66 protein-coding genes, 1 tRNA gene and 1 other annotated feature (3 of these 68 cut by a window edge) are annotated in these 57671 nt (G+C 44.0%); of the genes, 63 read left to right on the top strand and 4 right to left on the bottom strand.

Features of this window, described 5'->3' with window-relative positions; translation table 11 throughout:
• The 6 genes from ribH to ytfJ form a co-directional block, all read left to right on the top strand.
• On the top strand, nt 1-182 hold the end of the coding sequence (gene ribH / locus QFZ81_RS21165) for a 6,7-dimethyl-8-ribityllumazine synthase (protein ID WP_029192962.1). It extends 289 nt beyond the left edge of the window; 182 of the gene's 471 nt are visible here — the last part of the coding sequence; the start codon falls outside the window, past its left edge; its stop codon occupies nt 180-182.
• Nucleotides 182-823: a site-2 protease family protein gene (locus QFZ81_RS21160; RefSeq protein ID WP_307441711.1), complete on the top strand. Its 642-nt coding sequence runs from the start codon at nt 182-184 to the stop codon at nt 821-823. Before ribH ends, QFZ81_RS21160 begins: the two co-directional genes overlap by 1 nt.
• A gap of 16 nt (nt 824-839) precedes the next feature.
• Nucleotides 840-1631: a segregation and condensation protein A gene (locus QFZ81_RS21155; protein WP_307441713.1), complete on the top strand. Its 792-nt coding sequence runs from the start codon at nt 840-842 to the stop codon at nt 1629-1631.
• Entirely contained in the window at nt 1615-2217 is a 603-nt protein-coding gene (gene scpB, locus QFZ81_RS21150; protein ID WP_307606979.1) for an SMC-Scp complex subunit ScpB, read from the top strand. Before QFZ81_RS21155 ends, scpB begins: the two co-directional genes overlap by 17 nt.
• 218 nt (nt 2218-2435) lie before the next feature.
• On the top strand, nt 2436-3146 hold the full coding sequence (locus QFZ81_RS21145) for a DUF2953 domain-containing protein (protein ID WP_307604591.1): 711 nt from the start codon (nt 2436-2438) through the stop codon (nt 3144-3146).
• A 117-nt stretch (nt 3147-3263) separates the two neighbouring features.
• Nucleotides 3264-3761, top strand: a complete 498-nt coding sequence (gene ytfJ, locus QFZ81_RS21140) for a GerW family sporulation protein (protein WP_307441717.1) — start codon at nt 3264-3266, stop codon at nt 3759-3761.
• Between the two features lie 58 nt (nt 3762-3819).
• Here ytfJ and QFZ81_RS21135 read toward each other — a convergent pair whose 3' ends face one another.
• On the bottom strand, nt 3820-5115 hold the full coding sequence (locus tag QFZ81_RS21135; protein WP_307441718.1) for an ArsB/NhaD family transporter: 1296 nt from the start codon (nt 5113-5115) through the stop codon (nt 3820-3822).
• A gap of 272 nt (nt 5116-5387) precedes the next feature.
• Here QFZ81_RS21135 and QFZ81_RS21130 point away from each other — a divergent pair, with 272 nt between their 5' ends.
• The 9 genes from QFZ81_RS21130 (at nt 5388) to QFZ81_RS21090 (ending at nt 14926) form a co-directional block, all read left to right on the top strand.
• Nucleotides 5388-6581 carry a D-alanyl-D-alanine carboxypeptidase family protein gene (locus QFZ81_RS21130; RefSeq protein ID WP_307441719.1) on the top strand — a complete coding sequence of 398 codons (1194 nt, stop codon included), beginning with the start codon at nt 5388-5390 and terminating at the stop codon, nt 6579-6581.
• A 143-nt stretch (nt 6582-6724) separates the two neighbouring features.
• On the top strand, nt 6725-7324 hold the full coding sequence (locus QFZ81_RS21125; protein ID WP_057301847.1) for a nucleoside recognition domain-containing protein: 600 nt from the start codon (nt 6725-6727) through the stop codon (nt 7322-7324).
• Nucleotides 7325-7330: 6 nt separating this feature from the next.
• Nucleotides 7331-7864 carry a spore maturation protein gene (locus tag QFZ81_RS21120; RefSeq protein ID WP_047674096.1) on the top strand — a complete coding sequence of 178 codons (534 nt, stop codon included), beginning with the start codon at nt 7331-7333 and terminating at the stop codon, nt 7862-7864.
• 107 nt (nt 7865-7971) lie between these two features.
• Nucleotides 7972-8718 (top strand): pseudouridine synthase, encoded by a 747-nt coding sequence (locus tag QFZ81_RS21115; protein WP_047674099.1) that lies wholly within the window; start codon nt 7972-7974, stop codon nt 8716-8718.
• 85 nt (nt 8719-8803) lie between these two features.
• The gene (locus QFZ81_RS21110) at nt 8804-9337 is read left to right on the top strand and encodes a redoxin domain-containing protein (protein ID WP_307604589.1); all 534 of its coding nucleotides are present in this window, start codon (nt 8804-8806) and stop codon (nt 9335-9337) included.
• 35 nt (nt 9338-9372) lie between these two features.
• Nucleotides 9373-11034 (top strand): cytochrome c biogenesis protein ResB, encoded by a 1662-nt coding sequence (gene resB, locus QFZ81_RS21105; RefSeq protein WP_307604587.1) that lies wholly within the window; start codon nt 9373-9375, stop codon nt 11032-11034.
• Nucleotides 11031-12290, top strand: coding sequence for a cytochrome c biogenesis protein CcsA (gene ccsA, locus QFZ81_RS21100; protein WP_307441724.1), 1260 nt, complete (start codon nt 11031-11033; stop codon nt 12288-12290). The genes resB and ccsA overlap by 4 nt, the downstream gene beginning before the upstream one ends.
• Before the next feature lie 37 nt (nt 12291-12327).
• The gene (locus tag QFZ81_RS21095) at nt 12328-13041 is read left to right on the top strand and encodes a response regulator transcription factor (RefSeq protein WP_307441725.1); all 714 of its coding nucleotides are present in this window, start codon (nt 12328-12330) and stop codon (nt 13039-13041) included.
• Between the two features lies 1 nt (nt 13042).
• Nucleotides 13043-14926: an ATP-binding protein gene (locus tag QFZ81_RS21090; RefSeq protein WP_307604585.1), complete on the top strand. Its 1884-nt coding sequence runs from the start codon at nt 13043-13045 to the stop codon at nt 14924-14926.
• Nucleotides 14927-15062: 136 nt separating this feature from the next.
• Here the strand turns inward: QFZ81_RS21090 and serA are convergent, their stop codons facing one another.
• A complete protein-coding gene (gene serA / locus QFZ81_RS21085; protein ID WP_307604583.1) occupies nt 15063-16643 on the bottom strand; it encodes a phosphoglycerate dehydrogenase in 1581 nt (526 codons plus the stop codon).
• 107 nt (nt 16644-16750) lie between these two features.
• Nucleotides 16751-16982: a binding site (T-box leader), on the bottom strand.
• 283 nt (nt 16983-17265) lie between these two features.
• Here serA and QFZ81_RS21080 point away from each other — a divergent pair.
• Nucleotides 17266-17547 carry a rhodanese-like domain-containing protein gene (locus QFZ81_RS21080; protein ID WP_307604582.1) on the top strand — a complete coding sequence of 94 codons (282 nt, stop codon included), beginning with the start codon at nt 17266-17268 and terminating at the stop codon, nt 17545-17547.
• Between the two features lie 37 nt (nt 17548-17584).
• Here QFZ81_RS21080 and QFZ81_RS21075 read toward each other — a convergent pair whose 3' ends face one another.
• Complete coding sequence (locus QFZ81_RS21075; protein ID WP_307604581.1) at nt 17585-18505, bottom strand: hypothetical protein; 921 nt, start codon at nt 18503-18505, stop codon at nt 17585-17587.
• A 91-nt stretch (nt 18506-18596) separates the two neighbouring features.
• Here QFZ81_RS21075 and QFZ81_RS21070 point away from each other — a divergent pair, with 91 nt between their 5' ends.
• Nucleotides 18597-19205 (top strand): CPBP family intramembrane glutamic endopeptidase, encoded by a 609-nt coding sequence (locus QFZ81_RS21070; RefSeq protein WP_307441731.1) that lies wholly within the window; start codon nt 18597-18599, stop codon nt 19203-19205.
• A 316-nt stretch (nt 19206-19521) separates the two neighbouring features.
• Nucleotides 19522-21177 carry a stalk domain-containing protein gene (locus tag QFZ81_RS21065; RefSeq protein ID WP_307604579.1) on the top strand — a complete coding sequence of 552 codons (1656 nt, stop codon included), beginning with the start codon at nt 19522-19524 and terminating at the stop codon, nt 21175-21177.
• Nucleotides 21178-21234: 57 nt separating this feature from the next.
• Here QFZ81_RS21065 and QFZ81_RS21060 read toward each other — a convergent pair whose 3' ends face one another.
• Nucleotides 21235-22092: a polysaccharide deacetylase family protein gene (locus tag QFZ81_RS21060; RefSeq protein WP_307604577.1), complete on the bottom strand. Its 858-nt coding sequence runs from the start codon at nt 22090-22092 to the stop codon at nt 21235-21237.
• A 165-nt stretch (nt 22093-22257) separates the two neighbouring features.
• Between QFZ81_RS21060 and QFZ81_RS21055 the strand changes: the two genes are divergently transcribed.
• Nucleotides 22258-22569 (top strand): hypothetical protein, encoded by a 312-nt coding sequence (locus QFZ81_RS21055; protein WP_307441734.1) that lies wholly within the window; start codon nt 22258-22260, stop codon nt 22567-22569.
• A gap of 247 nt (nt 22570-22816) precedes the next feature.
• The gene (locus QFZ81_RS21050) at nt 22817-23422 is read left to right on the top strand and encodes a genetic competence negative regulator (protein ID WP_029192986.1); all 606 of its coding nucleotides are present in this window, start codon (nt 22817-22819) and stop codon (nt 23420-23422) included.
• 132 nt (nt 23423-23554) lie between these two features.
• Nucleotides 23555-25057, top strand: coding sequence for a DnaB-like helicase C-terminal domain-containing protein (locus tag QFZ81_RS21045; protein ID WP_307604575.1), 1503 nt, complete (start codon nt 23555-23557; stop codon nt 25055-25057).
• A 99-nt stretch (nt 25058-25156) separates the two neighbouring features.
• On the top strand, nt 25157-25852 hold the full coding sequence (gene prsW, locus QFZ81_RS21040; RefSeq protein ID WP_307441737.1) for a glutamic-type intramembrane protease PrsW: 696 nt from the start codon (nt 25157-25159) through the stop codon (nt 25850-25852).
• Nucleotides 25853-25921: 69 nt separating this feature from the next.
• Nucleotides 25922-26077: a hypothetical protein gene (locus QFZ81_RS21035; RefSeq protein WP_162257309.1), complete on the top strand. Its 156-nt coding sequence runs from the start codon at nt 25922-25924 to the stop codon at nt 26075-26077.
• 109 nt (nt 26078-26186) lie between these two features.
• Nucleotides 26187-27560: a germination protein YpeB gene (ypeB, locus tag QFZ81_RS21030; RefSeq protein ID WP_307604572.1), complete on the top strand. Its 1374-nt coding sequence runs from the start codon at nt 26187-26189 to the stop codon at nt 27558-27560.
• A 103-nt stretch (nt 27561-27663) separates the two neighbouring features.
• The gene (locus QFZ81_RS21025) at nt 27664-28317 is read left to right on the top strand and encodes a flagellar brake protein (RefSeq protein WP_307441739.1); all 654 of its coding nucleotides are present in this window, start codon (nt 27664-27666) and stop codon (nt 28315-28317) included.
• A gap of 108 nt (nt 28318-28425) precedes the next feature.
• Complete coding sequence (locus QFZ81_RS21020; RefSeq protein WP_307441742.1) at nt 28426-28650, top strand: hypothetical protein; 225 nt, start codon at nt 28426-28428, stop codon at nt 28648-28650.
• A gap of 139 nt (nt 28651-28789) precedes the next feature.
• The gene (gene cmk / locus QFZ81_RS21015; protein ID WP_307441743.1) at nt 28790-29473 is read left to right on the top strand and encodes a (d)CMP kinase; all 684 of its coding nucleotides are present in this window, start codon (nt 28790-28792) and stop codon (nt 29471-29473) included.
• A 1-nt stretch (nt 29474) separates the two neighbouring features.
• Nucleotides 29475-30056 carry a lysophospholipid acyltransferase family protein gene (locus QFZ81_RS21010; protein ID WP_307441745.1) on the top strand — a complete coding sequence of 194 codons (582 nt, stop codon included), beginning with the start codon at nt 29475-29477 and terminating at the stop codon, nt 30054-30056.
• A gap of 151 nt (nt 30057-30207) precedes the next feature.
• On the top strand, nt 30208-31512 hold the full coding sequence (rpsA, locus tag QFZ81_RS21005; RefSeq protein ID WP_307441746.1) for a 30S ribosomal protein S1: 1305 nt from the start codon (nt 30208-30210) through the stop codon (nt 31510-31512).
• Nucleotides 31513-31541: 29 nt separating this feature from the next.
• The gene (gene fni / locus QFZ81_RS21000; RefSeq protein ID WP_307604570.1) at nt 31542-32600 is read left to right on the top strand and encodes a type 2 isopentenyl-diphosphate Delta-isomerase; all 1059 of its coding nucleotides are present in this window, start codon (nt 31542-31544) and stop codon (nt 32598-32600) included.
• Between the two features lie 129 nt (nt 32601-32729).
• Nucleotides 32730-33356 carry a YphA family membrane protein gene (locus tag QFZ81_RS20995; protein WP_307441749.1) on the top strand — a complete coding sequence of 209 codons (627 nt, stop codon included), beginning with the start codon at nt 32730-32732 and terminating at the stop codon, nt 33354-33356.
• Nucleotides 33356-34261, top strand: coding sequence for a YIEGIA family protein (locus QFZ81_RS20990; protein WP_307441750.1), 906 nt, complete (start codon nt 33356-33358; stop codon nt 34259-34261). The genes QFZ81_RS20995 and QFZ81_RS20990 overlap by 1 nt, the downstream gene beginning before the upstream one ends.
• 6 nt (nt 34262-34267) lie before the next feature.
• A complete protein-coding gene (locus tag QFZ81_RS20985; RefSeq protein ID WP_307441752.1) occupies nt 34268-34447 on the top strand; it encodes a capping complex subunit for YIEGIA in 180 nt (59 codons plus the stop codon).
• Between the two features lie 131 nt (nt 34448-34578).
• Nucleotides 34579-35904: a ribosome biogenesis GTPase Der gene (der, locus tag QFZ81_RS20980; RefSeq protein WP_307441753.1), complete on the top strand. Its 1326-nt coding sequence runs from the start codon at nt 34579-34581 to the stop codon at nt 35902-35904.
• A gap of 13 nt (nt 35905-35917) precedes the next feature.
• Nucleotides 35918-36520, top strand: coding sequence for a glycerol-3-phosphate 1-O-acyltransferase PlsY (gene plsY / locus QFZ81_RS20975; protein ID WP_307441755.1), 603 nt, complete (start codon nt 35918-35920; stop codon nt 36518-36520).
• A gap of 91 nt (nt 36521-36611) precedes the next feature.
• A complete protein-coding gene (locus QFZ81_RS20970; protein WP_307441757.1) occupies nt 36612-37655 on the top strand; it encodes an NAD(P)H-dependent glycerol-3-phosphate dehydrogenase in 1044 nt (347 codons plus the stop codon).
• A 76-nt stretch (nt 37656-37731) separates the two neighbouring features.
• On the top strand, nt 37732-38013 hold the full coding sequence (locus tag QFZ81_RS20965; protein ID WP_171692376.1) for a stage VI sporulation protein F: 282 nt from the start codon (nt 37732-37734) through the stop codon (nt 38011-38013).
• A 103-nt stretch (nt 38014-38116) separates the two neighbouring features.
• Entirely contained in the window at nt 38117-38296 is a 180-nt protein-coding gene (locus QFZ81_RS20960) for a DUF2768 family protein (protein WP_047674167.1), read from the top strand.
• A gap of 19 nt (nt 38297-38315) precedes the next feature.
• On the top strand, nt 38316-38609 hold the full coding sequence (locus tag QFZ81_RS20955; protein WP_307441760.1) for a 2Fe-2S iron-sulfur cluster-binding protein: 294 nt from the start codon (nt 38316-38318) through the stop codon (nt 38607-38609).
• Nucleotides 38610-38636: 27 nt separating this feature from the next.
• Nucleotides 38637-39224, top strand: coding sequence for a nucleotidyltransferase family protein (locus QFZ81_RS20950; protein ID WP_307441762.1), 588 nt, complete (start codon nt 38637-38639; stop codon nt 39222-39224).
• A 31-nt stretch (nt 39225-39255) separates the two neighbouring features.
• Nucleotides 39256-39603: a 2Fe-2S iron-sulfur cluster-binding protein gene (locus tag QFZ81_RS20945; protein WP_307441764.1), complete on the top strand. Its 348-nt coding sequence runs from the start codon at nt 39256-39258 to the stop codon at nt 39601-39603.
• A gap of 24 nt (nt 39604-39627) precedes the next feature.
• Nucleotides 39628-40377, top strand: a complete 750-nt coding sequence (locus QFZ81_RS20940) for a hypothetical protein (RefSeq protein ID WP_307441766.1) — start codon at nt 39628-39630, stop codon at nt 40375-40377.
• A 304-nt stretch (nt 40378-40681) separates the two neighbouring features.
• Nucleotides 40682-42160 (top strand): stage IV sporulation protein A, encoded by a 1479-nt coding sequence (gene spoIVA / locus QFZ81_RS20935; RefSeq protein ID WP_056614411.1) that lies wholly within the window; start codon nt 40682-40684, stop codon nt 42158-42160.
• A 246-nt stretch (nt 42161-42406) separates the two neighbouring features.
• Nucleotides 42407-42679 carry an HU family DNA-binding protein gene (locus QFZ81_RS20930; protein WP_029193008.1) on the top strand — a complete coding sequence of 91 codons (273 nt, stop codon included), beginning with the start codon at nt 42407-42409 and terminating at the stop codon, nt 42677-42679.
• 153 nt (nt 42680-42832) lie between these two features.
• A tRNA-Pro gene (locus QFZ81_RS20925) sits at nt 42833-42906 on the top strand.
• Between the two features lie 95 nt (nt 42907-43001).
• Nucleotides 43002-43928, top strand: a complete 927-nt coding sequence (locus QFZ81_RS20920; protein ID WP_307441769.1) for a phosphatase PAP2 family protein — start codon at nt 43002-43004, stop codon at nt 43926-43928.
• Nucleotides 43929-44006: 78 nt separating this feature from the next.
• Nucleotides 44007-44255, top strand: coding sequence for a trp RNA-binding attenuation protein MtrB (gene mtrB / locus QFZ81_RS20915; RefSeq protein ID WP_047674174.1), 249 nt, complete (start codon nt 44007-44009; stop codon nt 44253-44255).
• Between the two features lie 123 nt (nt 44256-44378).
• Nucleotides 44379-44912 (top strand): hypothetical protein, encoded by a 534-nt coding sequence (locus tag QFZ81_RS20910; RefSeq protein WP_307441770.1) that lies wholly within the window; start codon nt 44379-44381, stop codon nt 44910-44912.
• A gap of 96 nt (nt 44913-45008) precedes the next feature.
• A complete protein-coding gene (locus tag QFZ81_RS20905; RefSeq protein WP_307441771.1) occupies nt 45009-45875 on the top strand; it encodes a heptaprenyl diphosphate synthase component 1 in 867 nt (288 codons plus the stop codon).
• A 19-nt stretch (nt 45876-45894) separates the two neighbouring features.
• Nucleotides 45895-46644, top strand: a complete 750-nt coding sequence (locus QFZ81_RS20900; protein ID WP_307449639.1) for a demethylmenaquinone methyltransferase — start codon at nt 45895-45897, stop codon at nt 46642-46644.
• A gap of 7 nt (nt 46645-46651) precedes the next feature.
• Entirely contained in the window at nt 46652-47527 is an 876-nt protein-coding gene (locus tag QFZ81_RS20895; RefSeq protein WP_047674183.1) for a UbiA-like polyprenyltransferase, read from the top strand.
• Nucleotides 47524-48135 carry a UbiX family flavin prenyltransferase gene (locus QFZ81_RS20890; RefSeq protein ID WP_307604568.1) on the top strand — a complete coding sequence of 204 codons (612 nt, stop codon included), beginning with the start codon at nt 47524-47526 and terminating at the stop codon, nt 48133-48135. The genes QFZ81_RS20895 and QFZ81_RS20890 overlap by 4 nt, the downstream gene beginning before the upstream one ends.
• A complete protein-coding gene (locus QFZ81_RS20885) occupies nt 48116-48979 on the top strand; it encodes a menaquinone biosynthetic enzyme MqnA/MqnD family protein (RefSeq protein ID WP_307604566.1) in 864 nt (287 codons plus the stop codon). The genes QFZ81_RS20890 and QFZ81_RS20885 overlap by 20 nt, the downstream gene beginning before the upstream one ends.
• Complete coding sequence (locus tag QFZ81_RS20880) at nt 48976-49953, top strand: polyprenyl synthetase family protein (RefSeq protein WP_307441775.1); 978 nt, start codon at nt 48976-48978, stop codon at nt 49951-49953. The genes QFZ81_RS20885 and QFZ81_RS20880 overlap by 4 nt, the downstream gene beginning before the upstream one ends.
• 123 nt (nt 49954-50076) lie before the next feature.
• Nucleotides 50077-50520 (top strand): nucleoside-diphosphate kinase, encoded by a 444-nt coding sequence (gene ndk / locus QFZ81_RS20875; protein ID WP_307604564.1) that lies wholly within the window; start codon nt 50077-50079, stop codon nt 50518-50520.
• A gap of 217 nt (nt 50521-50737) precedes the next feature.
• On the top strand, nt 50738-51520 hold the full coding sequence (locus QFZ81_RS20870) for a CheR family methyltransferase (protein ID WP_307441779.1): 783 nt from the start codon (nt 50738-50740) through the stop codon (nt 51518-51520).
• Between the two features lie 131 nt (nt 51521-51651).
• The gene (locus QFZ81_RS20865; RefSeq protein ID WP_164826741.1) at nt 51652-51816 is read left to right on the top strand and encodes a hypothetical protein; all 165 of its coding nucleotides are present in this window, start codon (nt 51652-51654) and stop codon (nt 51814-51816) included.
• Nucleotides 51817-52125: 309 nt separating this feature from the next.
• Complete coding sequence (gene aroC, locus QFZ81_RS20860) at nt 52126-53289, top strand: chorismate synthase (RefSeq protein ID WP_307441780.1); 1164 nt, start codon at nt 52126-52128, stop codon at nt 53287-53289.
• A gap of 1 nt (nt 53290) precedes the next feature.
• Complete coding sequence (aroB, locus tag QFZ81_RS20855; RefSeq protein WP_307441782.1) at nt 53291-54385, top strand: 3-dehydroquinate synthase; 1095 nt, start codon at nt 53291-53293, stop codon at nt 54383-54385.
• Nucleotides 54386-54388: 3 nt separating this feature from the next.
• Nucleotides 54389-54775 (top strand): chorismate mutase, encoded by a 387-nt coding sequence (gene aroH / locus QFZ81_RS20850; RefSeq protein WP_307441783.1) that lies wholly within the window; start codon nt 54389-54391, stop codon nt 54773-54775.
• Nucleotides 54776-55064: 289 nt separating this feature from the next.
• A complete protein-coding gene (gene trpE / locus QFZ81_RS20845; RefSeq protein ID WP_307441784.1) occupies nt 55065-56612 on the top strand; it encodes an anthranilate synthase component I in 1548 nt (515 codons plus the stop codon).
• 26 nt (nt 56613-56638) lie between these two features.
• Nucleotides 56639-57671 carry the 5' portion of an anthranilate phosphoribosyltransferase gene (gene trpD / locus QFZ81_RS20840; RefSeq protein ID WP_307441785.1) on the top strand. The gene runs 8 nt beyond the window's last position, so the window shows 1033 of its 1041 coding nt (coding positions 1-1033); its start codon is at nt 56639-56641; the stop codon falls past the right edge of the window.
• On the top strand, nt 57669-57671 hold the start of the coding sequence (gene trpC / locus QFZ81_RS20835; protein ID WP_307441786.1) for an indole-3-glycerol phosphate synthase TrpC. 795 nt of this gene lie beyond the right edge of the window; the window shows 3 of its 798 coding nt (coding positions 1-3); the start codon lies at nt 57669-57671; the stop codon falls past the right edge of the window. The genes trpD and trpC overlap by 11 nt, the downstream gene beginning before the upstream one ends.

Below are 57671 nucleotides of genomic sequence, written 5' to 3'. Positions count from 1 at the left end.
TAGCGAAAGGTGTTTCTGCTATTAACCTGAAAACAGGCGTTCCTACGATTTTCGGTGTTCTGACAACAGATTCCATTGAACAAGCGGTGGAACGTGCGGGTACCAAAGCTGGAAATAAAGGCTGGGAAGCTGCCGTTACAGCTATTGAAATGGCGAATTTGACGAAGCAATTCACTTCGTAATGCTTTCTTATTATCATCTGGAAACGCTGCTGCCCAGGTTGTTCGCTTTTCTGATCGCAATGACGCTGCACGATGCAGCTCATGCGGGGGTAGCTTGGCTGCTCGGAGATCGTACAGCTCGAGAAAGCAAACGGTTATCGCTAAACCCCTTGGCACATTTAGATGCCTTGGGGCTAGCTATGATCATCTTCGGACCCTATGGCTGGTCGAAGAGATTACCGGTAGATGAATCACGATTTAAGAAGAGACCTAGGCTATCCCATACACTTGTTTATTTAGCGGGGCCTTTTACGAATTTGCTGCTCGTTTTGTTCTTCTGGTGGCTCTATTTCTTTCTTCCGGCTTTGGTAGGAGGAGGGACAGAGTCCATAACTGTTGAACAGTGGCGAGTCTATTTGCAGTACTGCGTCATCGTCAATTTAATGATTTGTCTTATACATATGCTGCCCCTTTATCCGCTCGACGGATGGTATGTTTTGAAAGGACTTGTTCCTTCCCGAAAGCAGGGATGGTTTGCACGTAATCAACGCTATGCACTTATTCTAGTTATTGTTTTAATGATTACACCGGTTGGTCAATGGGCGCTCGGACATATTTATCCGTTTGCCGCGCAGTTTGTTATGAATCTATTTTCACTATGACAAGGGGGAGAACGGAATGAAAGTAACCTACAAGTTAGAAGCATTTGAAGGCCCCCTTGATCTATTGCTTCATCTTATCGATAAAAATGAACTTGACATTTATAATATTCCAATCAAAGAAATTACAGACCAGTACTTAGGTTATGTTCAAGCTATGCATGAATTGGAGCTGGATATTACGAGTGAATTTCTTGTGATGGCAGCAACGCTTCTCTCTATCAAGAGCAAAATGCTATTACCTAAGCCGCCTGTTATTGAATTTGATGAATATTTTGATGATATGGACGACTCTCTAGATCCTCGCGCAGAACTTGTTGCGAAGCTAATTGAATACCGAAAATACAAATCGATTGCCGATATGCTTAGGGATAAAGAAGTAGAACGTAGTCTGGTTTACACGCGAGAACCTGAGGATTTGACTTCATACCTGCCTGATATCCAGGAGAACCCTGTTGAAGGTCTTGATGTCGCAGATCTTTTGTTTGCCTTTCAGCGAACGTTAAGGAAGTTGGCTAACCGCAATGTGGTTGCGAGAATACGTAGAGATGAAATTTCCGTTAAAGACCGCATCCGAGAGGTTATTGACTTACTTAAATTTAAAGGCGGCAAGCTGCTTTTCTCGAAGCTATTCGATTACGAAATGACACGTGAAGAAATTGTTGTGACTTTCTTAGCGATACTCGAATTAATGAAAATGAAAAAAGTTATTTGCTATCAGTATAAGCTATTTGAAGACATCGTCATCCAAGCGAAAGAGGAGGTTTCTGACATTGACACTCAATTTCCCACAGATGAAATCAATTATTGAAGGACTGCTCTTTGCCTCTGGCGACGAAGGCTTGGATGCCAAGCAATTAGCTGAAGTCATGGAGCTTGATCTTTATTTGATTCGTGATCTGCTCAAAGATATGAGAACGGAGTTCAAACGAAAGGGTCGTGGCGTTCAGATTGTCGAAGTAGCTGGAGCGTATCAGTTAACAACCTTAGCTGAGCATGCGCCCTATTTTGAACGACTAGCTTATTCACCTTCACGATCATCCCTATCACAAGCGGCGTTAGAGACTTTATCCATCGTTGCTTATAAACAGCCAATTACAAGAGTCGAAATTGAGGAGATCCGCGGCGTGAAATGCGATCGGGCCTTGGCAACCTTAACCGGTAAAGACTTGATAACGGAAGTTGGACGTGCCGATGCGGTAGGTAGACCGATATTGTACGGAACCTCCAAGCAATTTCTAGAATATTTCGGGCTTAGTTCGATTACGGAGCTGCCGGATTCGGCAAGCTTTCAAGGGAATTTCGATTTGGAAGAAGAGACACGTCTATTATTTGACCGAATAGGCGGGGATCAGAAGCAGATTACTCTTGAAGATGTAAGTGATGAAACTGAATAAGAACCCGCACACATGCATTTCATTTCCTTTTTAAGGTCATACTAACTCCACTTACGAGAAGATATTTGTCTTGTAGGCGGAGTTTTTTGTTAAGCGGAGAGACTTTGAGCTCGCTCAAAGATCCCAAAGCGGAGAGACTTTGAGCTAAGCTCAAAGATCCCTAAGCGGAGTGACTTTGAGCTAAGCTCAAAGATCCCTATATTAGGAGGGATTCTAAGTTGTTATGGCTGGGGATTGTCATTCTTTTTGTCATTTTTGCGATCATCGTTTTCTTATTCAGTTTCATTCGCGGAGAGTTAAATTTCTCCAGAGTGAAAGACAACGATACGTTATCAGTGGAAATGCGGGCGTTATTCGGGCTTATACGCTATCGTTACGTCATACCAATCATACAATTCAAAGGCTTTACGAAGGGGATTTTGATTAAATCGGAAGTTGTAACCAAATCCAGTTCCAAACTTAAAGATGAAACCAGGGATCATATCACGAAAGAAAAAATACTCTCCGTTTACAAACAAGCAAAGGAAGCACTTGTACATACCTTAAACCTTTATGATTGGATGAAGCAGACATTAGCGAAAGTCGAGTGTACCGATTTGAAATGGATAACTCGCATAGGCATAGGTGATGCTCCTGAAACAGCGATTACAACAGGGGCAATATGGGGAATCAAATCTTCGCTGCTTGGCTTTTCCATTCGCTATGTGAACTTAACGGCGAAACCGCACATCGATGTTATTCCGCAATATAATGAGAAGCAGTTTACTACCGATTTTCGTTTTGCAGGACGTATCCGTGTATGGTTTGTAGTCGTTGCAGGAGTGCGTTTGATTAGCAGAGCGGCCAAAGTAAAAGGTGGTATTCGTACATGGATTCAAATAGTTTTGAAGACACTGAAGATAAGGTCGCGAGTTAAAACGGCTTCTTAAAGTGTACATAACGATATTCCACTAAGGGCATTCTACAAATGAACCATTATTGCTTTTTAACGCTTGTGCTTCCGATGCCAGTTTATCTGGCTAAAAACTCTAAGGAGGAATACGATCATGTCCGAACACCCGATTCAAGGCCTCATGAAAGTCGCCATGGAAAATATTAAAGAAATGGTCGACGTTAACACGATTGTCGGTGATCCTGTTGAAACGCCGGACGGAAGTGTTATTATGCCGATATCCAAAGTAGGTTTCGGTTTTGCCGCAGGCGGCAGCGAATTCGTGACAGATTCTGAAATTGAAATCGAAGGCGGCTCTGTCGGTAAAAGCGATGCACTGAATTCAAGGGTTGCTCTACCTTTTGGCGGCGGCAGCGGCGGCGGGGTATCCATTACACCTATTGCATTCCTCGTCGTAGGCAAGAATGGCGTGAAGGTTGTTCCACTGGACAACCAGACACATATTCTTGAACGCCTCATTGACTCCGCTCCCCAAGTAGTGGACAAAATCCAAAGCATGATCAAAGGCTTTGGAGCCAAGACACCTGCCAGTACTGTAGGCGCGAGCGGAACAAATGTAACCAATATCGAGAATCAAAATTTCATTGTGTAGCTGATTGGCCTTCGTTTGAGCTGTCCTTTGTGGGCAGCTTTTTTCATGTTCTATTCCCCTACAGCAGATAACGAATATAAATATAAACATGAGCCAATGCCAAAGACACAAGGGTTATAGGAGCCCCCACCTTCAGAAATTCCATATAACTGAAGCCTTTGCCCTCTTTGGCGGCGAGTCCGGCAACGATAACATTGGCGGAAGCGCCGATAATTGTGCCATTTCCTCCTAAACAAGCCCCTAAAGCAAGCGACCACCATAGGATATTGATAGGCTCCGAATCAACGGCAAGTCCAAGCCCCACGGCCATGTCTTTAATTAAGGGGATCATCGTAGCAACGAATGGAATGTTGTCAATGGTCGCTGATGCAAGACCAGAACCCCAGAGAATCAATAATGAAGCCGTGGTGATGTCTCCTTCCGTTACATCTAGAGCTTTCATGGCTAGAGATTTAATTAATCCAACCTCTTGTAAACCTCCGACTAAGCTAAAAAGGCCAGCAAAGAAGAAAATCGTTACCCACTCAATAGAATCAAAAGCTTTTTCGACATCGTGTTCCTTGAGACCGAAAAGCATGAGCAAAATAGCACCGGTTATCGCGATAACTGCGGCATCAACATGAATAATAGCATGAAGCATAAATCCGATAATAGTCAGTGATAAAATAAGTAAAGATTTTTTCATGAGCAGCTTATCCTTGATATAATCGCGTTCATTCAGCTCTAAGAGTTTAGTTTGCAGAGCAGGATTAGGTCGCAGTTGCTTTCTATACATCATATACAACATGAAAAGGGCTACACCGAAAATAAGGATCGTAATAGGCGCTAAATTGAGCAGAAAGGCATTAAAGGTTAAATGCGGGTTGGCAGATCCAATCATGATGTTGGGAGGATCTCCAATGAGTGTAGCTGTACCTCCTATATTGGAAGCAATGATTTCAGACATCAAGAAAGGGACGGGATTAATTTCCAGTATCCGAGTAATCGCAATGGTGACAGGGACGACCAATAAGACGGTTGTCACGTTATCCAAGAGGGCTGAGCCAATAGCAGTTAAAACGGACAGTACGAGTAATATACGCAAGGGATCCCCCTTCACAGCTTTCGCGGCGCGGATGGCGACGAACTGAAATACACCCGTTTGATTCGTAATTCCTACGAGAATCATCATTCCAATAAGAAGAGTGATGGTCTCCCATTCGATATACTGTTGAAACACTTTGTGCACATCTAGAATACCGGCAAATACCATGATCACAGCACCGAGTAAGGCGATGACCGCTCGATTGACTTTCTCAGAAATAATAAGCGCATAAGTCAATACAAAAATAATTAAGGCAACCCAAGTTAGCATGTTTTCCTCCTCACAGTAAGCTTTTGCTTTACTGACTTAGTAAGTAAAAATTATTATGTCCATTTTCAAGGAGAACCCCAAAAAACGCAAAAAGAAGCCTGCAGTGGCAGGCTCCTCCGATGATCTCCGTATTAAATTATTACTCATTATACCGACTGATTTCTGTTTTGTAAATAAGAAGACTTGGACATATCCCCATTCCATAAGCATATACTTGTACAAAGTTTTGTCTAGTCAAAAAGGTACAAGTTCTTTTGTGTAGGGGGAAAACGATGAAGATAAGAGTCAGGTTTATCCTATTATGGATTGCGATCATTAGTTTACTGTGGGCACCATTTGGACAAGTGGAGGCAGCACCGCCTGGCATCCATACGAATGCTGTGGGTGCTTCCCTTATTGATGTGGAGTCAGGCCGTATCCTCTATAGTGAAAAAGGGGACACGCCTATGCGAATAGCCAGCTTGACCAAAATTATGACCGCGATCATTGCGATTGAAGAAGGTAAATTGACGGATAAAGTCAAGGTTAGTAAAAATGCGTTTGGCAAAGAAGGTTCTTCCATTTATCTGAAGCTTGGTGAAGAAATGCGTCTGCACGACATGCTGTACGGTCTGATGATGCGCTCTGGAAATGATGCAGCAACCGCTATCGCCGAGCATATAGGAGGAAGTGTGGAAGGCTTCGTTTATTTGATGAATGAGAAAGCGAAGATGCTCGGTATGGATCATTCGCATTTCACGAATCCCTCGGGCCTCGATGAGGGAGAAGGTCATCGCTCCAGTCCGAACGATATGGCTAAGCTGACGGCTTATGCCCTAAAAAATGCCGTATTTCAAGATATTGTTTCCACGAAAATCAAGAAAGTGCCGAACCCGAATGAAGCTTGGGATTATTCATGGCTTAATAAGAATAAGATGCTGTCTCTCTTTGAAGGTGCTGACGGTGTGAAAACGGGTTATACGAAGCTAGCCAAGCGCTGCTTGGTCTCATCAGCCACCAGAAACGGCCAGCATCTCGCCGTTGTTACGCTCAATGATCCGGATGACTGGGGGGATCACGCTCGGTTACTTCAATATGGGTTTAAATATTATCCGTTACAAACGATTGTCAAGAAGGGGGATGCCGTGGAGGGCACTCCGTGGGTCGTGGGGAGGTCGTTCTCCTATCCATTGGCTGAAGGTGAAGCCGCGCAACTAACTCGGAAAGTAGTACTAGTCGATCCTGCTTCTATGGAATACCGGTTAGCAGAACGAGGGACGGTGCAATTTTCACTCAATCAGAAATCAATTCAAACAGTACCCATCTATGATTCAACAAGTCCGTTGCTGCAAACGACCAGTCAGTCCACATTCTCCTTTAAAGAAGGTAATGCGTATAAAGAAACATGGTTTTCACACTACGGATACATTTGTAGATTGTTAGTACAGAGCCTGTTTACAGTCTCAGAATCACAATGGGCGGATTAAACTAAGCTTATGCTTACGATGCCAGTTTTGCTGAAGCAAAACTCAAGGTTATGCTTACGATGCCAGTTTTGCTGAAGCAAAACTCAAGGTTATGCTTACGATGCCAGTTTTGCTGAAGCAAAACTCTAAGGAGGCCATTTGATATGGTGAATTGGATTTGGCTGTTTTTTATTGTCGTTGGTTTCGGCGTGGCGGCATTGAATGGGAATGTGGAAACTGTCACACAAGCAGCTTTCGATGGTGCTAAGAGCGGAGTAACGGTCTGCTTTGGATTAATTAGTGTGCTGGTCTTTTGGATGGGGATGATGCGGATAGCCGAAGATGCTGGTCTTCTTAGCAAACTTGCAAGATTATTGCAGCCAGCGGTTCGTTTTTTATTTCCAAGTGTTCCCAAGAATCACCCAGCCATCGGCTACATCATGTCCAACATGAGTGCCAATATCCTTGGTCTTGGGAACGCGGCTACACCTATGGGAATTAAGGCGATGCAGGAGCTGCAAAAGTTGAATCCCGATAAAGACACGGCTAGCACCGCTATGTGTACCCTTCTAGCACTTAACACATCCAGCATTACACTTATTCCTACAACCTTAATCGCCATTCGCATGAATTACAATTCTTTAAATCCTGCGGAAATCGTCGGCACAACGCTAATTGCCACTGTCATTTCGACGGCCGCGGCTATTTTTGTGGATCGATGGTATCGAAGGTCACGCTCACCCATCCCTCCTTTGAAAGGATGATTACGTATGTATGCCTTCGTTTCACTCATCTCTGCATGGGCTATCCCTATCATGATCGTCTTCATTCCTTTATTCGCGGCCTATCGAAAAGTGCCCGTTTATGAATCGTTTGTTGACGGAGCTAAAGAGGGTTTTGATACAGCTATCAAAATCATCCCTCATTTAGTCGGTATGATGGTAGCCATATCTGTCTTTCGTGCCTCCGGTGCGATGGATTTATTAATTGGCTGGATGCGACCATTCTTTGAAAGCATCGGGGTTCCAACCGAAGTGCTGCCATTGGCCATTCTACGTCCGATTACTGGAGCGGGCTCGCTTGCTTTTACAACAGATCTTATCGAGCAGTTTGGCCCGGATTCCATGATTGGCCGCATTGCTTCGACGGTTCAAGGGAGTACGGACACGACTTTATATGTGATTACGGTATATTTCGGTGCTATTGGCATTCGGAAGGCTGGATACGCGCTAAAAGTAGGACTTATATCTGACTTGGTCGGCTTTGTAGCTTCCATCATCATCTGTTTTTTGGTATTCACTTAGAATGATTATTCTAACGTGCTTTGCAACCACGTGTTAATCTCAATATGCCTTCGCTCTTGAGATTTATATGGAACTCCGTTATCATTAGCTTGAGGTGAAAGCGGATCATGGAAAGACTGCAAAAAGTATTAGCCGAAGCGGGGATCGCATCCCGTCGGAAATGTGAGGAAATTATCACAGCAGGACGTGTTCAAGTGAACGGTGAAGTCGTCACCACGCTTGGCGTGAAAGTAAACACGGAAGAAGATGAAATTAGAGTTGATGGACGTGCTATTGGTCAACAAAAGAAGATCTATGTCATTTTGAATAAACCCAAGGGTGTTATTACAAGTGCAACGGACCCAGAGGGCCGTAAAGTAGTAACAGACTTCTTGCCTGGGATTAGAGAACGCGTTTATCCGGTCGGACGATTGGATTATGATACGGAAGGGTTGCTCCTTCTGACGAATGATGGTGAATTTGCCCATTTACTCACGCATCCTAAACATCACGTGCCCAAAACCTATCAAGCCACTGTAAAAGGGGTACCGCACGGAACGTTATTAGACAAGCTAAAAACGGGTATACAGTTAGAGGATGGCATGACGGCTCCGGCTGAGGTTGAATATGCGGATGTGAATATGGAGAAGAATGAGTCCATCATTCAAATTACGATCTACGAGGGCAGGAATCGACAAGTCAGACGTATGTTCGAGGCAATCTCCTTTCCAGTGATCAAATTAAAACGAATTAAATTCGGTCCAATCTTTTTAACTGGCCTGCCAAGAGCCAAGTATCGTCACTTGACGCCTAAAGAGGTTGAGGAGCTTAGGAACGAAGCTCTCAAGACACATAACGTTCAAAAAGGCCAATAAGAATTGGCCTTCTTTTCGTTATAATATAAGGTATAAACCTATGTGAAAATACTAACATTGTCAAAAAAAGCGAAGGTGATTATACGTGGGTTCAAATAAGAAATGGGTACAGATTGGGATTTTTGCGGTCGTGCTTATTATTGGCGTGTTTACCATTATTACCAATTTGTCGGCTTCTGACAGCAAGAAGTATCCCCAAACAGGCGACAAAGCGACGAATTTCTCCTTAGTCGGCTTAGATGGTAAAACGCATGAATTATCGGATTATAAGGGCAAACCGGTTTTGATTAATTTCTGGGGAACTTTTTGTCCGCCGTGCAAAGAAGAAATGCCTGCTCTCCAAAAGCAATATGATAAATGGAGCAAAGAAGGTGTGGTTTTCTTAGAGGTCAACGTTGATAAGAATAAAGTAACGGTTCAAAGCTTCATGGATCAGTATAAGTTGAATATGCCTGTGCTTCTGGATGCCAAAGAAGTCGTACGTAAGCAGTATGGCGTCATGGATTATCCGACAACCTTCTTTATTGGAGCAGACGGCAAAGTGAGTATCAAAAAAATCGGCCAGATGACAGAGTCTTTTATCGATGAATCGATCGCTAAGTTGGTTGACAAGTCTTAAAATGAACGAATGCTTAAAGTTTTCAGGAGGTCATCATGTTCTACAACACCAAATGCGATTGCGGGCATCAGAATCCCACAGGTACTACGCTTTGTGAATCTTGTGGTAATCCGCTGATTGACACGGAGGGCAGAGATATACTGGAAATGCGATACGACGGTATGGCCCGTCGCTCTCAGAAATCGAACCCTTCTTTGTTAGATAAAGTCTGGAATTTCTTTTCCTCGGTTAGAATAGCGGTATGGATCATTATTTGGACGGTCGTCGCATCTGCCGTAGGCACTATTTTTCCACAAGAAAATACGTTCTTAGATATGGATCCTGCCCAGTATTATTCGCAAAATTATGGTACACTGGGGACCATTTATCACTTTCTGGGCTTCTCCCACACGTTTAGTTCATGGTGGTTCATCACGCTGCTGTTCATGATAGGAACATCTCTAGTCATTTGTAGTTTGGATCGGGTGTTGCCATTATATCGCGCGCTAACTAAGCAGCAAATTCGTAAACACTTGAATTTTCTCACGAGACAGAAAGTGACGCTTGTCGCCGATCTGCCGCCGGGTACGGATGAGGAAGCATGGACAAATAAGCTTGGCGATCTTTTGCGTAAAAAAAATTACCGTGTACATACAGATGGAGCAGCGCTTCTGGCTGAGAAATACCGTTTTAGCCGCTGGGGCCCCTATATTAATCATATTGGTCTCATTATATTTCTGATCGGTGTGTTAATGAGAAGCATTCCAGGCTGGCATATGGATGAGTACATGGGTATTCTGGAAGGGGAAACCAAGGCAATCCCTCACACTTCCTATTTCATCAAAAATGAAAAGTTCACGTTGGAGCTGTATGACGAGAAAGATTTGCCAGAAAGTATTAAGGCTAAGGGGCAAATTGTCCCGAAAACCTATGAAACTCAGGCAGTTTTGTATCACTGTTCCGCGAATTGTGACGATTCATCCAAAGAACCGGTACTTACTGAAGTACACAAACAAAACATTATCGTGAATCATCCACTTGATTACAAAGGCCTACAAGCTTATCAATTCGATTATAAATCAACACCAATGCTAATCTCCGTGAAGCCCACACTTAGCAATCCCGCTACAAGTGAGTCTTATGGAAGCTTTGATTTGCCAATGAATAATCCTAAGGATGAATATCAAGTAGGTCCTTACAAGCTGACGCTGAAAGGGTACTTCCCCGAGTTTGGTCTTGAAAAGGGACAGCCCATCAGCAAGTCGAATGAGCCCAAAGCACCTGCATTTATATTTAGCATCACAGGTCCCGATCTAGCAGCTAACGGTATACCTTACCTGTACTTCCCAAGACAAATAGATAAAGAAACGTTCTCACAAGATACAATTAATGGCCCCATAAGTCAAAAGCTGAAGCTTGCTGTCGGCTCCATGGAAGGTGTTCAATTTGCCAATTACACAACCTATCTGAACATTCGCGTAGACAAGGCTATGCCTTATATCTGGGTAGGATCTGCGATATTCATGATTGGCGTGATTATGGGCTTCTATTGGCAGCATCGCCGCATCTGGATTCGAATTGACAGCGGGAAGCTAACTTTGGGCGGTCATACAAATAAGAACTGGTTTGGACTTCGGAATGAAGTAACAGCAGCACTCAAGAAGAACAATATAGAAGTTTCACCGAAATCATTAGATATTGGAGGGGACCAGGGGTGAATGTTAACTCACTGAGCAGCACCTTTTTACTTATAGCTTTTTTCGTTTACCTCGCTGCATTTTTGTTGTTTGTCCTCTCGATAACCGGTAGGAAATGGAGTAATCGGGACCCCGAACAACATACGAAGCGATGGGGCTTTGTTGCTTTCATTGCTTCACTAGTTGGATTTGCGTGTCACGTGACTTTCTTTTTTACTAGATGGGCGGAAGGTAATCATATCCCGACATCGAATATGTACGAATTCATGACCTTTCTAGGTATGATGATCATTTTTGCTTTCTTGATCGTGTATCTCATTTATCGCACACCTGTCCTTGGGGTATTCGCATTACCCATTGGCTTTATCATCATTGCTTATGCTTCTGTTTTCCCGAGCGAAGTGCAACCCTTAATTCCAGCGTTGCAAAGTTACTGGCTCAAGATCCATGTAACAACCGCTGCTACAGGAGAAGCTTTCTTCGGAGTCGGCTTTGCCGGCGGATTGATGTATCTGCTCCGTGCTGTCGATTACAAAGGAACATCCAAAGTAGATAAGCGTGAACAAAGAGGCGTGGAACTTACGATCTTTTTCATTCTGATGTTAATCGCCTTCATTGCTTCCATCTTTACATTTAATGGTTCTGGCTATAAAGCCGTTTTCTCCAAAGAAGTCATCGTGACCAATGCACAAGGCCAACAAGAGACGAACATTCATAATGAAACTTATGTATTGCCTCCAATTGTTAAGCCTTATGATACGAAGCTTGTAGAAATGAAGCCTTTCCTAGGCATGTCTGAACCTTTGTTCACAGCTCCATCTTGGATGGAAGGGGCAAGTGCAGGGCGTAAGTTGAATACGGTCATTTGGTCGATACTTGGAGGTCTTCTGCTCTATGGACTCGCACGTGTTGTTGCGCGTAAGCCATTAGGAGCAGCAATTGGACCCATCGTCAAAGGAATGGACCCGGAAGATCTGGATGAAATCAGCTATCGTGCCATTGCGATCGGCTATCCGATTTTCACATTAGGCGCATTGATTTTTGCGATGATTTGGGCTCAAGAAGCATGGGGCCGTTTCTGGGGTTGGGATCCCAAAGAAGTTTGGGCCTTAATTACTTGGTTGTTCTATGCGGTGTTTTTACACCTTCGTCTCTCCAAGGGCTGGCAAGGTAAGAAATCAGCTTGGTTGACTGTTATTGGATTTATTGTTGTTATGTTTACATTAGTTGGTGTGAACCTAGTCATTGCGGGTCTTCACTCCTATGCAGGTGTATAAATCATTCGAACTTAAATAGATAAGGATGTGAAGCTCCATGGAAATGAAAGCTAGCATACTCGTTGTTGATGATGAGGAACGCATTCGTCGACTACTCAGAATGTATTTGGAAAAAGAGGGCTATATCATTGAAGAAGCAGAAGACGGTGAGACCGCGCTGCGGATGGCCACAGATACGGACTATGACTTAGTGCTGCTCGATGTGATGCTGCCAGGTATTGATGGGATTGAAGTTTGCGCACGGCTTCGTCAAGTAAAGTCCACGCCTGTCATTATGCTGACAGCCAAAGGCGAAGAGACGAACCGAGTTAGCGGATTTGAGGTAGGTGCAGATGACTATGTCGTCAAACCTTTCTCACCGCGCGAAGTCATCTACCGGGTTAAAGCGATTCTGCGTCGCTCTTCTGCGACAGCGTACTTGTCCAAGGATGCGAGTTCGAGCAACAATATTGTATTTCCTAACCTAATCATCGAACATGATGCGCACCGGGTAACCGCAGGTGGACAGGAAGTAGCGTTGACTCCGAAAGAATATGAGCTGCTGCACTATTTGGCCGTATCTCCGGATAAAGTGTTCTCTCGTGAGGAACTGCTTAAGGATGTTTGGAATTATGAATTTTTTGGAGACCTACGTACCGTAGATACTCATGTAAAAAGACTCCGTGAAAAATTAAACAAAGTATCCCCGGATGCTGCGGCAATGATCACGACCGTATGGGGAGTAGGCTATAAGCTAGAGGTGCCCAAATAACGTGTTTATTTTCAGAAGTGTTGTAGGTAAGCTCTGGTTAACGATTATTGGCCTAGTTGGGGTTGTACTGCTCATACTAGGTCTTTTTCTTGTCAATTACATGGAAAATTATTTCGCTCAAGCGAATGATCAAACGAAAAATATGAAGAATATGGCCGTCAAATTCTCGGAAGAAGCTTCGCATCATATGTATGATGAGCAGTTTTATGAATTGAGTAATGAACTGCTAAGCTTCCAAGATGCAAGAATGCTGGTGATCTCCACCGATATGAAGGAAATGGTTATTCCTTCTACACAAGGGAGCGAGTTAGCCAGTTTCCATGTAACCGATTTTTACACGGAAGCGGAGCTCAGACAAGTATTCGCAGGTCAGACGAAAGACAAACAAGTCAATAAGTCCGGTACAGGACGAATTAAGACGGGGGATGAGTACCTCGTTGTAGCCGTACCGTTAATAAATCTTCAAGGCACCATCGTTGGCGCAACGCTGCTGTATCAATCTCTGCAATCGTTAGAAGCAACGCAGTCCTACATGTTGAGATTGTTTATCTATGTGTCCATAGTCGGCTTCCTTATGACGACTTTCTTCGCATTTTTCTTGTTTTCTCGGATTACTAGACCGCTTCAGCAATTGAAGAAAGCGGCTGATTTCATCACTATGGGTGAGTATGGTACCCGTGTCCCTATTCAGTCCAAGGATGAAATTGGCGAGCTGGCCAAAACGTTTAACCACATGGGCGAGAAGATGCAGGAAAGCATCCGAGCCCTTAGTCAGGAAAAAGAGCATTTATCTAGTATTTTACGAAGCATGACCGATGCGGTCATCACGCTCGATGTGAATGGATCTGTCATGCTGACCAATCCGCAAGGTGAGAAAATTGTGCAGGAGTGGAGCACGATTGAGTGGTCAGAGGATGATGAGGAGACGAGACGCTTCCGCAAACCGGATACAGCACTCGGGGATTGGGGATTAATGAGCTACAGCAATCCCTACTCGAGTTCGATCCCTGTGCCTCTGGTTCCGCTGTTCGAAGCGGTCGTGGACGAATCGTCGGAAGCAGCTACGAAGCTTCACGTGCAAAACGGCGTGTGGTCCGTCGCGATGACACCGTTATACACAAGCGATCAAGTGCGCGGCGCAGTGGCTGTCCTCCGTGATGTCACGGAGGAGGAGCGCCTCGATAAGCTGCGCAAGGATTTCGTGGCGAACGTGTCGCACGAGCTGCGCACGCCGATCTCGATGCTTCAGGGCTACAGCGAAGCCCTGCTGGATGACATCCCCTCCACGCCGGAGGAGCGCGTGGAGTTGGTGCAGGTCATTCACGACGAGTCACTCCGCATGGGGCGCCTCGTCCGTGACCTGCTCGATCTGGCGCGGATGGAAGCCGGCCATCTCGAGCTGATCTTCAGGGAGGTCGAATTCGACTCCCTGGTGAGACGCATGCACCGCAAATTTGCGGTGATGGCCAAAGAGCGCGGCATCATGCTAAGCGCTGCGCTGCCTGAGGAGCCCCTCATCCTTGGACGGGGGGATGAGGACCGGCTTGAGCAGGTGTTAACGAACCTGCTCGACAATGCTTTTCGGCATACGGCCTCAGGGGCACGTATTGCCATTAAGGCAGAGACCGCCGTCTACAAGGATCGGCCGGCGATCCGCATTGAGGTCTCCGACGAGGGGCAGGGGATTCCTGCCGACGATCTGCCGTTCATATTTGAACGCTTCTACAAGGCGGATAAGGCCCGAACACGCGGTTCTTCGGGTGGTACAGGACTTGGACTCGCCATCGTGAAAAACATCGTAGATGCACATCATGGCAGTGTGACCGTACAAAGTGCTTTGGGACAGGGAACAACCTTTACAATTCTTTTACCATGTGAGCCTTAATAAGCTATAAATAACGAAATTCGACATAAGAAGAGGCGTTTGCTGAGAAAACTCACAGCAAACGCCTTTAATTTGTAGAATATTCAGACAAAATCTTGTTGTTCGTGAAACACTTTGTTACCTAGTCGCTATTCGATTATACCGTAAGGGCACGAACATTCACGATTTCGGCTTGTGTTGCAAGGTCAGCCAGTACTTCAGCAGGAGCGGATTTATCAATGGTTAGGACCATGATCGCCGAGCCGCCAATGACTTTACGTCCTACTTGCATCGTTGCGATGTTCACATTGTTGCTTCCTAGAAGCGTACCAACGCGGCCGATAATACCTGGTTTGTCGTTGTGGGAAATCAACAACAAGTTACCTTCTGCTGCGAAATCAACCGGATATTGATCGATGCGAACGATTCGTTCTCCGTAGCCAGCTAGTAAAGTACCAGCAAGTGTTTTCTCTTCTTGCTTCGTTTTTACAGTAACAGTTACAAGATTTGTAAAGCTGTTGGATGTGTTTGACGTTTGAACAACGATATTCACGTCACGTGATTTAGCCAAGTGCATGGCATTCACGATATTAATGGACTCTAATTGGTTCTCAAACACACCTTTTACGATGTAACGTGTTAATGGACTTGTATCTACATCAATCAAATCACCCGCATAGTTTACAACGATTTCATAAACAGCGCCTTGTGCGATTTGACCAAGGATAGAGCCGATTTTTTCACCGAGTCCAAAGTATGGTTGAAGTTTGTTCAATACATTGGCTGGTACAGGCGGTAAGTTAACTGCATTTTTGAACGGTTCATTACGTAGGATATGAAGAACTTCTTCAGAAACGTCAATCGCTACGTTTTCTTGAGCTTCAATTGTAGATGCACCAAGATGAGGGGTCACAATGACTTTAGGGTTGTTCAAGAAAGGGTGATCCTTTTGTGGTGGCTCTACTTCGAATACGTCGAAAGCAGCTCCGGCTACAATCCCTTGATCAATCGCTTCAACCATCGCCATTTCATCAATAATACCGCCGCGTGCACAGTTGATAAGGCGCATACCTTTTTTCATAATATCGAATTGCGGTTTGGAGATCAGGTGGCGCGTTTCTGGTGTGAGTGGCGTATGAACCGTGATAAAATCTGCTTTTGCAACAATTTCATTGACAGTACCAAGCTTAACGCCAATTTTCTCAGCGCGTTCTTCCGTCAAGAAAGGGTCATATCCGATAACTTCCATGCCGAATACCTTAGCGCGTTTGGCTACTTCGCTGCCGATACGTCCCATACCGAGAATACCGAGAGTTTTGTTGCGAAGCTCAACACCGATAAATTTCCGATCCCATTCGCCGCCAACTGTTTTCTTATATGCTTGCGGGATCATACGTGCTGTCGACATCATCATGGCAAATGTAAGCTCACAAGTAGCAATCGTATTTCCGTCCGGTGCGTTGATGACGATAATACCGCGTTTTGTTGCTGCTTCCAAATCAATATTATCTACACCAACACCAGCGCGGCCAATAACTTTTAGCTTCGTTCCAGCATTCATGATTTTCTCTGTAACTTTCGTTTGGCTGCGAACTAGAAGGGCATCATACTCACCGATGATGGCAATGAGCTCATCTTCAGATAGGCCGGATTGCTTCACTACTTCTACATCGGTTGCATCATAAAGCATTTGAATTCCCATGTCACTAATTGGATCGGATACTAGAACTTTGTACATAATTCGGTTCCTCCTTAATATTGGGACCTTTGAGCTGGCTCAAAGACTTCCTCTGATGAACATAAAAAAACTCCCAACCCTCAGGTACAGACACGTATGTCTGTAGCCAAAGGGACGAGAGATTGCTTTCGTGGTACCACCCTAGTTCGCTGCCCATTCACACGGGAAGCCTCAATTGGTCTTGCGACCTGGAACTGTAACGTGTTCCTATCCCGATTGCATCTACTTTATTCAATGCAATAACTCTGGAGTGCTCCGCAAAATGTTCGCTACCGATTCGCACCTACCATCGGTTCTCTGAAAGCTACTTTACTTGCTTGGCTCCGTCAACGCTGTACTGTGATATAGAATTTTCATTAGATTAACATGCGTTTGAAATCGTGTCAATACATGTCGAATCAATTTCACATGAAAGTCATATTTGATATTTGAACGAGAGATTTTCCTAAGCTTTTCGTTTATTTTAAAGCAAGGACGCTTAGAAAGCAATGCTATTTCACTTGTATTTTAGTCTGATTTTCGCTATTGTACTCGTTAAATAGATATTGCTCTTGCAGCAAGTAAGGAAGGAAGTGCCGACATCGACATAACGAGTATTCATCCAAATAAATTCCTTGAAGCATTGGAACAGCAGGAACTGAAAGATAGCATCATTATCGACGTGAGGGAACTTCATGAATGGGAGTTTTATCATCTTGAAGAAGCACAGCTTATCCCAATGCAGCAAATCCCTCATCGAATGGGTGAACTGTCAGATGATCGGGATATTTATCTCGTATGTGCGCATGGTGTGCGCAGCTATCGTGTTGCCGAGTATTTGTTGGAGAACGGTTTTGACCGGGTCATTAATGTAGATGGAGGGATGGCAGCGGTCGCCATGCTTCGCGGATTCCAATATGATTAAAAGAAAAGCCGAGCGCATCTGCGCCCGGCTTTTTCTTTTAATTCACATCCGAGAAAAATGGAAGCTGTGGAAGCAGCTCGTTGGCATACCACTTTGATTTCCCTTTGACAAAGTCTCCAGGACGAACGGCATTTGTACTTAGCAGCAGATCCATCGTTTGATTAACATCGTTCACATTCATTTTCTTAGCTTGACCTGAGGCAATGAATTCATCAATACGTATCGTCAAATCCTGTGGGTAAAAAGGAGCAAATGCTTTACTTTTAAGTAATTTTGCTGTTATGTAATGATTTTTGACGTTTATGTTCATCGCACGCCATTGATCCAAATTGGCATTATTGTTTGGATCGAAATTCTCAATATCATGATCGATCGTTCCGTTCCAAGCAACGATGGAATCGAAATAATTTTTCTGAGCCGTCAATGCTTGTGTTTTCGCTTCCAGGATGTAGGCATCCTTCTGAATGACATCGAGCAATTGTGGGCTTGTCAATCCGTTGGCCTTGTTTTGGTAACTTTTTAACGTATCAGCAAAAAGCTTCAGGCTTTTGAGATAACCTTGGTGAGACTGCACAAGCAGCGGGGATGAAGCCGGCATGCTCTTTTTTAGCAGCTCATTATATTTCTCATCAGCGAGCTTGTACAACTCTTTAAGAACGGCAGAGGCATCGACTGTAGAGTTGCCAAGTTCGATTTGACTCATCAACTCAAACCATTTATTCTGAAATTCCCTAAAGGGCAAAAAGATGGTATGGTAATAAGATACGAGTACTTGTTGGTCGTAGGCTCCAATTTCCTGAACGACAGCCTTGTCGGCATGCAATATTTTATCGTATTTTTGATCTGATTTCTCCTGGCCGACTCTTAAGCCGTAGAAAAAGGCGCCAAGTATACAAACAAGCATAAAGATAAACATGAGGGCGAATAAATAATCAGTGCGGGTTAGACGTTTATCCATAATTAAAGCTCCTTATTCTCTCTTTTTCTTTTAACTTAGTATAGGGGAAATAGCCATAAAAGGGAATATGTGAGGAAATGAGGCTGCTTCCTTGAAAAAATTCGATTTTAAGAACATTCGCTTCGGAAAAGTTGATATGAGTGAATTGAATGACCGGACATTATTGCTTAATCTTTACATAACCCAACTGCTTACGCTTATTATCGGTATTATCATCTTATTTTTTCAGAGCAATCATAAGATTCTTTCCATGTTTACCATTCATGGGGGCTTGAAGATTCTCATTTGGGGAAGTTTGTTTGCTCTACTTGTCCTCGGGATCGATGTTTTGATCTCTAGATGGGTGCCCAAGGAAGTATCAGACGACGGTGGAATTAATCAAATGTTATTCGGGACGCGACCTTTATGGCATATTGCATTGATTTCGCTCATCGTAGCGATTTGTGAAGAAGTGCTGTTTCGAGGGGCGATACAGCATGCATGGGGCCCTTATTGGACTAGTATCTTGTTTGCAGCGATCCATATTCGGTATTTGCAGCATTGGTTAATGACAGGAATGGTTTTCAGTATAAGCTATGGTTTGGGATGGATTTACCTTCAAACTGGGAGTCTATGGACTCCGATAATCGCTCATTTTATCATTGATTTTGTAATGGGCTGCATACTTCGTTACAGCAAGGAGGAAGAACAGGTCACATGAGTGTAGGGGAAAGATCACCTTTACGGTCTGATCGGAGGCCAATAGAGGTAAAGGAAGACGATACGTACTTACCGCCGCGTAATGCTGTGCATCCCTCTGAGCGAGGAAAGTGGACGCGTATATTCTATCTAACTTTACTGTGGTTATTCATTATTCTTGTGGTTAGTTTAACGGTTTGGGGCATTAAATATTATTCGTAGACGATTCAGATATACCAATCAACCTAAGTTGTGTAAAAGAAGTGGAGAAGCTATGATAGATTCATAGTTTTTTTCATTTTTTATCATAGTTTTTTTACCAGGAGGATGCAGCGATTATGTTGGCGAACCACACTTCAAGATGGATTTTTAATGTGAAATTAATGGCTATTATATTTGTATTATTTTCAAGTATCTTTTGGTCAGCGAAACCATCCTATGCTCTGTCTTATGGAAGCTTGTCTTATCCGCAAGGCGATGTTGGACTCTTGCGTCCAGACATTGGAGTAACACTTGAGCTAAGTGAAGGAAAAACGCCGGAAAGCTATCATTTTTATTTAAACGATAAGGAATTAAATGTTAGCTATGATCCCGTTTCGGTTAAATTTATATATCGTCCTACAGCTGATTTACTGCCTGGGAACTATAATGCTCGTTTAGTGCTGTCTTTCAATGGCTATCAACCTATATCAATTGATTGGAAATTTACGGTTATTAAAGGTGCGGTTTCGTTAACGTCTGAAACGACTAAAGAGCAGGAGGATGGACTTCGGGCGATCAATGATTATCGGGCTAAATTAGGGCTGTCGAAGGTCAAATTCAATAATGCTTTGAATACAGCGGCTCAGAAGCATGCGCAGTATTTATCCCGAAATAAAATCGATCCTATTCGGACGTCTATTTCTTTGCATGATGAGGACCCAGCGCTGCCAGGTTATATCGGCAAGTCATTAAGAGAGCGGGTACAATTTATCGGTTACTCGCGTTCAAGCAGTGAAGATGTAGCTTATAATCGGGTTACCTTAGTTGAAGCTATAGATAGTCTATTTGATGCTCCCTATCATCGTTCACCATTCATGGTGCCAGGACTCGTGGAAATCGGTGTGTTTAGAGATGGTGATTATCACGTTATCGAATTTGGTTTCTCAGACGGGATTGCACCAGAACTAGTCGTTTCTCCAGGAAATAATGATGTGTATGTACCAACCCTTTTTGATGGTCATGAGACCCCGGATCCGATTCGCTTTCATTCAGGGGCGGAATATCCAGTTGGTTATCCGATCATGGCTTCCTTAAACGGGCCCGGAGTAAAGAAGGTAAGTTTGGAGGAGGCAGAGTTAAAAGACGAGGGAGGTAACTCCGTATCACTACTGAAGAACGAGCCGGGTAAAGATGATCATTTGGAAACTGAAGTAATTGTGATGCCTTCGAAACCACTGGAATTAGATACAACTTATAAAGCCAAAATCAAATTGACAGCAATCATGGAAGATGGGAGTACTAGACCCTATTCGAAAGAATGGACATTCCGCACAGAACCTCGGGTTGGTGTTGGTGTACTTAAACTTCATAAGGATGCTGTTGCTTACACGCTGCAAATGGCTAACTTCGGGCTAAACCGCAATCACTTGGTTTCATTTGGTTTGAATGAGGACAAGTATCTACTTGATTTAATCCCTTATCCTATGAAGCAAAAGCCATATATTCAAGATGGGACTTCATACCTTTACATTAGAGACTTGGCCGCGGCACTAGGTGCAACTGTTGAATGGGACGATAACCAGAAAGCTGCTGTTTACAAAAAGAAAGACAAGACGATTATCTTTTATACGAACCGAAATGCGTATAGTTTGAATGGTGTAGAGCATGCAACAGAATCAGCTGCTAAGCTCATTCATGAAACAACGATGATTCCGGTTCGGCTGCTTTCCGAGACTCTTGGTGCGAAAGTGACCTATGAGGAAAATACAAGAACAGTGAATATTAGTTATTAAAAAACAAGAGCCCTGCAGCACCGACACCTGACGTGTAGGAGATGCAAGGCTCTTTTCTTATTTCATTTCTAGCTCAATGGCATTCGGATCTACGAAAGAATATCCTTTTTCCTCAAGTTGGGTAAGAAGTGTGTCTAAGGCTTTCACTGTCCAAGGCAGCTCGTGCATCAAAATATTACTACCGCCATGTAATTGTTTCATCACATTTTCGATCACTTTACCGGAATCGTTATTTTTATTAGTCATATCCCAGTCTAACGAACCGTTGGACCATGTCATATAAAGCATCTTATTGTCTTTCACTTTGGTTTTCAAATAATCATTGCCAGAACCAAAAGGAGGTCGGAAAAATTCAGGCGATTGCCCTGTCAATTCTTTTACTATTTTTTGGACATCATCAACTTGTTGATCAATCTTTTCATTCGTCATGCTTTTCAAGTTTTCGTGGTCCCAGGCATGATTACCAATGGGATTACCGCTGTTATGAATGAGTTTAACAAGTTCGGGCTTTTGTTTGATTCGATATCCATTCAAGAAGAAGATTGCCTTGGCATTATGCTTTTTTAGGATGTCGATTAACGCCTGATTCATGGCTTGTTCCTTAGGACCGTCATCAAAGGTTAAAAGGACGATCTTTTTGTTCCCATTGGGATCGTTTGGTACAATATCATAGTTTTTGTTCATATGATATTCTTTTTTGACGACTTCTGGAGCTGGCGTTGTCGCTGTAGGGACGGGAGTTGGAACGGGTGTTGCCGCGGGTGTTGCCGAAGGTACAGGACTTGGTGTAATTGTGGCGACAGCTACCGGTGTAGAGCTCGTTGTTTCGATTGGACTTATTTTTGTTTGGTTCGCACTGCAGGCAGCTAATAAGATCATGACACTCATCATTAGTACACTGGCTTTTTTGTTCATTATCCTTCGTTCTCCTCAGGTCTTTATACTTGTAGGTCATTCCTATAGTACCACATTTCGCAGATAACATATCTCCTTTGTTTTCCTCCCGTCTTAACGTATGCCCTCCTAGAAACTCGCGCAACCTATGAAGGAATCATACTACTTGACATGGAGGGAGACCCAATGAAGATAGGCACATTTTTGCTCGGCGGTATTGCCGGTGCGGCGGCGGTTATATATCTCAATCGTAAAAGTAAATCAATGTTGTTCTCAGCATTCAGCTCGTCCAGTGAATCTATGGGTAAAGTTGTTGATAAAGCAAAGGACTCGTTGGTGAACAAATCATTTGGAGATTCAACGTCCAAAAGTTTCTCGACTTCAAACTCGAATGGCCTGAATCAAGTTGAAAAAATAGTGAAAGAAGATCCTCATTTGAAAGCAACTGTCAATGAAATCATGCGTGAAAATAAAGAAAGTTCATCGACTATCCAATGAACCTAAGTATGAAGCACAGTCTGGCATCCCCAAGGTGCTGGCTGTGCTTTTCTTTTTATACATAACTTGCGCGTGCAATTGCACGCAATTAATGTTAACATGATAGGTGAAAACGAAAGCAAGATGCATGTCCATTTTCGTTCTCAAAGGTTCACCTTTTTCTTTTTTTATCATATTCTGTTTTAATAAGATGACCATGCTTTCGATGCAAGCTTTCCAGTCGGAAGGCTCAAAGGAGGATCCTATCATGAAAATAGAACGCTTAAGTCAGGATAAGATACGGATTTTCCTAACATTCGATGACTTAACTGAACGCGGTATTCAAAAAGACGACATGTGGAGAGAAATTCCCAAAGTACACGAATTATTTAGTGAAATGATGGATCAAGCCTATTCAGAGCTCGGATTTGACCCGTCCGGCCCGCTTGCTGTTGAGGTGTTTGCACTCCCGGCACAAGGAATGGTTGTTATTGTGACCAGAGGTAAGCTTGATTTGTATGCAAACTCAGATGCATATGATGATCACGAAGCTGAAGAAGTGTATGAAATGGAAGTAACGCTTGAACAAAGCGATTTAGTCTCCTATGCTTTCCGTGATTTTGAAGATCTTGTGCGTGTATCCAAAGTAATTAATCCCCTTCTCATGGAAGGCGGTACCCTTTATTCATACAAAGGGAAATATATTTTACAACTCGAGCCTGTTGACCTCGAAGAAACGAAATACCAGGCATTAATTGCTGTCTTATCTGAATTCGGCGAAGCCGCTTCCGTTACACAAGCTGTGCTTGAAGAGTATGGGAAGACAATCATTGCAGATGATGCAGTTAAGGTGCTCTGCCGTCATTTCAAATAAGGCCATCTTCCTTACTTTTTGATGTAGAATGAAACAAGCATTTTCAAAAACGATTGTTTTTGTGGATGCTTGTTTTGTTGGTTATTCGTGATCATTTATCAACGTAGCGAAGAGATAATGGGGGAGACCTAGATGACTAGCATAGATCGCAAACGACTGGCGCCTACTCTGGCTGCTGTTGATTTGGACGGGTTATTGGCCTATTACCAAAAGCAGCTCCGCGAGGAGGCTTATTTCTATTTACAAAAAAGAGGGATAACGGAAGAAACGGTTATACAGTACCGTATTGGCTTTGAAATTGGCAAGATAGGATTCTATGTTGATCAGAATCAGCTAGGTGATTACTTCGAGCATAGAGTTATTGTTCCTATTCGGAACTACAACGGCGAAATTGTCGACTTAATCGGACGCTCGATAGACAATAGAGAGCCGAAATATAAACCCCTGTATGGTTTAGATCAGTATCTATTTAATTATTCAGCACTTGAAGATTCAGATGAAGTTGTTCTTTGCAACGGGATATTTGATGTCCTAACGTTGACTCAGGCCAAAATGCCTGCTGTTTGTGTACCTGATAACGGTATGTTTAAAGAACAACATATGTCATTATTTGCTGGTAAACGCGTTTATATTTGCATGGGGAATGATGAGACCGGAAGAAGGGATTCTACACGCATAGAAGCCTTATTAAGGGAACAGGGCAATGAGACGTATATTATTAATTTGCCCGAAACAATTCGAGATATTAACGATCTGTTCATTAGAGCTCAGAATCCGGTTGAGACTTTTCTTGCGCTAGTGAATCAAACTGTTGAGGAAACAAGGCTAGCCCCTGTAGCTCCAGATATCAAAAATAGCACCGTTTATTTAGAAGAATATATGAAACGGTTCCGCGGCCAAGTCGCTAGTATCCGCACTGGTTTTGCTAAGCTGGATCATTTACTTTTCGGCGGCTTTGGAAATGGCTTGTATTTACTGGCAGGTTCAGGCTCCATAGGCAAGAGCATGCTGCTTAAACAAATAGCTGATGAACTTGCTTTTCAGCAGAATCCGGTTATTTTTGTGTCATGGGATATGACGAATTTCGAACTATGGGCACGCAGCATTGCAAGGATTATTGGGATTGCTCCACAGAAAGTACTCGGGGGCAAAGTTGAGCCTGAACAGGTAGCAGAAGCTAACAAGCAGTACGTAAAAATCAGTAAAATGCTTTGGATGCTTGAGTGTACGATGGATACAACGCTCGATCAAGTAGCCGCTTCCATTGAACGGATTGCAATTGTTGTTGGCAAAGAGCCCGTGATTTTCATTGATCATTTGCAGCGTATTCCAGCAGCTAAAGGGGTAACACCGCTAACTTGGGAGCAGCAGCAGGCTGCTATCGCCTATACGCTTAAACAATGGTCCAGAGAATGGAATTGCCCGATTATCGCTGCTACCGCATTAGAGCTTGGGCAAGATAACGTGTCTGACAATGTGCAAGCTTCAGCGGATGTGGTCATGATTATGCAGCCTAATGAAACAGAAGAGGATCAACAGCAGTCTATATCACTAGTCTTGAAGAAGAATCGAAATGGCACAATAGGGAGTATCCCACTCATTTTCCATAATGATCGTGCGTTGTTCACCGAATAAGACATAGAAAAGTCTATTGAAAATGACTATAATATTCATATTACGCATGGAATCGAGCTGTGGTTCTAAATGCTATTGAACGAAAAGGGGGAGCTGTAATTGCAAATTCTGCCGATTATTATGGCAGCCGTAGCGCCAGGTCTCTCATTGCTAACGTACTTTTATTTGAAGGACCGATACGAAACGGAACCGATTCATTTAGTTATTCGAATGTTCTTGTTTGGTGTTCTGCTTGTATACCCTACGATGGTACTGCAGAATTCGTTGATTGAAGAGTTTGGAAAGGGTACTTTTATCTCGGCTTTTTTCCTATCTGGTGGCGTTGAAGAGTTTCTGAAATGGTTTATCCTCTATCATTTGATCTTTAGGCATGAAGCCTTTGATGAACCCTATGACGGAATTGTGTACGCAGTGGCCGTAAGCTTAGGTTATGCGACTTTGGAAAATATCATTTATGCTTTCCTTAATGCATCGTCTTTCTCTGCGCTGATGATTCGCGCTCTGCTGCCTGTTTCAGCGCACGCATTGTTCGGTGTCATGATGGGTTACTACTTGGGCAAGGCTAAATTCATTCCACACAAAGCGCAAAGGTATTTATGGATTTCCTTACTGCTGCCTATTTTGTGGCATGGATTGTTTGATTATATTTTGCTTTTTTTCAAAACGAACTGGGTTTGGATCATGATTCCAGTCATGTCTTTTCTATGGATTCGCACAATTTGGCGGGTTGACCGTGCCAATGCTCATTCCCCACTACGCATCGCGACAGCGGATGAGAAGATTAAAGTGAGCTGAAATAGGTCATAATGGACAGTATAGATGGCGATTCCTGGCTGTAAGTCCGGAACTACCGGGAGGGTGTACATGTCCACGACAAGAGTCAAAGTAAAGATCCGCTGCCGGTTATGCGGTGAAAAGTTTGTGCTGAAAGGCAAGAAAGAAAAAGGTAAAATTGAAACGGGATTCCGCCAGTGCATTTGCAGCAATGAGCAAGACTTTGAAGTAGAGACCGAAGATTAGCGTGAGGCCATTCTTTTTAGAATTGGCCTCTTTTTGTTGTCAATCTTGTATAAACCTGCCTCCCCACGTAAAAACTAAGCGCAAGTTTGGGTACGAAAGGAGCAGTCGCGTGTATAAAAGATTAAGTATTGTCATGTTTCCATTCCTCTTGATTGCCTTGATTGGTGCTTCAGTGTGGGGATATTTGGAACACCAGGAGAAGAATTCGATTTTGATCAAAGCAGAGAATCAATATCAACGTGCGTTCCATGATCTTTCTTTCCATGTGGATAAGCTTCATACAGAGCTTGGTAATACGTTGGCTGTTAACGCAACCTCGGAGCCTTCTTACCGAAAGGGGCTAGTTAATGTATGGCGGCTAACGAGCCAAGCGCAAAGCGATATTACGCAGCTCCCGCTAACACTGCTGCCATTCAACAAAACGGAAGATTTCTTAGCTAATATGGCTAATTTCTCATACCGAATGTCCGTTCGTGACATGACGAAGCAGCCTTTAAATGAGCAAGAAATAAAAACGTTGAATGCTCTTTATGATCATTCCTCCGAGATAACGAAGGAAATACGCGGTGTTCAGGAGAAGGTTTTGTCCAAAAACTTGCGATGGATGGACGTCGAAGTCGCCCTAGCTTCTGAAAATGAAACACATGATAATGCGATCATTGATGGCTTTTCTACCGTTGACAAAAAAGTTGGAGCCTACGAGGAATTAAACTGGGGACCTGGAAATTTGAACATTTTTTCCAAAAATGATGTTAGCGTTTTGTCCGGGAATGACATGACAGCTGATCAAATTAAACAAAAAGCAGCGCAATTTCTGGGGGTGAGTGATACTACTACTATGAAAGTAGTTGAGAATGGTGGCAGTGCGCCAGAATATCAAAGCTTTAGCGTTGTGGTTCCAGGCGGAAACGGCAGTGAAAATGATATTCAGATGGATTTCACCAAAAAAGGCGGTCAGCTCATTTATTTTATGAAGCCGCGAACCATAAAAGAATCTAAGTTTGATCTTAGACAGGCGCGAGATATAGCTAATGAGTTTTTAGATCAACATGAATATAAAGATATGAGCGCAGTTAGCTATGATCAATATCAAAATATGGCTAACATTATTTTCGCTAAGCGAGAAAAGGATGTTACGATTTATCCTCAGCAGGTTAGCGTTAAAGTAGCTTTAGACACTCTTGAAGTCACTGGCGTGCAGGCAACAGACTATATATTTGGTCAAAAACAGCGGACGGTTGGTCAGCCCAAAATGACGGCAGCCGAAGCACGTAAGCATCTTAGCCCGAAAATGGAAGTGACTGGCGAGTCTTTGGCGATTATCAAAAATGAATTAGACGAAGAAGTGCTTTGCTATGAATTTATCGGGAAGATGAACAACAATATTTATCGTGTTTATATGAATAGTGAGAATGGGATGGAAGAGAAAATTGAGACCATTCGCCCCGAACAAGCTGAAGCAGCAGCTGAAGCAAAGAAATAATCATAGAGAAGAAGCGGGTTCAATCCTAGCTTCTTTTTTTTGCTATCATAATTAATAGGTCATTGGTATAATTAAGATATATTACGTCTCGGAGGTGCAGAAATTGCTTCCTAAAGTCAACCAGATATTACATATGCAAGTGAATAGCATCGACGATGAAGAGTCCAAAATTGAGTACAAGTCGCGAATTGCTGACGTGACGGATAGTGTGATTGCCATTGAGCTCCCGCTGAATGAGAAAACAGGCCGACTCAAGAAGCTTTATCAAGGTGATGAATTAAGCACATTCTATTTAGGTCAAGGTGGCGTAAAGCACTATTTCACAACTTCGGTTACAGGTTTCAGAGAAGATGTGATTCGCTTAGTGGAACTGCGTAAACCAAAGCCTGAAGCCATTACGCAAGTTCAACGCAGAAGTTTTCTAAGGGTTTTGGCCGAACTTGAAATTGCCGTTAAATTGTCGGATCAAATTCAATTCATTGGCGTGACAGAAGATGTCGGCGGTGGCGGGATTTCGTTTATCTGTGAGGGACATATCCCACTCGGAATGAATGCTATTATTTCTTGTTGGGTACTTGCACCCTTCAAGAATGGTAATATTGAGCATATTCCTTTTACTGGCGAGGTTGTCCGTGTTAAACAGATTGAGTCTGGCAAGCAATTGGCAATGATTAGATTTACGGATATAGCCGATCGTGAACGTCAGAAACTAATTCGCTTTTGCTTCGAGAGACAAATGGATTTCCGTAAACGATAATGTAGGGATCTTTTGATGTAGTCAAAAGTCTCTCTACTTGTAAGCATGAGATTTCACCTGCATGGGCATACTACCAAGCAATATGTCTATTTGAGTAGGTGGGGCATCATGTCAAGGGATCAGGAGAATAAGTCATACGAGCAGCTGTTTATCCTCTTTTCTGCAAAGGTAGAAAAGATGATCATTCGGACAACGCTCGTATTTTTCGTTTTACTTATATGTGCTCAAGCCATGCTTCAAATTCCCTACATACGTAAGCATTTTACCCGTGTTGAACCATTAGAGGGAAAGCCCTATGTATGGCCTCAAAATGGGAAGGGAGAGCGCTCTTAAGCACATCTAAAAGCAATCCAATATGCGTCCATGTTTTGCATATGCCTTTTTAATGTGCTATAATTTCAATTAATTAGCAGGCAGTGCCTGCTTTTTTGTTCGTAAGGTACTGTGAGGTATTGTTAGGAGGAACAGCAGCTTGGAAAAGTTCAATATTGCCATAGATGGTCCTGCTGGAGCCGGTAAAAGCACCATTGCACGGCTAGTTGCTGGGGCACTTGGTTTCGTTTACGTGGATACAGGAGCCATGTATCGGGCAGTAACGTGGAAAGTACAGCAAGAAGGGCTGCAATCTGATCAAGAACAAGAAGTAACTGCCTTGGCGAATCGCATGCAGATTGAGCTCATTCCTCGCGAGGAAGGACAACAGGTTATCGTAGATGGCGTCGATGTGACCAAAGAAATCCGTACGACAACCATAACGGATCATGTCTCCCAAATTGCTAGCTACGGAGCTGTACGCCAGCTTCTGGTTACACTTCAGAAGCAAATGGCCATAACCAAAGGCGTAGTCATGGATGGCCGCGACATCGGTACTCATGTTATGCCAGACGCTGAAATCAAAGTATTTCTGACAGCTAGCGTAAAGGAAAGAGCAGAGCGTCGATTCAAAGAGATGCAAAACAGCGGGACTTGCAACCTTACGCTCTCTGAACTTGAACAGGACATCGCTCGTCGCGATCAATTGGACCAGGATAGAGAGATTTCACCGCTTAGACAAGCTCATGATGCTGTTTTAATGGACAGTACTTCAATGACCATTGAGGAAGTTGTGGACGAAATACTTGGGCTTTGCAAAGACAAAGTCGGAGGTGGCAAATAAGATGCTTTATCGCATCGGCAGGGCCTTATTTCGTTTTGTTTTTACCTTGTTTTTCCGTATGAGGGCCTTAGGTATGGAGAATGTCCCTACACATGGAGCAGTCGTACTTTGTGGGAATCATACCAGTTTGTTGGACCCGCCATTGTTAGGAACCCCGCTTAAGCGTATGGTTTATTTCATGGCGAAGGCCGAACTGTTTGATATCCCTGTGTTTGGTTCCATCATTTCTAGAGTAGGTGCTTTCCCTGTGAAACGCGGTGGCGTTAGCAGAGAATCGATCCGACTTGCCGTACAATTGCTTCGCGATGGTAACATGTTGGGCGTTTTCCCAGAAGGATCGCGGAACAACGCTGGGGGCATGGGCAAGAAGGGCGCAGCCAGTCTTGCACTGAAATCTGGAGCAACTGTAGTTCCTGTGGCTATTATAGGCAATTATTCCTTATTCCGCCGCATGACGATTGTATATGGAAAACCGCTTGATATAAGTGCTTATGCAGGTGCAAGCTCCGAAGATTTGGAGCAGGCAACGGAAGCTATTATGAAAGAAATTCGCCGATTACATACTGCTTATAGCAAAGGTTAACGAGGATGTATGGAATCGAAAGCTTGGAATTATACTATCTTTAAAGCGAATGGAAGTTATTGTTTTGTTTGAAACAGAGTAGAAGCTTACATTGCTGCTTTGTGACTAATAAATTATTTTTTGTTGTTTGTAATTAGAGGAGGGTAATCCCATGTCAGATGAAGTAAAAGTTGAAGATCAAACGCAAGAAGTACAAGAAGCACAAGAAACAGCCGTATCGCAAGCAGAAGCTGAGCACGCTCTTAATAACGTTGCTGTGCTGAAGAAAGGCGCTACCGTTAAAGGTAAAATCGTTAAGGTAGACGCAGATCAAGCCTTCGTGGATATCGGTTACAAATACGATGGTGTTATTCCAGTTCGTGAGCTTTCTACCGATGCAGAAGCAACACTGCTTGGACAAGAAGTTGAATTAAAAGTTGTTTCAATCAACGATGCGAAAGAAACATTGGTTCTTTCCAAACGTGTTGTTGACAACAGCAAAGTATGGGAGTCACTGCAAGGTCAGCTGGATAGCAAAGAAATCATTGAAGCTACTGTAGCTGAAGTTGTAAAAGGCGGACTTGTTGTGGATATCGGCGTACGTGGTTTCGTACCTGCTTCCATGGTTGAGCGTCAATTCGTTGAAGATTTCTCCTCTTACAAAGGCCGCACTTTGCGTCTTCGTGTGAAAGAAATCGATCGCGAGAAAAACAAAGTGATCCTGTCCCAAAAAGATATTCTAGATGAAGAATTCGAAGCTAACAAAAAGAAAATCATCGAAGGCCTTCAAGTGGGTCAAGTACTGGATGGTACTGTTCAACGCTTAACACAATTCGGTGCGTTTATTGATATCGGTGGTATCGACGGACTTGTACACATCTCCGAGCTAGCTTGGCACCATGTAGAACAAGCTTCTGACGTAGTCAAAGAAGGCGATAAAGTGAAGGTGCAAATCCTTAAGCTTGATCCTTCCAATGATAAAATAAGCTTGAGCATCAAAGCGACTCAAGAAGGTCCTTGGTCCAATGTGGAGCGTGAATTCAAAGCAGGCGATATCGTAACAGGTACAGTGAAACGTCTTGCAGCTTTCGGCGCATTCGTTGAAGTGGCTCCTGGTGTTGAAGGTCTTGTGCATATTTCCCAAATTGCCCACCGTCACATCGGTACTCCGCATGAAGTATTGAAAGAAGGCCAAGAAGTTCAAGTGAAAATCTTGGAAATCAATACGGCTGAGAAACGCGTTAGCTTAAGCATTAAAGATACAGAAGAAGCTCCTGAAGCTCCAGCTGGTGCAGCTGCTCCTTCTGCTGGTAAACCAGACAGAGAAAGACAACCAAGAGGCGATCGTGACCGCGGAAACAGCGCAAGTCACCAAAAAGAGATTGCCGGCAATGAGAACGTGTCCTTGAGCAATCAAGGTCTGTCCATGACACTTGGCGAGCGTTTTGGCGATAAACTTTCCAAATTCAAAAAGTAAATGATACGACGCTTAGGGGGATCATAAGAATGCGCATCTCACGCAAAATGGAGCATGTCCATTACGCGCTGGAGCTTGGCCAATCACGGCAGCAAGGGCTGTCGGATATCAAGCTTGTGCATAACTGTCTACCTGAGACTTCGACGGATCAAATAGCATTAACTACGGAAATCGGCGATCTCATTATGAGTTCGCCGATTTTAATTAATGCAATGACGGGCGGCGCTCAGGAGACGGAAAGCATTAATCGCGAATTGGCCATCTTGGCAAGGGAAAAGGGCATGGTTATGGCCGTTGGTTCCCAAATGTCAGCAATTAAAAACAGTGAGGTTGCTTCGAGCTATCAAGTTGTTCGCCGCGAAAATCCTAAAGGGATCGTGTTCGCGAATTTGGGCAGCGAGGCGACGACCGAGCAAGCGGTCCGCGCCGTCGATATGATTGAAGCGAATGCGCTTCAAATTCATTTGAATGTGATGCAGGAGCTCATTATGCCGGAAGGGGATCGCAGCTTTGTGGGCATGTTGGGCCGCATTGAAGCGATTGTTCGGCATGTACAGGTACCTGTTATCGTGAAGGAAGTTGGCTTTGGTATCCTGAAGGATAACGCCAAACAATTGCAGAGCATCGGCGTACGCTTTTTGGATGTCGGCGGCTCGGGTGGCACGAATTTCGCCGCCATTGAGAATGCCAGACGTCCAGCCGCCTTGGATTGGCTGAACGATTGGGGCACACCGACAAGCATTGCCTTGCTAGAGGCACTCTCAGTTTATCCGCGAGGCGGAGTTATTGCCTCAGGCGGTATTACGAACGCTTTGGAAGCGGCAAAAGCGCTAACGCTCGGCGCTTCAGCGGTTGGCATGGCTGGCGCATTCTTGAGGGTTTTGCGCAGCGAGGGAGTCGATGCGCTCCACCATTTTGCTGATGAGCTTCATCAAGGACTTATTCTTATTATGACAGCGCTAGGCGCTAATACGATTCAGGCATTGGGAAATTGTCCAGTTGTCATCATGGGCGAAACAGCTGAATGGTGCAGGGCTAGAGGTATTAACTTAACTTCATATGCAGAAAGAGCCAATCGGAGTAAATAATCGAAATATTGCCATACTATGAATCAGGTGGTGCTTCCCTCGTTAAGTTGGAGTGGTTGCCTGAAGATCCGCAGGCAGGTCGGTGGCATATGTCACCTGATCGCCTATGCATGGTAGGGTGGTCCGATTATGAACTCCGGTTATTTGTCTTTAATTCTCCTTTGTATCACGTTGATCTTATTCGCCAGCGGATGGAAAGAACTGTACATCAGAAGTATATCGCACAAGGGCATGCTTCTTTTTTTTGTCTCTTGGATTGTCTTTTCTAGGTTTACCGTAACGATCCAGCATGTTCAAGTGGGGCTCGTTTATGTCTGGGTTCTGCTCATCAGTTTGGGTATTCTCTATAAGACACAAGGATTCATACATAAGCTTCATTTACTTTCCATCGGCCTTTTATTAGGTTCCCTTCATTTCTTGTTGCAGCAGCTGCTTGAGATGGACCCCATACTCATCGTTCGTAACTCGGAATGGGATACGGCTTTATTGCTTGCCGTTGTAACTCTCGTTTTACAGCGCAGTGCATGGGAGCAGATCGCGGCACTCTCGATTGGCTACTTACTAGGAGATATGTATCAGGCGGGAATTCATCCAGTAGATGGCTACCATCATGTCGGTAAGGCGACATTTCAGGACCAATGGTGGCTTTCTGTTTTTGCGGCGAGAACGATGACCATCATCCTTCAATCCGCTTATAACGGCTGCCGAAATATCATTCGCAGCTGGATGGACCGAAGAGGAGGCTGGAAGAAGTAATGGATTGGTTCTATTCGCACCGTTATACGATAGGTATTGTCGTGGGGGTTATTTTTGGCATTCTGGCACGTCTGAATATGTTAAGAACGGACTACAGGCAATATCCGACCTATCCTCACGGTAAGATTATACATATTTCCCTTGGTGTCATCGCAGCAGGACTAGGAGCCGTGGCTGTCCCTGCTTTGCTGGACAAAAATTATACGGCAGTCACTTTCTTATCGTTAGCCGCCCAACAGTTTCGTGATGTGCGCAATATGGAAAGACAAAGTCTATCCAAGGTTGATGAGTTAGAGTTAGTTCCAAGAGGAGCGGCATATATTGAGGGGATAGCAATGGTGTTCGAGGGAAGGAATTATCTCGTCATTTTCTCAGCATTTCTTGCGTCTTTATTCAGTATATTGTTTGCTTGGTATTGGGGGATCGTTGCAGGGATTGTGTCCATTTGGATTGCTAACTATTTTAAATCAGGTAACAAGCTAGCGAAAATTGCAGACATCGAACCTGCTGATATTCGGATGGATGGACCAGATCTGTTCGTCGGCTCGGTTTATATCATGAACGTTGGACTCGCAGACAGCCGTGACAAAATACTTGAACACGGGCTTGGTTTCTTAATTAAACCCAAAAATCGCAATGCCCGCGTAACGTTAGCTCATTTAGGCCAAAGACAAGCTATTCTTCATGATATTTCAACCCTGTTTGGTGCTTACCGAGATGAAGGAGAGCCTTCATTGCGTCCGATGGCTAAGCTGGATATGAATACCGGCACATTAGCCGTTCTGCTCCTCCTACAGGAGAAAGATGTTGAGAAAACATATATTGCTCTTCATCGAGTACCCGTATTGGAAAGCGCTGTTCGAATGCCGTCTGAAGCGGGTGTAAACAAAAAGAAGGAGGCCTAAAACAGGATGTCGCAAATCCTAGCTATTGTAACCTTGACGAAGGAACGAATAGGTGGAGGTGCTCCAATCTTCGTTGTGGATAAGGAAGATGAGCTCCAAAAGGTCTCTTTCTCTCTAGAAAAGATATTGGATGCTAACGCTCACGATTTGCAAAATGGCACGATGATTTTGGTCAGGCATACCTGAAATAGCTGGTGTGCCCGCTTGGTATCTTGTGGAGTCTCAAATGAGATTAGCCAAGCCGTGTCTTTTTTGTTATGATGTAAGTTGCGTATTTTTCCATGGCTGATCATGGAATTCGAAGGAGTGAATGAGTAGTGGCTAGACCTGTACTTGCAATTGTTGGCCGACCAAATGTCGGCAAGTCCACCATTTTCAATCGAATCGTAGGAGATCGTCTTGCGATTGTGGAAGATAAACCGGGGGTTACACGTGATCGATTATATGGCGTAGGAGAATGGCTTAATACGTCATTCAGTGTCATTGATACAGGCGGTATTGAAATTGAGGGGGAGGATGCGATCCTCAAATCCGTTCGTATTCAAGCGGAGCTTGCTATTGAAGAGGCGGATGTCATTGTTTTTATGGTGGATGCCAAAGCGGGCGTAACACCTTCGGATGAAGAAGTTGCCCAATTGCTATTCCGCTCCAAAAAGCCGATCGTACTTGCTGTTAACAAAGTAGATAACCTTGCGCGTCAAGATGATATTTATGAATTTTACTCTCTTGGGTTCGGTGATCCAATCGGAATATCGGGCTCTCATGGTATAGGAATCGGGGATTTGCTTGAAGCTGTTTGTACACTTTTCCCTGACAAAAAAGATGATGAGTACGGCGAGGAAGTTGTGAAATTTGCGTTAATCGGTCGCCCGAATGTTGGGAAATCATCCATGACGAATGCCATTCTTGGAGAAGAAAGGGTTATCGTAAGTGAAGTGGCAGGGACGACGCGCGATGCGATCGATACCCCATTTGAACGGGATGGACAAAAGTTTGTTATTATTGATACGGCAGGAATGCGTAAGCGAGGTAAAGTCTACGAGAACACGGAAAAATATAGTGTCATGCGTGCCATGAAAGCGATTGAGCGTGCTGATGTTGTACTCGTCGTCATCGACGGTCAAGAGGGCATTATCGAGCAGGACAAGCATATTGCCGGTTATGCACATGAAGCAGGAAAAGCGATAGTGATTGTCGTAAATAAATGGGATATCGTCGATAAAGATGATAAAACGATGCAGCATTTTACACAAACCATTCGTGATCACTTCTTGTTCTTAAGCTATGCTCCAATTGTGTTTGTTTCAGCCAAAACAACGCAGCGCTTGCATAAACTGTTGCCTGTCATTGTTCAAGTTGCTGAAAATCATGCTCTTCGTGTACAAACACATCTTCTCAATGATGTTGTTTCGGATGCTGTAGCCTACAATCCGCCTCCTACGGATAAAGGTAAACGCCTTCGTATTAACTATGTGACACAAGTTGCTGTTAAGCCTCCTGTCTTTGTGCTCTTCGTGAATGAGCCTGAGCTCATGCACTTTTCATATGAACGGTACTTGGATAACAAGATTCGTGCAGCCTTCGGATTTGAAGGTACTCCGATTCGCATCTTAAGCCGTAGGAAATCATCGGACAAAGAATAGGAGATGTTGTGCATTGCTTTCGATAATAACAATTGTAGTGGGTTATTTATTAGGCTCCATAAGCTTTAGTTATTTATTCGGAAAATGGTTCAAAGGCATTGATATCCGCAAGCACGGGAGTGGCAATGCGGGGGCGACAAATACGCTTCGTGTTCTGGGTAAGGGACCTGCCATCTTAGTTCTTTTGCTTGATGCCTTGAAGGGAGTTGCTGCCGTGTGGATTGGAACATGGGCAGCTCCCGGACCCGATGACATCTGGATTCGTGTACTATGCGGGCTTGCAGCCATCGTCGGGCATAATTGGCCGGTTTACTTCGGCTTTCGAGGTGGTAAAGGTATCGCAACCACCATCGGTGTTATGGCAACACTCTGCTTCATTCCAACGTTAATTGCAGGTTTAACAGCCATTGTAATCATTGCGGTCACCAGATTTGTATCGCTCGGTTCCCTTATTCTAACTGCACTTTTACCTTTCCTTATTTGGGGGATGGACCGACCTTTGCCAATTTTGTGGATTAGCATTTTGCTGTGTGCGTTTGCCTTTATGCGTCATCGTACGAATATTGTGAAGCTTATTCAAGGCAAAGAGAACAAGCTGGGCCAGAAAAGGGCTTAGCTAATCTCACGATGTCAGTTTTGTAAAAGCAAAACTCAGTAACGCTTACGATGCCAGTTTTGCTAAAGCAAAACTCTTAGGAGGGGTAACCTTGTCAAACAAAGTATCGGTCCTAGTCGCTGGAAGTTGGGGGACGGCACTTGCCTCGGTACTGGCGGATAATGGGAAACAAGTGCTTTTATGGTCTCGTAATGAGGATCAGGTTATAGAAATAAATGAGAAACATCGTAACAGTCGATTTCTTCAAGATGTGGAGCTATCGCCGCTAATCATAGCGACAAACTCGCTGCAGGAAGCGGTAGAGGATGCAGATGCGATCATTATGGTCGTACCTTCATCTGGTATGCGCGAAGTAGCGTCACGGATGCGTCCTTTTTTGAAGAAGGATACTTTAGTAGTTCACGCTACCAAAGGCTTTGAAACGGGAACGCTAAAACGTATGACTGAGGTTCTTGCCGATGAGCTTCCAGAAATAGATCCGCAGCGGCTTGTCGTACTTTCCGGCCCAAGTCATGCCGAGGAAGTTATCCGTAAATGTCCGACGACTGTCGTGGTCGCTGCCCAGGACTTGGAAGCGGCTGAAGCCGCACAGGATTTGCTGATTAACTCCTACTTCCGCGTCTACACGAATCCGGATGTTGCCGGTGTTGAGGTTGGAGGGGCGCTTAAGAATATTATTGCGTTAGGCGCAGGGCTGACCGATGGTCTAGGCTTTGGTGATAATGCAAAGGCTGCTCTAATGACGAGGGGTTTGGCCGAGATTGCTCGTCTAGGCATGGCAATGGGAGCCAATCCGCTTACATTTTCCGGCTTAGCAGGGATTGGCGATCTGATCGTAACTTGTACGAGTCAGCATAGTAGGAATTGGCGTGCCGGCAATAAATTAGCTAAGGGTATCCCCCTAAGCGAGGTTCTTGAAGAGATGGGAATGGTCGTAGAGGGCGTGAAGACAACCAAAGCTGCCTATGAGTTGTCCCGTAGATTTGACGTAACCATGCCGATTACAGATGAGTTATACAACGTTCTCTTCGATGGGAAGTCGCCTCAGCTAGCTGCACAAGATCTGATGGGGCGCGTCAGAACCCATGAAATTGAAGAGGTAGCCAGCGTCTCAGTAACAAATGTATTGAAGTAGCCTACACCACATCCTATCCGCATTCATACTATACCTTAGAAGATCCAGTCATCCAAGGTATAGGGAGGCGGCACATTTGTCGAATAAGGATATCTCGAAAGACGTATTAAATGTGGTGAAAAAGAAAACGGGTAAATCCGTTACTTCTAAAGATATTGAGAAACTAGCCAGCGGTGTGAAACCTTCTACCCTGCAAAGTGAAGCTCAACTTCGCCAACTCATCAAACAAGTTTCTGGTTTAGTGAACGTGAAGGTTTCAGAAGAAACCATCAATGATATCGTTCAGGCGGTCAAAAGCAGTAAGTTGGATTCCAACAATATGCAGCAATTGATGAACATGATGATGGGTAAGAAATAAAAAGCATGAAGGGGAGATCGTTCCCCTTTATGCTTTTTTTCTCATCCTATGCTATACTTACTGGTGATCAATTTGAATGTTTCATACATAAGGAGTTAAGATTATGTCAAGTTTAGACAAAATGTGGGCATCATTCGTGGCGATCGGACTCATGGTCGTCGCGTCATTATTAATTTCTTACGCTAGAACTCGAACCACAGGCGTTCTTCGTGTTGTGTTATCCGTGATTGCTTTTTTCCTATTTATTCCGATTTTACTTTACATGCTGCTATCTTTGTTTTAGCAACCTGGAGGAGATATCGATGTTAGAATTAAAAACACGCAAAACACAGAAAACGATAGAGTCGGTTACCGGATTGACGATTCTGGACCACGCGCTCAAAGAAGATTTGGATTGGGGTTTTTCGTGTACACGGGGTACTTGCGCCAGATGCCGTTGTTATGTAGCTTCAGGCCGAGAGCTGCTGTCAATGCCTTCGGATGAAGAAGAGAGCCGACTGGAGCCTGAGGAGATCGAGCAGGGCTATCGATTAGCTTGTCAGTGTGTAGTAAAGCAATCCGGTCATATTTCCGTTACGCATAAGCCTTATTTCTAAAATTTCTGCCTGAAAGGTGTGGGCATCTTGGTCCTGCTGGAGCCGTTACTACCAACGATTACAACCATCCATACACAATTATTGCAAGTTCCAGACGTACGATGGCTCATCGGTGGAAGCTGCGGACTGCTTTTACAAAACGTAGATATTGGAAGAAGTCCAAGAGATCTGGACATCTATGTAGATGACCACGATGTAACTGCTGTACATACTTCCTTATTCAATTATTCGGTGGATGCACCGATTTATAGTGAAACCCCCATTTATGCTTCAATCCTAAGTCATTACCTTATCGAAGGAAATACTGTGGAAGTCGTTGGTGATTTCAGGGTTAATGCCCTGCAATCTTTTTATCAGGTGGAAGCTTCGTTTCTTTGGGAAAATCATAGCCATTCGGTCACGATCGACGAACAGGAAGTTAAAATGATGCCGTTAGCCCATGAACTTCTCTTTAATTTACTTCGTAATCGTCCTGATCGTTATGAGGCTATTGCGAAGACCATGAAAACTTTTCCAGAGCTGCATATGCAGGCGTTAAGTGATTTAATGCAAAGAAATCGCTGGGGAAACGAGTTTGAGCGAAAGCTGAAACGGTTGATAGATTCAAGTAAATAGCAGGAAGATAGCCTATCAGAAGGTGGACACGATGACTGTATCCGAAGTACATTTTTGGCCCGATGATAAAAAAATAAGTGTTCGACCTGGAATGACCTTGCTGGATGCAGGGCGCAAAGCTAAGGTTCACATCCGTACCCGTTGCGGAGCCAAGGCCGCTTGCCTTATGTGTAAGGTTAAGATTAGTGATCCAAGTGGTCTTGCACCTATGAATGTGAATGAACGTTTAAAGCTAGGCACTCAGGCTGACGAGGGCTTTCGACTTGCTTGTCAGGCCCGTGTGATTGGCTCTGTTCAGGTCACTATTCCCGAAGATCCTCTTAAGGCAGCCATTCGTGCCCAACTTGCGAGGCAGGCGGAGGAAAATGATTTATTTTAGAAAAAAAGATAGGATGATTATGTCGTGAAAATAGCTCGAAGCCTTTTACATGGTAGATGGGTAGGTATCACTCTCTGTATAGTCATGCTGCTCAGTGGTTGTGCTTACCCTAAGGAGATGCGTAAAGAGAATCAAATTAACCCAGCTGAGTTCATTACCGTTGTTCAGCAGGCCATTGATCTCTACCACGAAAAGAACGGCGTCCTTCCCATCAAGAATAGTGATATGACAACACCCCTATATGAGAAATATGTGATCGATTTTGCCAAATTGAAAAAAACCAATCTATTGAGTACGGTTCCGGCAAATGCGTTCGAAAGCGGCGGCATTTTTATCTACGTGCTGGTCGATGTAGAAACAAAGCCGTTAGTTAAGTTGATGGATTTATCTGCATATCAAAGTGTCGAGGATGTCCAGAAGAAAATCAATGATTATAAGGTGAAGCATGATGGTAAACTGCCCTCGGGCATTGCTATTAATGAAGCTTTTGATTATATTGATTTTGAAAAGCTTGGCATGAAATCTCCCGAGATCAAATCCGTTTACAATCGCAAAAATTACATTACCTACTTGGTGAACAAACAAACCGGTGATGTAGCGATTGATTATGCGATGGACATTATGCAGCTTATCCAAAGCAATTCGTTAGTAAGCTCATTGAAGTCGGATCAGGATTTGCGAGAGATTCTCGTGAATAAATCTTATTTCGTGCCTATACGCAGCTACCTGTATTTATGGCAAAATAATCAGCCTATGCCTCAAAATAAACAATAGACACAACCTCTTACAGAAATCTGTAAGAGGTTTTTTTAGATTTTCAGAATAACCCATACAAGTCAATCATATATTTTTTCAATGTGGTGAGACTTTGATCTAGCGTCAAAGGTCCACTAAATATGGTTCTATAAGGAAAGCCGTATGTGCTTCATAAAATATGAGCGGCAAAAAAAGATTATACGCATCTATCATATTTCTATCGAAAGTACATATATTTCTTACTAGTCCAAATGAATGTACGAGTAGTCAATTGTTACCGTCACAAGAGTCAGTTGACGACCAAACTGTAGGAGGGATTCTCTTGGAGAAAGTGGATATCTTTAAGGACATTGCAGAGCGAACGGGAGGGGACATTTACCTGGGGGTTGTCGGAGCGGTCCGGACAGGAAAATCAACCTTTATTAAGCGTTTTGTGGAATCTGTAGTGCTTCCTAACATTCAAAGTGAAGCGGATAGGATCCGGGCTACCGATGAACTCCCGCAGAGCGCTGCTGGCCGCACGATTATGACAACGGAGCCAAAATTCGTACCGAATACGGCGGTCCAAATTTCGGTGGCTGAAGGGCTGAATGTGAATGTTCGCCTTGTTGATTGTGTAGGTTACGCAGTCGATGGCGCCAAAGGCTATGAAGACGAGAACGGACCGCGGATGATCAATACACCTTGGTTCGATGAACCGATTCCATTCCAGGAAGCAGCTGAAATCGGAACACGCAAGGTCATTCAGGAACATTCGACACTCGGTGTTGTTGTAACTACCGATGGTACGATTTCTGATATTCCGAGGTCTTCGTACGTGTTGGCAGAAGAAAGAGTCATTAATGAGCTGAAAGAAGTAGGCAAACCGTTCATTGTCATCATTAATTCACAGAAACCGAATAGTGAGCCTGCGCTTGAGCTGCGCAGCGAGCTGCAAAGCCGCTACGACGTCCCTGTTGTGACAATGAGTGTAGCAAGCGCAGGCGAAGAGGAAATGGTCTCAGTATTGCGTGAAGTGCTCTATGAGTTCCCTGTTCATGAAGTGAACGTGAACTTACCAAGCTGGGTGATGGTTCTGGACGAGAATCATTGGCTGCGGACTCAATTCGAAGCTTCCGTACGTGATACGGTTCAGGATATTAGACGCTTGCGCGACGTTGATCGTGTCGTCAGTCAATTCGCCGAATATGAGTTCATTGATAAAGCCGCTTTAGCCGGACTTAATATGGGGCAAGGTGTAGCGGAGATTGACCTGTTTGCGCCTGATGAATTATACGACCGCATTCTGGTCGAAGTGGTCGGGGTAGAAATTCGCGGCAAAGATCATCTGCTTCAGTTAATGCAGGATTTCACACATGCGAAACGAGAATATGATCAATTCGCCGAGGCGCTCGAAATGGTGAAAACGACAGGCTACGGCATAGCGCCTCCGACGCTCGCTGAGATGGCTTTGGATGAGCCGGAGTTAATCCGTCAAGGATCTAGGTTTGGTGTCCGTTTACGGGCTACAGCGCCGTCTATCCATATGATTCGTGTGGATGTGGAGTCGGAGTTCTCACCGATTATCGGTACGGAGAAGCAAAGTGAAGAACTTGTCCGCTATCTCATGCAGGATTTCGAAGATAATCCGCTTAAAATATGGGAGTCCGATATATTCGGTAGATCGCTTCATTCGATCGTTCGTGAGGGGATTCAAGGGAAACTTGCCCAGATGCCGGACAATGCCCGTTATAAACTGCAGGAGACGCTTGGCCGAATTATTAACGAAGGATCTGGCGGTTTAATTGCAATAATTTTGTAAATATGTAGACAAAAAACACTCAAATGAGTGTTTTTTGTCGTTTAATAGCAAAAATACCTACATAAATTGGAAAGCGATACTTGAAATTGCTGTCGGAGTGTATTACTATAAATTTATTCGTCTGCTTTCGAAGTTCATTTTTACTAAGAAAATCAACGATTTTTCATTAGATAATGTATATTTTCTGAAGAAACGGTGAAAACAGGAAGTAACGGAAGTGAGAAATCTTGGGGGGAGGTGAATGGCATGAATAAATCTGAATTGATTAACAAGGTTGCTGAAACCTCTGAGCTTTCCAAGAAAGATGCAACTAAAGCAGTTGATGCTGTTTTTGATGCAATTTCCGAAGCGCTGCAAGGCGGGGATAAAGTACAACTAGTTGGATTCGGTAACTTTGAAGTTCGTGAACGTTCTGCTCGTAAAGGACGTAATCCACAGACTGGTGATGAAATCGAAATTCCAGCAAGCAAAATTCCAGCTTTCAAACCTGGTAAAGCACTTAAAGATGGCATTCAATAATTGCGTTTTACATACTATTGAACGTTATATAACAACAAAGCCGTGACCGCTAATAGCTGTCGCGGCTTTATTTATTGCTAATAGAAAATGCCTTTACAATTCCAAAATCTCCTACTATAATTACAAAAGTGAATAAGTAACCTAAGTTACAAACGGGGTATGGCGCAGCCTGGTAGCGCGCACCCTTGGGGTGGGTGAGGTCGCACGTTCGAATCGTGTTACTCCGATTATGAAAAAGACATCGTCATCCGATGTCTTTTTCTCATGAAGAGGCTTGTTCCATAACAGATAGAACTTCTTAGAAGATTTAGGGGGAACGGTCTTGAATAAGTTGAAACTGAACGCGCTCGTGAAATCGCAAGATTGGACGATGTTTGGCATTATCGCTTCTATTTACTTGGTTTGGCGCATCGGGACGGTTGGGAACTGGAGTAAGGAATGTTGGATTCTGCTGTTAATTTGTTTGCTAGGTGTCCGCAAAGACCAGGTTGACGTGGATTGGAAACGATTCTTCCTATTTGGTATTCCTTTACTAGGTGTATTTTATTACTTCTACGGGACGGGAAATGGTTTCTGGTGGAGAGTCGCCAATTGGATGTTTGAGAATAACCGCCATCCGTGGCATTGGGATGATTATATGAACGCAATCCCGTTGAATACGGGCGGATGGGCGAGATGGATTGCATCCCCTTTTCTAGATAGAGCGATGGTATGGATTTATAATTACGGCTTTGTTTTATCTTTGTGGATCTGTATTGTGCGGAGCTTCTGGACACGCAGTATTAAAAAGATGCTTTCTTATGCATTATCCGGTCACATGCTGCAATTCCCGCTTATTTTGCCTTTTTACAATTTAATTTTGCTGCGTGAAGTCTGGTACGTTAATAAGCAGCCTGATTTATTACACCGAGTTTTTACGGATGAAAACTCTTTACTCGTGGCAACGATGAACTGTTTCCCTAGTATGCATACATCCATCTCCTTTGCTATGCTTCTTCTGGCCCTACGAGAAAAAGACCGTATATTCAAAACAATGATGGTCACATACTGCGCGGCAATCATTTTCTCAACCTTGTACTTACAAATTCATTGGCTGATTGATGTATTCGCTGGGATGCTATTTGCTTATGGTACAGTCAAGCTATCTGATTTTCTCATTCGCTTAGGATCCAAAAATATGCTGCCAACTACATTTAAGAAATTTTACCAAAAAGGAACGAAAGCAGCATCCAATGAACTAACAGTTTAAAGCTGGTTGACTTCCCGATGCTTTTTTTGGCATCATGAAGGTTAGGATTGTAGTTTAGGGCAAGAACGGAGGATGGAAATGGAACAATCGAATAAATCAAATAATCCGAATACGAATGGCAATGAATATTTCGTTATTAAAGCCAAGGATAATGGTGTACATGTCATTGGTCTAACTCGTGGTCAAGATACTCGCTTTCATCATACAGAAAAGCTGGACAAGGGTGAAGTCATGATTGCTCAGTTCACGGAGCATACATCTGCAGTAAAGGTTAGAGGCAAGGCGCTTATTATGACCAAGTACGGTACGATTGACACAGAAGAATAATTTATAATTGTTAAAGCAGGCATAGCCTGCTTTTTTTCTTTGTACAATGGTGTATAGGGCTTGGAACTATCGAATGCTTAATCAATTCGTTTGTGCTTGCAAAGTGTAGGAGGTGCTTGTTCAATGAAATGGTCGATGCGTATTGTGATAACGTTAGGTCTATCTATTATTATGGTCGTCTGTCTATCTGTACTTCCAAAGATGGATCGTTCCACGGGGTTAGGGTCGCCTTATAATTGGTCAAGCAATCGTGCAGGAGAGCTCACAAATAATAATATGGTTGATTTACTGGTGCAAGTCCCACTTCAGCTGCGGATTCGCAAAGTCGAGCTGAGCAACTCCCGCATGTCTCTTGATTTGAGCTTACCGAAAAACGCGGATTCAGCAGCCGTCTATCGAGATTTGTACACAATCGCACAAACCATGATAACGAAAACGAAAAATGTAAATCAAATTTGGGTTCGTGTCATCGATTATTCGGGTGTTACAGATTCAACATCTACACAGCTTGTGCTAGCGATGGTTGCAGAGCGCGAATATGGGAAGGATATGGAGAAGAATGCGAATGAACTCAGCCTTATTCAACTGGAGCAGCAATTACAAAACCGTTTTCGTATCACATACACCTCGAAATGGCAGCAAAGATATCCCTTATAATTAAATGTGCTTCTATGTACGTGTTATGATATAATGATTTGAATTGAGCATGTTTAGAACATAAATGATTTGGCACACGGTTACGGAGGCTTTTGCATGAATTCTTATCGGATCCCAGAGATCGCTAAGCAATACACAGAGTATGATATGATTCAAAATCACACAGACTTGCCCGATTTTCCGGAGCTTCGCACACGTCTGTTGTTTGCATTCTTGAACGGAAACAGTAAGTTTAGTTCTTCAAGCGAGTTGTATACGCTAGCTACGTCGCTTGTTCAACTTGCACTCGATACCCATGATTTGGTTACAGCTTCCAATGATGTCAAAGAGAAAAAGGCAGCAAGATCAAGACAGCTAAAAGTTCTTGCAGGGGATTATTTCAGTTCCCGCTTTTACAATCTCCTTGCTCAGGCAGGCCAGATCGAGATGATTAAACAGTTGTCGAATGCAATCTGTGAAGTCAACCGTCTCAAGATGAATATCTACATGAAAATGAAGCAATTGAAATTGACGGCAGAAGATTACATCCACCTAACCGTGGAAATTAAATCTCAGCTGTTTTTGTCTTTCTCTGAATTTATGTCTGAGGTCTATGACCAAGCATGGCCTGATATTCTGAGAAGTTATGCAAAGTGTGAGGTTATATTTGAAGAGATTTTCCGCGTCGAATCTGCAGCGAATTTCAGGGACAGCTGGGGATTCTGGCACATTCTGCAGCATGGTACGAAAGAAGAACGGAAGCAGCTGCATGCGGAAGAGTCCGATCAAGCCAGACTTCGTACGCTCATTCATAAATATAATATTACTTCGCAGCTGTATCAGATGCTGGACTCCCATACTAAGCAATTACAGTCCAAAGTACAGCAACTTGAATCGGATAAACTAATAAGTGAACTGTTTCACATTGGGGAGCCGTTTCTTCGATTCTCAGCGAAGCAGCCCAAAGTGCTAGAAGAAATTTGAGGTGACATCCAAGATGAATATGACAAAAACAAATAGCAAAACGAATACAACCAAAACCAAAGAAGAATTCGTTCACTCTGTCTTTGAAAGTATTGCACCCAAATATGACCTTATGAACAGTATCCTAAGCTTCCGTAGGCATAAAGCATGGCGTAAATTCACAATGAAGAAGATGAATGTGCAGCCTGGAGAGACAGCTATTGATCTGTGCTGTGGCACATGTGACTGGACGATCAGTCTTGCTCAGGCGAGTGGAAGCGGAAAGATGGTTGGGCTGGATTTTAGCCAAAACATGCTGGATTACGGTGCAGTGAAAATCAAGCAGCTTCACTTGGATCAGCAGATTGAGCTAATTCAAGGTAATGCGATGAGTCTTCCGTTTGACGACAATACTTTTGATTATGCAACGATCGGATTTGCTCTTCGTAATGTTCCTGATTTGGAGCAGGTCATCCGTGAAATGCAGCGTGTCGTTAAGCCAGGAGGGCTAGTTGTGTCTTTAGAGCTCTCTAAGCCAACTTGGCAGCCATTCAAGTCCATTTATTATTTTTATTTTCAGCGTGTACTACCTTTTTTGGGCAAGCTAATAGTAAAGAAGTACGAGCAGTACAAGTGGCTGCCGGAATCATTAATCCATTTTCCAGATCATAAACAGTTAGCCGCTATTTTTACGAACCAAGGATTGGAACATGTACAGGCGCACCCATTAACAGGTGGGGTTGCAGCATTGCATATAGGAACCAAGGGGAAAACGAAATCAGGAGTGTAGTCAGCATATGTTTACTAAATTGAAAATATTTTTGGAAATGATTAAATTTGAGCACAGTGTGTTTGCATTGCCTTTTGCGTTCATGGGAGCAATTCTAGGCTCAGTCGTATTAAATGGACATCTGCCTAGCTGGGCCCAGATCGGTTGGATAACACTAGCTATGGTTGGAGCGAGAACAGCAGCGATGGCCTTGAATCGTGTGATTGATAAAGCCATTGATAAAAGAAATCCAAGGACGGAGAATCGAGCCATTCCCGCGGGGCTTATCTCCATTCAGCAGGTTATTATTTATATTATTATTTCGTTTGCAATGCTTTTCTGGGCAACCTCAAATTTAAGCTCTTTATCCATGAAACTGCTGCCAATTGCAGTGTTTTTTCTTGTCTTTTACTCATACACCAAAAGATTTACATGGACTTGCCACTTTGTCTTAGGTTTGACATTAGGGTTAGCTCCACTTGGGGGCTGGGTTGCCGTAACCGGTCAATTTACATGGTCTTCTATTATTTTTTACTTGACGGTAGTATGTTGGAGCGCTGGTTTCGATCTGATTTATGCTTGTCAAGATGCCGAGTTTGATCGGAATGAAGGTCTGCATTCCTTACCAAGCCGATTCGGGATCAAGGCTGCCTTGAATACCGCTCGTGTCCTACATGTTCTTACGGCCGTTGGTTTAGTCACTTTGTTTTTCATCACACATTTGAGTTGGTTCTATTTAATTGGCCTCGTTATCGCTTATTTTATTTTGTATAAAGAACATAGACTTGTCTCACCGCAAGACTTGTCCAAATTGAACACAGCGTTTTTCACGATGAACGGTGTACTGAGCCTAGTGATGTTTGCTTTCACGTTACTTGATGTGCTTGTGAGTCAGCATTCATGAGCGGTAACTGGGTAGTAGGAATCACTGGAGCTAGTGGTGCAATCTATGGCGTGCGGCTCAGCCAAGTGCTGCTGGATCAAGGTTTACGCGTACATCTAATCGTTACGGATGCAGGCTGGAGAGTGCTGCATGATGAATTGGATTGGAGCGTAAGTAAACGCCAAGAAATGCTGCAGGAACATTTTGGCGGACGCGCTGGTTCCTTTGACTATCATCCAATTGCTGATATTGGGGCAACCGTGGCCAGTGGATCTTTTCGGACCAAGGGTATGGTTGTTATTCCTTGCTCAATGGGAACTTTATCAGGGATCGCTCATGGTTCATCTGATAATTTATTGGAGCGAACAGCGGATGTCATGCTCAAAGAAGGAAGAAAATTAATCCTGGTTCCAAGGGAAACGCCATTACACGCCATACATTTGGAGAACATGTTGACCTTGTCGAGAATGGGCGTGCGCATGCTTCCAGCTATGCCGGCCTTTTATAATCGTCCGCGCTCAATCGATGAGATGGTCGATTTTTTGGTGGGTAAAGTGCTGGATAGCATGGACATTGAACATTCCTTGTACCGAAGATGGGGAGATAACAATGAGCAACCTAGACCCTAAAATACGAATTGGCCGGATTAATTATACAAACGTTTGGCCGATCTACTATTACTTTCCCGAACTTATGAATAGCTCTGAGGTCGACATTATTGAACAAGTCCCAACCTCACTTAATCAAGAAATGGCTGCTGGGAACATCGATATGGGGCCCATTTCTTCCTTTGCTTACGGAGAATCCTTTGAAAATTACGTGCTGTACCCGGATCTTTCAGTTAGCGCTTATGGAGAAGTGAATTCCATACTGTTGTTCCATGAAAAGCCGTTACGCGAAATTGCGAATGGTCATATTGTGTTGCCAACAACCTCAGCTACGTCGGTGAACTTACTCAAAATCATTCTCCAAAAGTTCTATAATGGGAATCCGACTTATGAATATGCGAAACCCAATTTAGAAGAGATGATGGAAAAAGCAGACGGCGCTTTATTGATCGGAGACGATGCGATTAAAGAGAGTTGGCGCAATAAAACGTATATGATTACAGATCTTGGGCAAGAATGGGCCAAATGGACAGGACAGTGGATGTCATTTGCCGTATGGGCGATTCGTAAAGAGACAACCCAGAAGTATCCGGAACTAGTTGCAGCGGCTTTTGAGGCCTTCATGGCTAGTAAAGCCAAGGCACACAGAAATCCGGAAGAGATGATACGCGAGGCACAAAGTACGGTAGGTGGGACATCTCCATTTTGGCATCATTATTTTCATACGCTATGTTATGATTTTGGATCGGAACAATGGGAAGGTCTTGCTACGTATTACAAGTACTGCTATGAGCTTGGTTTCCTGCCGAAACCGGTTAGCATTGGGTTATGGTCAGAGAAAAAGAACGCACGGGTGACGGAATGAAAAATTTAATGGAAATCTATACGAGAAAGAAAAAAGATATAGCTGCAATTGAAAAAGAGCTCGAGGAAAGCGTCTATACAGATCATGCGATGCTTCGAGAAACTTCAATGCACTTACTGAAAGCGGGAGGGAAACGGATTCGCCCCGTCTTTGTTCTGCTTTCTGGCGAGTTTGGGAGCTATCAGCTCCAAACGATGAAGCACGTCGCTGTACCGCTCGAGCTCATTCATATGGCATCGCTTGTTCATGATGATGTGATTGACGATGCAAACACTAGACGCGGACAATTGACGGTCCGATCCAAATGGGATAATCGGATTGCTATGTTCACAGGAGATTATATTTTTGCCAAAGCTTTAGGAGTCATAACCCAAATTCATAAGCCAGCAGTCCATCAAATTATGTCTAAAGCCATCGTAGAGATGTCAATTGGAGAAATGGAACAAATTCGTTTCTTTTTCCAATCAGAGCAAACAATTCGAGATTATCTATTACGGATTAGACGTAAAACGGCTCTTCTAATTGCCATTTCATGCCAACTAGGGGCGATGGCGGCGGATGCACCCGACTGGGTAAGCAGCAAGCTGTATGCTTTTGGCTATAACATAGGTATGGTGTTTCAAATACGGGATGATATTCTGGATTTAATCGGTACAGAAAAGCAAATAGGGAAACCGCCGGGCAGCGATGTCAAACAAGGAAACATAACGCTACCTGTCCTGCTCGCGATGCAGGATCCATCCTTGAAGCCGCTCATTTTGTCTGAATTAGACCGTATACATAAGCTGGATGGACAAACGGATGTAAGTCGATTCTTGGATATGATCCGTGGCAGTGAAGGCATAGATAAAGCTGAGGTACTTTCTCAGAAGTATCTTGATAAGGCAATAGCTTCTCTGGACAAGCTGCCAAATGTTCAAGCCAAGAAAGATCTCATTGAAATTGCACATTTTATCGGAAATCGTTCTTATTAATGTATTGTTCTTCGATTTGAGAAAAGCTGCCAAAAAGTGTAAACTAGTGGAGAATACATAGATTGAACCTAAGTAAGTTTATGCACAAGTTTTCTTACGGAAACTATAAGGAGGAGTCCTTACATGGAAAAAACATTCTTGATGGTTAAACCGGATGGCGTACAACGCGGCCTTGTAGGCGAAATCGTAAAACGCTTTGAACAGAAGGGCTTTCAATTAATCGGCAGCAAGCTAACTGTTATTTCAAGGGAGCAAGCCGAACTTCACTATGCGGAGCATAAAGGTAAAGATTTTTTCGAAAGACTTGTAACGTTTATTACGTCTGGACCTGTATTCGCGATGGTATGGCAAGGGGATCAAGTCATTCCATTATCCCGAACGATGATTGGGAAAACGAATTCTCTTGAAGCATCTCCGGGAACAATACGTGGTGACTTTGCCGTTCATACGCATTTAAATCTCATTCATGGTTCGGATTCACCTGAAAGCGCTGAGCGCGAAATTAGCAATTTCTTTAAATCGGACGAGCTTTTTGAATATAATAAAGTCATTCAGCAATGGATCTAGTTCAAAAAAACAAAGAACCTGACATCTAAACGGATGCGGGTTCTTTTTTTGTCGTATTATAAAGGATTTTGGTATTTGCTTACAGAATGTATGTTACTCCAGGATAAACGACTTCGTCGTCCCTAGGGACGAGCGCGTTTGTCAAGGTTGATGCGAAGCAAAAGTATAAAACGTATACTTTCTTATCAACAGAAATTGACCAAGGTGGGTGGACAGCATGGAAGATCAAGATTTTTTGTTATTTATAAAAAAAGTAAAAGAACACACGTCCATTGATCTTGCTCTTTATAAAGAAGCGCAAATGAAAAGACGTCTAACAACTCTACGGATGAAGCGTGGTTATAATACGTTCGTCGCTTTTTTTGATGCGATGATGAAGGATAAAGAGCTATTCTATGAATTTTTGGATCGTATGACGATTAATGTCTCTGAGTTTTGGAGGAATCCGAATCGTTGGGAGCTTGTTGAGCAGAAATTTGTACCCGAGATGTTGAAGAAGAACCGACGCTTGAAAGTATGGAGTGCGGCTTGTTCTACGGGGGAAGAGCCTTATACACTAGCGATGATTTTGGCAGAACAGGGAGCACTTAATGAAGCTCATTTACATGCGACGGATATTGATGATGGCGCCTTGGAAAAAGCACGCAAAGCGATCTACCTCGATCGTTCATTGCGAGATGTGCCTGAAAAGTATGCGAAGAAATATTTCCGACAAGAACAATTGATGTATCATATTACGGACGATCTGAAAAAATCCATTAAATTTCAAAAGCAAAACCTGCTTGTTGATACATTTGATACCGGCTATGATCTCATCGTTTGCCGCAATGTGATCATTTATTTTACGGAAGAAGCAAAGCATGTCCTGTACCAAAAATTTTCAAAAGCATTGAAACCAGGTGGATTATTGTTTGTTGGTTCTACAGAGCAAATTTTCTCCCCAGGGCAGTATGAGCTAGAACCGGCTGATACTTTCTTTTATCGCAAAAAGGGTGTATAAGATCTTCCATATATTCCAATACTAAGATGTAGCAGAAACTTATGCTTATAATCTAGTTTTCACGCTACGGAAATCTCAGTAACGCTTACGATGCAAGTTATTGCTAAGGCAATAACTCTTAGGAGGCAATTATGGACAAACGCAAAGTGATTACCGCTTATCGCAGGGGAATGATCTCCATTCAGGAATGTGCGCAGATTTTGGGAGTCGATTCATCACAAATCGTGGGTCTCATGAATGATCCACAGCTCTCCGAACTCCCAAGAGTTGTCCAAAAGCAGCCTATGCACGGGTAATCTTTGCTCCTGACTAGATGTAGACACGCTCTCACAAAGGGGATTCTCCCTTACGTGCGAAGCGTGTTTTTGCGTTTGTGCTGTTGCCAAACCCGAGTAGCTATACTATAATGACAAAAGATAATCGCGCGTCAAAGCGCTAAAGTGTTTAAGAAAGCAACTACTCAAAAGCGGATGCTTATGAAGTTAGTATTGCTACGCAAATCTTTATAGTTAATACTTACGAAGTTAGTATGATTTCGTAATACTCAAAAGTGTATGCTTACGAAGCTAGTGATGCTTCGCAAAACTCATAGGGGGTAACAGATTGTGAGATATTTAACAGCAGGTGAAACGCACGGCCCGCAGCTCACTGCGATTATTGAAGGGTTTCCAAGTAATGTAACTCTCAACTTTGAAGATTTGAACTTCCAATTGCATAGACGTCAAAAAGGCTATGGTCGCGGTCGTCGGATGCAGATTGAGAAAGATACAGCAACCATTGCAGGCGGAGTGCGCCACGGTAAAACAACAGGAGCTCCAATCGCGCTTGTTGTTGTTAATAACGACTGGAAGCATTGGACAACGGTAATGGGGATTGAGCCGGTAGAAGAGGATAATGAAGGCAAACGTCGTGTAAACCGTCCTCGTCCGGGACATGCGGATTTAAACGGTGGCCTCAAATATAATCAAAAAGATTTACGTAACATTCTAGAGCGTTCAAGTGCGCGTGAAACGACGATGCGTGTAGCTACAGGAGCTGTAGCGCGCCAATTGTTGGCTGAGTTCGGCATTAAAGTGGCAGGACAAGTTATCCGAATCGGTGATGTAGAAGCAAAGCGTCAAGAACTTCCACTGGATGAGCTTATTCGAATCACGGAAGATTCACCGGTACGTGTGGTTGATAAAGAGGCTGAAGCTCAAATGATCGCCGCGATCGACGCAGCCAAGGAAGATGGAGATACACTAGGTGGGATCGTTGAAGTTATCATTGAAGGCGTTCCTGTAGGACTTGGCAGCCATGTACAATGGGATCGTAAGCTGGATGGTAAAATTGCGCAAGCGGTTCTTTCCATTCAAGCCTTCAAAGGTGTTGAATTCGGAATCGGCTTCGAGGCTGCAGAGCGTAGAGGCTCCAATGTTCATGATGAGATCTTATACACAAAAGAAGATGGCTTTAGTCGCAGAACGAATCGCGCTGGTGGCTTTGAGGGTGGTATGACAACGGGCGAGCAAATTATCGTGCGCGGTGTAATGAAACCAATCTCGACTCTCTACAAGCCGCTGCAAAGCGTTGATATTGATACGAAGGAAGTATTCACGGCTCAAGTTGAGCGTTCTGACACTTGTGCGGTTCCGGCTGCAGGCGTGATTATGGAGAATGTTATTGCTTGGGAAGTAGCGAATGCTTTCTTGGATAAATTCGGCGGCGACTCGATTGAGGAAATTCGTGCGAACTTAACCAACTTCTTAGCCCAAGTGGAGAGCTACTAATATGAGAGAGCTCACCGTAGATCTTGGAGAACGGTCTTATCCTATTTATATCGGCCAAGGCATTCTTAACGATATCACGGCTCTGTTTGACCGGGCGAAGCTTAGCCGCAAGTCGCCACTACTCGTAGTCACCGATGATGCGGTGGCTTCGCTGCATCTGGAGCGCGTCATGACGCTGCTCCGTGATGGCGGCTTCGCCGCCACGGCCTGCGTCGTGCCCGCAGGCGAAACCTCCAAATCCCTCGCGCAGCTCGAGGGAATTGTCACCGCCGCCCTCCAGGCGGGCCTCGATCGCAGTTCTGCGATCGTCGCCCTTGGAGGAGGCGTGGTCGGCGACCTCGCCGGCTTCGCTGCGGCGAGCTTCATGCGCGGGATCCGCTTCGTGCAGATCCCGACAACGATCCTTGCCCACGACAGTTCCGTCGGGGGCAAGGTCGCGGTTAACCATCCGATGGCGAAGAACATCATCGGGGCGTTCCACCAGCCCGAGCTCGTTCTCTTCGACATCGATTTGCTTCTAACGCTGCCGCCCCGCCAGGTGAAGGCGGGCCTCTCGGAAGTGATCAAGCATGGCTTGATCTGGGACGCTGCATTCACGAAGTGGTGCGACGACAATGCGGAGAAGCTGCTTGCCTTAGATCCGGAAGCGCTCAGTTACGCGCTTTACATAGGTTGTAAAGTCAAGTCTATCGTTGTCTCTCAAGATGAGCGCGAGAATGATTTACGTGCCATCTTGAATCTCGGCCATACGATTGGTCACGCCTTGGAAGCAGTTGCCGGTTATGGCGAACTGCTGCATGGTGAAGCGATTGCAATTGGCATGGTGGGGGCTGCTAAGTTAGCTCAGCAGTTCGGTTATGCCGAGGACATCCATACGGTGACGAAGGGTCTGTTCGAGAAATACGGATTGCCTATCAGCATTCCACCACATTTGGATACGGACAGCATCTTGGGTGCGATGATGCACGATAAGAAATTCAAAGAAGGTACGATGGTCTACATCATCCCGACGGAGATCGGCAAAGTAGAAATCCGTAAGGATGTTAAGGTAGAGCAAGTCAGAGAAATTGTCGAGCTTTTAAAAGGGGAGAGGTAACCGATGTTCTTAAGGGGAATTCGTGGTGCGACGACGGTTGAACACAACGAGGCAGAGGAAATTTTAACTGCTACCAGTGAATTGCTTCGTGCCATCGTAGAGGCGAATGATTTTCGTCCGGAAGATATTTGTTCGGTATTCATTACGGTCACAGAGGATATTACCGCTACATTCCCGGCACGTGCAATTCGTACGTTAGTCGGTTGGGAGCTAGTTCCATTAATGTGTTCTCTAGAAGTTCCGGTTGAGAACTCATTGCCCAAATGTATCCGATTAATGGTGCAGGTCAACACAAACAAAAGCCAAGCAGAGATCAACCATATTTACTTGAAGGAAGCTAAAGCGCTTCGACCTGATATTGTTAAATTGACAAATGAAGCAACACGGTAGTATAGTGTGAGTAGATGAGTTTAGGTAAGTAGAGAAGCATTTAGTCGAGTAGAGCTTAGCCCAGTTGAGATGAGAAAAGGTAACATAGGTTTGTATGAAGATAAGTACGACTCTATTCGAGGGCGTCTGTTTGTTCATACGTAGCCATGGCTTCTTTTATCATATCTTCTTGAACTTCTACTTTAACTAAAGTCAACCTCTACTTCGGTAGAGGTTTTTTTGTCATTCGAATAGAGTTTTGTGCACCACTGAGATCGACGAGTCGCACAAGCTGAGAGGGGATGTTTCCATGTATACACCTGAAATTCAAGAAGTTATTCGTTTGGCTAAAGATTATAATCTCATTCCTGTCGTGCGTCATTTGTTAGCAGATACTGAAACCCCAATACGTGTATTTCAACATCTTTACCAAGAACCGCGTGCGTTCCTCTTAGAAAGTGTTGAGGGCGGCGTGAAATGGGCCCGTTATTCCTTTATCGGCAGCGATCCTTTCTTGATGATTAAAGCGAAGCATGGGAAAACCATGGTAGAAACACAATCCGAGAATAAGGTTTTGGACGAGAAACCAATCGAAGTGTTGAAAGCCTATCTGAGATCCTACTCCAGTCCTCAGCTTGCGGACTTGCCGCGTTTTACAGGTGGTGCTGTCGGATTCTTCGGATACGATTTGCTTCAGTACTATGAGAATCTCCCAGCTCATCAAATTGATGATTTACAAATGAATGACATTCAATTCATGTTCTGCGATCAAGTCATTGTTTTCGATCATTTCAAACAGCAGATCAAAGTGATCGCCAATGTGCATGTACAGCCTTTTGCTACGGATGCTGACATTGTAAAAGCGTATCATGCGACTTGTGAGAAAATCGACGCCACAATTGAGAAGATCAAGCGTCCGCTTGGCTCAGAGACGATGACTCACAATCCGATTGTGTCCGAACCGGATCTCGGTGATATTCGATCCAACATTACGAAAGAAAAGTATATTGCCAACGTGAATAAAGCGAAGGAATATATCCGAGCTGGTGATATTTTCCAAGTTGTGTTGTCGCAGCGTTTTGAAATGGAAACGACCGTTTCGCCTTTGCAAGTGTATCGAGTACTGCGTACGATGAATCCATCACCCTATATGTACGTGCTTAAAATGGATGATGAAGTCATCGTTGGCACATCGCCGGAGCTGTTAGTTCGCGTTGAAGAAGAAAAAGTTGAGACGCGCCCAATTGCTGGTACAAGACCAAGAGGGAAGACGCCAGAAGAAGATCTTGCACTGGAAAAAGAATTGCTCGCAGATGAGAAAGAACGCGCTGAACATTTGATGCTGGTTGACTTAGGTCGCAATGACATCGGGCGTGTATCGGAATTCGGAACTGTGAAGTGCGATACATTCATGGACATTGAACGGTATTCACACGTCATGCATATCGTTTCGAACGTTTCTGGTAAAATTGCAAAAGACAAAGATTTCTTCGATGCATTTCTTTCCTGTATGCCTGCAGGGACGGTGTCTGGAGCGCCGAAACTGAGAGCTATGGAGATTATTGCTGAGCTGGAGCCAGAATCTCGCGGTGCTTATGCTGGAGCGATTGGTTACCTAGGATTCTCGGGTAATTTGGACACTTGTATTACGATCCGTACGATTATTTTTAAAAATGGCAAAGCCTATGTGCAAGCCGGAGCCGGTATTGTATGGGATTCTGTTCCTGAAAGTGAATACCAGGAGACGGTTAATAAAGCGACAGCTTTGCTGAAATCAATTCGGATGGCAGAGGCCATGTTCAGTCCTGAGCCTAGACCAGTTAGCGATATTAACAAAGATTACTTTGTTAACTCTTAAGGAGAGAAGGAGAGGAGACTCTAGTCATGAGTGGACTTATTCATATACAGCAAGCGCTCGGGAAAGTCATTAGCGGTAGTCATTTGTCGCGGGTGGAAGCGCGCGGCGTCATGTCTGAAATCATGGACGGTGCGGCGACTCCTGCTCAAATCGGCAGCCTGCTTACAGCACTTCGCATCAAAGGAGAGACGCTGGAGGAGATTACGGGCTTCGCAGAAGCGATGCGGAGCAAAGCCGTTCAGGTCAACGTACTGCAGAATGATCTGCTGGATACTTGCGGAACTGGCGGAGATGGCGCAGAGACGTTCAATATCTCCACAACGGCAGCGATTGTCGCATCTGCTGGTGGGATTCGCGTAGCGAAACATGGCAATCGGGCGATGTCGAGCAAAAGCGGAAGTGCAGATGTCCTTGAAGCTCTTGGCGTGAAGATAACGTTAAGCGGTGAACAAGCGGCTAAATGCTTAGAGAAAACAGGCATCTGCTTTATGTTTGCCCAAGCGTACCATCAATCTATGAAGCATGTGGCGGCACCTCGGCGCGAGCTAGGCTTCAGAACCGTATTCAACCTGCTTGGACCGTTAACCAATCCTGCAGGCGCTGACCGTCAAGTGCTTGGTGTATTCGACAGCACGAAGACAGAGCTGATTGCGCAAGCTCTGCAAGCCCTTGGACTGAAACGAGCATTGGTTGTAGCAAGCGAGGATGGATTGGATGAATTCAGCATTTCGGCACCTACGAAAGTAACGGAACTGAAATCAAACACCATTAGCACTTACACCATTACTCCGGATGATCTTGGTTTACGCGCACATAGCATCAAAGATGTAGCGGGTGGAGATGCGATCCTAAACGCTGAAATCATTCGTCATATTTTTGCTGGTGAGAAGGGGCCTTATCGCGATATCGTACTTGCAAACACAGCGGCCTGCTTCTATGTGACAGGGCAAGTCGGAACCCTTCAACAGGGTGTGAAATTAGCGGCTGATGTCATTGATTCAGGCCGTGCGGAACAAAAATTGAACGATTTAATCCAATATACAGGAGAACTATGCCATG

Source organism: Paenibacillus sp. V4I9 (assembly GCF_030817295.1).
Lineage (GTDB): Bacteria > Bacillota > Bacilli > Paenibacillales > NBRC-103111 > Paenibacillus_E.
Note: the sequence above shows the minus strand (reverse complement) of the source record. Positions and strands in the feature narration are given on the sequence as shown.

Excerpts from the sequence above, each read along its gene's own strand:
- QFZ81_RS20865 (WP_164826741.1), top strand. The coding sequence starts at position 51,652 with ATGGACAAACGCAAAGTGATTACCGCTTATCGCAGGGGAATGATCTCC.
- QFZ81_RS20870 (WP_307441779.1), top strand. The coding sequence starts at position 50,738 with ATGGAAGATCAAGATTTTTTGTTATTTATAAAAAAAGTAAAAGAACAC.
- resB (WP_307604587.1), top strand. The coding sequence starts at position 9,373 with ATGTTCTACAACACCAAATGCGATTGCGGGCATCAGAATCCCACAGGT.
- QFZ81_RS21010 (WP_307441745.1), top strand. The coding sequence starts at position 29,475 with ATGCTTTATCGCATCGGCAGGGCCTTATTTCGTTTTGTTTTTACCTTG.
- QFZ81_RS21160 (WP_307441711.1), top strand. The coding sequence starts at position 182 with ATGCTTTCTTATTATCATCTGGAAACGCTGCTGCCCAGGTTGTTCGCT.
- aroB (WP_307441782.1), top strand. The coding sequence starts at position 53,291 with ATGAGAGAGCTCACCGTAGATCTTGGAGAACGGTCTTATCCTATTTAT.
- QFZ81_RS20955 (WP_307441760.1), top strand. The coding sequence starts at position 38,316 with ATGTTAGAATTAAAAACACGCAAAACACAGAAAACGATAGAGTCGGTT.
- ytfJ (WP_307441717.1), top strand. The coding sequence starts at position 3,264 with ATGTCCGAACACCCGATTCAAGGCCTCATGAAAGTCGCCATGGAAAAT.
- QFZ81_RS21120 (WP_047674096.1), top strand. The coding sequence starts at position 7,331 with ATGTATGCCTTCGTTTCACTCATCTCTGCATGGGCTATCCCTATCATG.
- fni (WP_307604570.1), top strand. The coding sequence starts at position 31,542 with ATGCGCATCTCACGCAAAATGGAGCATGTCCATTACGCGCTGGAGCTT.
- QFZ81_RS20985 (WP_307441752.1), top strand. The coding sequence starts at position 34,268 with ATGTCGCAAATCCTAGCTATTGTAACCTTGACGAAGGAACGAATAGGT.
- QFZ81_RS20910 (WP_307441770.1), top strand. The coding sequence starts at position 44,379 with ATGAAATGGTCGATGCGTATTGTGATAACGTTAGGTCTATCTATTATT.
- QFZ81_RS21115 (WP_047674099.1), top strand. The coding sequence starts at position 7,972 with ATGGAAAGACTGCAAAAAGTATTAGCCGAAGCGGGGATCGCATCCCGT.
- QFZ81_RS21055 (WP_307441734.1), top strand. The coding sequence starts at position 22,258 with ATGAAGATAGGCACATTTTTGCTCGGCGGTATTGCCGGTGCGGCGGCG.
- QFZ81_RS21095 (WP_307441725.1), top strand. The coding sequence starts at position 12,328 with ATGGAAATGAAAGCTAGCATACTCGTTGTTGATGATGAGGAACGCATT.
- QFZ81_RS20890 (WP_307604568.1), top strand. The coding sequence starts at position 47,524 with ATGAGCGGTAACTGGGTAGTAGGAATCACTGGAGCTAGTGGTGCAATC.
- aroH (WP_307441783.1), top strand. The coding sequence starts at position 54,389 with ATGTTCTTAAGGGGAATTCGTGGTGCGACGACGGTTGAACACAACGAG.
- QFZ81_RS21065 (WP_307604579.1), top strand. The coding sequence starts at position 19,522 with ATGTTGGCGAACCACACTTCAAGATGGATTTTTAATGTGAAATTAATG.
- QFZ81_RS20900 (WP_307449639.1), top strand. The coding sequence starts at position 45,895 with ATGACAAAAACAAATAGCAAAACGAATACAACCAAAACCAAAGAAGAA.
- QFZ81_RS21020 (WP_307441742.1), top strand. The coding sequence starts at position 28,426 with ATGTCAAGGGATCAGGAGAATAAGTCATACGAGCAGCTGTTTATCCTC.
- QFZ81_RS21075 (WP_307604581.1), bottom strand. The coding sequence starts at position 18,505 with ATGGATAAACGTCTAACCCGCACTGATTATTTATTCGCCCTCATGTTT.
- QFZ81_RS20880 (WP_307441775.1), top strand. The coding sequence starts at position 48,976 with ATGAAAAATTTAATGGAAATCTATACGAGAAAGAAAAAAGATATAGCT.
- scpB (WP_307606979.1), top strand. The coding sequence starts at position 1,615 with ATGAAATCAATTATTGAAGGACTGCTCTTTGCCTCTGGCGACGAAGGC.
- QFZ81_RS21060 (WP_307604577.1), bottom strand. The coding sequence starts at position 22,092 with ATGAACAAAAAAGCCAGTGTACTAATGATGAGTGTCATGATCTTATTA.
- QFZ81_RS21130 (WP_307441719.1), top strand. The coding sequence starts at position 5,388 with ATGAAGATAAGAGTCAGGTTTATCCTATTATGGATTGCGATCATTAGT.
- QFZ81_RS20930 (WP_029193008.1), top strand. The coding sequence starts at position 42,407 with ATGAATAAATCTGAATTGATTAACAAGGTTGCTGAAACCTCTGAGCTT.
- serA (WP_307604583.1), bottom strand. The coding sequence starts at position 16,643 with ATGTACAAAGTTCTAGTATCCGATCCAATTAGTGACATGGGAATTCAA.
- trpE (WP_307441784.1), top strand. The coding sequence starts at position 55,065 with ATGTATACACCTGAAATTCAAGAAGTTATTCGTTTGGCTAAAGATTAT.
- QFZ81_RS20995 (WP_307441749.1), top strand. The coding sequence starts at position 32,730 with ATGAACTCCGGTTATTTGTCTTTAATTCTCCTTTGTATCACGTTGATC.
- QFZ81_RS21050 (WP_029192986.1), top strand. The coding sequence starts at position 22,817 with ATGAAAATAGAACGCTTAAGTCAGGATAAGATACGGATTTTCCTAACA.
- mtrB (WP_047674174.1), top strand. The coding sequence starts at position 44,007 with ATGGAACAATCGAATAAATCAAATAATCCGAATACGAATGGCAATGAA.
- QFZ81_RS21155 (WP_307441713.1), top strand. The coding sequence starts at position 840 with ATGAAAGTAACCTACAAGTTAGAAGCATTTGAAGGCCCCCTTGATCTA.
- QFZ81_RS20895 (WP_047674183.1), top strand. The coding sequence starts at position 46,652 with ATGTTTACTAAATTGAAAATATTTTTGGAAATGATTAAATTTGAGCAC.
- QFZ81_RS20945 (WP_307441764.1), top strand. The coding sequence starts at position 39,256 with ATGACTGTATCCGAAGTACATTTTTGGCCCGATGATAAAAAAATAAGT.
- QFZ81_RS20885 (WP_307604566.1), top strand. The coding sequence starts at position 48,116 with ATGAGCAACCTAGACCCTAAAATACGAATTGGCCGGATTAATTATACA.
- QFZ81_RS20990 (WP_307441750.1), top strand. The coding sequence starts at position 33,356 with ATGGATTGGTTCTATTCGCACCGTTATACGATAGGTATTGTCGTGGGG.
- QFZ81_RS21035 (WP_162257309.1), top strand. The coding sequence starts at position 25,922 with ATGTCCACGACAAGAGTCAAAGTAAAGATCCGCTGCCGGTTATGCGGT.
- rpsA (WP_307441746.1), top strand. The coding sequence starts at position 30,208 with ATGTCAGATGAAGTAAAAGTTGAAGATCAAACGCAAGAAGTACAAGAA.
- QFZ81_RS20905 (WP_307441771.1), top strand. The coding sequence starts at position 45,009 with ATGAATTCTTATCGGATCCCAGAGATCGCTAAGCAATACACAGAGTAT.
- QFZ81_RS20960 (WP_047674167.1), top strand. The coding sequence starts at position 38,117 with ATGTCAAGTTTAGACAAAATGTGGGCATCATTCGTGGCGATCGGACTC.
- ndk (WP_307604564.1), top strand. The coding sequence starts at position 50,077 with ATGGAAAAAACATTCTTGATGGTTAAACCGGATGGCGTACAACGCGGC.
- QFZ81_RS21045 (WP_307604575.1), top strand. The coding sequence starts at position 23,555 with ATGACTAGCATAGATCGCAAACGACTGGCGCCTACTCTGGCTGCTGTT.
- QFZ81_RS21125 (WP_057301847.1), top strand. The coding sequence starts at position 6,725 with ATGGTGAATTGGATTTGGCTGTTTTTTATTGTCGTTGGTTTCGGCGTG.
- QFZ81_RS21135 (WP_307441718.1), bottom strand. The coding sequence starts at position 5,115 with ATGCTAACTTGGGTTGCCTTAATTATTTTTGTATTGACTTATGCGCTT.